The sequence below is a fragment of the Shouchella rhizosphaerae genome (assembly GCF_900142675.1).
GTDB lineage: Bacteria > Bacillota > Bacilli > Bacillales > Bacillaceae_D > Shouchella > Shouchella rhizosphaerae.
This window is the reverse complement of the sequence record NZ_FRBS01000009.1, coordinates 1-57,671: the sequence shown is the minus strand read 5'-3', so window position 1 is coordinate 57,671 and position 57,671 is coordinate 1. Positions and strand designations below refer to the sequence as shown.

Sequence of the window (57,671 nt, the reverse complement as noted above, 5' to 3'; positions counted from 1 at the left end):
GAACGAATCGAACCTGAGCTCAATCATGTTGAACCTGGAGAGATCCAAGATACGAGTACACCAGAGGCGTTGGCCAAAAGCTTGCAAGAATTTGCTTTAGGAGAGGCGCTGCCAGCTGACAAACAGGAACTGTTAATCGATTGGCTAATAGGAAACACGACTGGAGATGCTTTAATACGTGCTGGGGTGCCGGAAGGTTGGGAAGTTGGCGACAAAACAGGCGCAGGTTCCTATGGGACTCGAAATGATATTGCCATTCTTTGGCCACCTGAAAAAGAGCCCATTATTTTAGCCGTCCTATCGAGCAAAGACGAAAAGGATGCCGAATATGATGATGAACTGATCGCGAAAGCGACAGAGGAAGTGATCAATCTCCTCGCCCAAACAGAATAGGAGCGTCCCATTTGGGGGAGCTCTCTCCCCTAATGGAATACCATTTTGACCAGCAAGAAAGGCTGGGACCCGTTTCATCTCTCCCCATTCTTAGCCGAGGCTATGATGCAGCAACCATGGGAAAACTATATGGGATTGCAGGGGTGCGGCGTTCTACACAAACGCCTCCTCCCACTCTTCACCCATTGAGCAGCAAAAAAATTGCCCAGACAGGCAGTCCATGATATGATTTTTCTGTACGAACATGCCTGTCACACAGGCAACGGCAAGTTTTTGTTGCTAAAACCGATAAAACGAGCAAGGATAACGATCCTTCGCTCGTTTTTTGTACAAGGTGATTACAATGAATCAACTGAGAGGCCGGTTCGCGCCCACCCCGTCAGGCGAGCTCCATCTCGGCAACCTTTACGTTGCCTTGCTCTCTTGGCTGCAAGTGCGGCAAGGAGGCGGACAGTTCATTTTACGTATGGAAGACATCGATCGTCCACGGTCAAGGAACGAGCTCGTTGGGCCGATGATGGACGATTTGCACTGGCTCGGCTTGGATTGGGATGAAGGCCCAGATCAAGGCGGAGAAAACGGCCCCTATTACCAATCGAAGCGGCTGCACCTTTATGAAGAAGCCCTACACAACTTGCAACAGCAACAGTTGCTATACCATTGTTATTGCAGCCGAGCGGAGCTGCAAGCAGTCGCTAGCGCTCCCCATGGCGTTGCTTCAGAAGGCCAAGCCTATCCTGGAACATGCAAAAAGCTGACCGCGGCGGAGCGAGCGGCCAAAGCGGCCAAAAAGACGCCGTCATTGCGCTTTGCCGTGGACAAAGGGCCCACTGCTGAAAAAATGGACGTAGAAATGGAGAAGCTGCTACGTCGCGGCGGCGATTTTGTCGTTCAGCGTGCAGACGGCATCATAAGCTATCAACTTGCTGTTGTCGTCGACGATGCGTTAATGGGCATTACGGATGTCCTCCGTGGCCAAGATTTATACGACTCCACACCAAGACAGCTATTGCTATATGCCGCGCTCGGATATACCGCTCCCCGATTTGTACATGTGCCCTTGCTTTACGGGCCGGATGGGCGGCGGCTGGCCAAACGGCATCGTGATTTATCATTGGCAGCGATCCGCGCAAATGGGTGCCGGCCAGAGAACATCGTTGGTCTACTGGCAGCGTTGAGTGGTTTAATTGAGCGCCCAGAACCGCTGACGGCAGCGGAATTAATTCCAGAGTTCCGGCTAGAAAAGCTGACGACAGAGCCGATTTTATTGGACACGCATTTGCTGCAACTGCTCAACTAGCCGATTGATTTGGCTGGACGCAGCCATCGCACGATTGCATCATGTGGGCCAGGGCTTAGAACACTTTTCGTTGGTAAACCACATGGGTAATTGTCCAAGAAAGAACATAGACTGGCAAAATAATGAGTGCCGCTCCTGAATATAAAGCCGGGACTGATAAATGGCCAATAAAGTCGGTAATGGCTGAAAATTTTTCAGCTAAAGACAGTACAATAGATGGGCCCATTCCTACGAAAAGGAAGAAACTAATCAGCACAACGATGGAAATAAAGCCCGGTTTAAATATATAAAATAAAGGAAAAGTAAACGAGACAAACAATAAGAACAAGCCACTGCCCATGGCCATATCCGCCATCGTAAAAGGTTTATTAAAAACAAACAACGCCAAACTAGTAATTACAATTGCTAAACCCATATAAACAATCGCACCAATGTAACGGGAGGCGATAATTTCTGTCCGTGTATAAGGCAAGGAATTTAATAAGATGTTGGTTTCAGCTTTTTCATCGTAAGCATGCGTGTTAAATGGAATAAAGAGACTGGCGACAAGAAAAATCAAAACTGGATGAGCATCCATAAAAATAAAAAATAAAATAAAGGGAAGATACACGATTAGTTGCCTTTTCTGTAAGATAAGATCACGTTTAATTAAATTAAACATCGTGTGTACCCTCTTTCAAATAATACATAATATCCTCCAAAGAGGCTTGTTCAATCACAACCATGTCACCGAAAATATCGTTCACTACTTCAATGTTATCCGTTAATGCTTCAAATCCAGTAGATGCACGATGAGTATGAACAAAGGCCCTTTCTGTGTCCCTATCCAAAAGTTCGTTTCTTCCTTTAACAAGGGCATAACTTTCAGCGATATCGTGGACCGACTTATTAAATACCAGTTTCCCTCTCCGTATAAAAGCGATATAATCAGCAATTCGATCCAAATCAGTCGTTATATGGGTAGAAAAGAAAATCGTTCGATTGCCGTCAATCATCAATTCTTGTAAGAGATCCAACAGTTCCCGCCTAAAAATAGGGTCTAAGCCTGCTGTTGGCTCATCCATAACGATCAGTTCTGCATGATGGGATAGCGCAATCGCCAATGAAGCCTTCATTTGCATCCCTTTCGAAAATGTCTTTATCGCTTTATTAAGGGGTAACTCAAATTGGTCCACATATTGATAAAACGATGTGTCATCCCATCGTTTGTAAGCTGGCGCCACAATGCGCTTAATGTCTTTTAAGTTCAGCCCTTCAAAAAAAACATTCGCATCATAAACGAATCCAATCCGGTCCTTGATCGCCTTTTCATGCGTTTTATAGTCGTGCCCAAACACCTTAACTTCCCCGGCATCAGGCTTTAATAAATTCATCATTATTTTTAACACTGTCGATTTACCAGCTCCATTGGCACCAATGAATCCCGTTACAAAGCCTTGTTTTACTTGTAAATCAATATCTTTAATGGAGAAATCTTTAAATGTCTTCGTTACATTTTTTAACTCAATTACATGTTCCATTCCTTTACTCCTCATATAAAATCTTCAATAATTCCTGCAGATCTTCAAGAGACAACCCAATTTCTCTGCTATTTGCAATAACCGTACTCAGCTGCTCCTCAATCACTTTTAACTTCTTCTCCCTCATAACCTCCAAATTTTGCTCGGCAACAAAAGAGCCTTTTCCGACAATGGAATAAATAAAACCGGCCTTTTCTAATTCCTCGTAGGCACGCTTTGTTGTTATTACACTAATTTGTAAGTCCTTTGCAAGCTTACGCATAGAGGGGATTGCCGTTCCCTCTGGCAGCTCACCTGATAAAATAGCCGATTTAATCTGATTCGTAATTTGTTCATAAATTGGCTCCTTTGAACGGTTGGAAATAATGATTTGCATGCCAATCCCTCTTCTTTATTTTGTGAACTACCCACACTTATCACTCTTGTAGGTCATTATGTGGGGGCTTCTTGTGTAATCGCCCCTTTTGGTAGCGGACGAAATGGACCAAGCGAACCCTCTTGTTCCAAGAGTTTATCGATTCATTAGGCAGTGGCTAATAAACGAATTCCTTCTTTTTTGATATTGATTGCTGAATTGTAATTTTGCTAATCAACCCAGCATTTGACGATAGAAAGGATAATGTTTTACCGATATTCCCCATATCTTCATATAATGTATATATACTATATGCCCATCATATACAGCCATGATCCGCCATGCAACCTTTATTGCCTAATAACCGACGTTGTATACAGAGATAATAACCCCTTTTCAATCGATTTTATCGAGAGAAAAGGGGTTCCTTATTTTCTACTAACCATTGTGGACAATCCCGATGGCTTACTTTGCTTTCATTCCAACGTTATAGACAGCGTGGGCAAGGATGGGGGTATGATCGAACCTGTAACATAAAACAACAAAGCAAAGAGGAGCCCGTTTATAAATACGCCTACTAATGCTAAAGAAACGCCTTTATATTGGGGCACATGAATCACCCAAATTAAAAACGTGCTAATCAAAATAACAGCCCAATCTGCCAATTGAGCATAACCAATAAATAACCTGATCGCCAACTCATGCTTCAGCGGAAAACGGTGATGGGGTTCAGTTCATCAAAACCCATTTTCGACTAACCACTTCATTATGCTTTCTTTCCTTGTCTTTATATCATCATGCTGCGGCTCGTACTTACCCAATTGCTTTTCGGCCACAACATGGCCATCAATCATAAACAATACTCTTTCAGTTTTTGCAGCCACCTTTGCGTCATGTGTTACAAGAACGATCGTTGTCCCTTGTTGATTTATGTCTGCCAGAATGGACATCACTTCTGCTGACGATTTGGAATCCAATGCGCCAGTCGGCTCGTCTCCAAAAATGATGTCTGGATCATTGATCAATGCTCTACAAATGGCGGCTCTTTGCAATTGGCCGCCTGAGCCTTGATTGATGGGGCGATTGGCAAGCATGTCTATTCCCGTCATTTCCAACAGTTTTTTGCTTTTTGGTGCACCGCCTGTTTATTAGCACCTTTTGATACAAGAGCAGGAAACATCACATTATCAATCAGAGACAGATTCTTCAGTAAGTTCATGTGCTGAAAAATAAATCCTATGTGATTCAAGCGGATTTGTGCCAGTTCCTCTTCAGCCAGACCTCCGATTTCAATGCCTTTAAATGTCACATTTCCAGAAGAAATGCGGTCCATACCGCTTAGATGATAAATCAGCGTCGACTTCCCGCTTCCTGACGGCCCCATTATCGATACGAATTCCCCTGCTTCAATTTCTAAGCTTACATTCTTTAAGATGTAGAGCGACTGACTGTTTCCAAGTTCTACTGATTTGTTTATATTTCTTGCCTCTAATAAATTCCCCATTTATATTCCGCCTTTGCCAATAGTCATTTTCTCTGGACGCTCCGCCATTAGACCTTTAAACTTTCAGCCTGGCAGATAAATCTCCTTTTACAGCTGGCTTACACGACACGGATAGCGTTATTGCAACGGCGACCATCAGCAATAATGGCCATAGCAACCAAGTCTGCCAAACCACTTGAACCAGTTCAATTTTTGCAGCCCCCATAAAGGACATCGCCAAGCTTACTAGGAACTCCCCTATATAATTGGACGCTAAAGCCCCAAATAGGGTTCCTAAAACCAATACCATCAACGTGGCCGCCATATATTGATGACGAATTTGTTTCGAAGTAAGTCCTATACTTCGCATAATGGCCATTTGCGACATATCCTTGGATACTAACATCCGTAAGAACAAGGCAGTAATCAATACAATCATAAGAACAGTTATAATCATTCCACCAATGACAATAACCCCCATTTGATCGATGATGTTCCCGAGCGTTTGTTGTGTATAGTCCCTGACATCAGTGACTTTTGCAAATCCATACGTAGTCTGGTAGTTGTTCATTTTTTCCTGGATGTTTACACCGGCAGCTACATTCATGCTCACATGCATCCAAAGAACAGCGTCGTTATTTATGCCAAGATCCGTATGTGCTTTTGCGGTTTTCCCGCCATTGGTAATATCCTGATAAATGCCCGTTACTGTTAACGTCTTTTCCTTCCCGCCAGCCTTTATGACGACTTCATCGCCCACTTTCTTATTTAATCCGCTAGCGGAAGCATTGGCATAAGACAGCGTGATTTCTCCCTCTCCTTGCGGGGCCCTCCCTTCTAAATAGTTTAATGGAAATAGGGAAAAATCGCCGATCTCGATATAAATATAGTCCCATGAACCCTCTGTATTTTTGACCTGGTATGCACTGGTGATGTAAGCTGCATGCTTTTCGATATCCGAATCGTTCACTAGCTCTTCGTGCAATCTTGTAAAATCCGCTGTGATCGTGTCTGTCATTCGAAGGTCTATTCTCATATCCGACTTTCCTATTCCCATATACGTAGAAAACTCCGGTGAAATCATGGTGTTATATACATGTAAAGGAAGAATCGCCATAAACGTGGATACGATATAAATTAACAGCAGTAACCTGTATATTTTAAATCGTCTCCACACATCTCGAAATCCCATGTAATAATTGAGGCTAAAAAAACGGTTGTGAAGCAAGGGAAAACGGTATTTCTGTTTTTTACCAGGTGCCGTCATATTGGAGCGCAAAGCTTCCACTGCAGAGACTTTATCAATTCGTTTCAATACGCTCTTGCAGTACATCACAATGAGAAAATAGATCACGACTGGAGCAGCAAAAGATAGTACATATGGTAAAATTCCTGCCGAGTCCGAAGAGAGGTATAGCCTCATATTTCTGTTAAACAGATGGACTACGAAGAAGGAGAGGAGATAACCTGTCAGGCCAGCAATGACTGACATGATTCTGTATTTAGTCAGATACACCTTCCTGATCTCCCTTTTGGATATGCCTATTGCTTTCATGATACCGATTTCTCTTACGTCCTCATCCATCGTGGCCAGAAACGTAAGCCTGATACATAGAAAAGCAATCACAATCATCAGCATACTGATAAGGATGATCACCAACGCTACAGCTGCATCTGAGAGCGCATTAAATAGCAAAAAGACTTCCCCTTCGACAGTCGGCCCGTTTGCTGGAAGCCCAGCTTCGATATAGGCAGTCTGTACGGCTTGGGAATCACCGTTCTCTGTCAGCTTGAATTCAATCAAGTATTCCCGTTCCCCAGCCTGCATCGTGTACATTTCATCATAGTCTGCCTGATTGAGAACAAAACGTTTCGATGAAGTAAGGGAAGCGTTCATCTCATAATCTCTTGCATAGTCAGAAATGACAAAGTCTTTCGCGTATTCTCCGCTTTTCACGGTAATCGTGTCGCCGATTTTCAAGTGATAGTGCTCCATGAAGTAGATGGGAACAGCGACTTCCCCTTCCATGACATCGAGCTTTTCATTATTCAAATCCAATATAAAATCGAATTTTTCATTCTGTACAACAAATGAAATATCCTGCACCGTTCCAGCCATCGTTTGATTGTCGCCAAAATGGATATGGCTGCCATCCAACGTTAGCAGCACCATTGTCTCCTGCATCGCGATATGCTCACGCTGTGCTTCAGTAAATCGATCAATGTCTTCCTGATCAAACTCGCCAGAATGCATCTGCGTAATATCTGCTGGGACTGCACGCTTTTGCAGATCCGCCATCGAGGGAATCAAATGGGCGATGTTATGGACAGCACTCGCCGCTAACATAACGGCGAACATAATAAATAGAAAAACGGCGGCTGTGATGATTTTATTCCTTCGAAAATCGTCCCTTACCATTTTTAAGAACACAAAATTCCCCCTGACTATGGCATTCGTTTTCTTGCTATTCACGTTTTTGAAATGCCCGTTCTATCTGTCCCGACTCTATTTGGGGTATCCATGTCTCTAATGCCCCTTGACCTAGAGACAAACAGTGCCGTAATGATAAGCCCTAGTCCAGCAAGAATAATTAAAAATCCGATCCCTCTCGCTTCACCTGTCCCAATTATTTTGCCAACCGTACTTGCAAGCACACCACCTTCTGCAAAGGCAGGGTTAAATACATGGTCTGCAAGAAAGCCGCCAATGACAAAAGCAACAACAAATCCTACTTGTGATATTAATGAAATAAGCCCCCATGCTCTCCCTTGTTTATGATTATCAATTGATTTTCTAATGAGCACATCGATACTTGCATTCGCAAATGGCAGCGAGGCAAAGAATAAAAAACCTGAGAGAAGGATGACCGGAATGCTTGTTGTAGCACCAAAACCCGCCATTGTAACCCCAGCGACGATAAAGCTTCCTACCATGACATTGACATAGTTTTTCTTAAGGATGCCGTTGCCTATGACAATGCTGGACACCAACATTCCGCAGGCAATGATCGTAAGTAGAATGCCTGTTGTTTTTTCATCTGTAATTGCGAGGAGCAGCGGTTTGGACAGTACTTGGATCATTCCCATATAAAACATTAAGAAAGATACAAGGACAATTAATCGCAATACTCCTTTCGATTCAAGAATAATCAACCATCCTTCCTTTAAATCGTTGAAAAAATTCAATTTTTCCTTGACCCGCGGCTTGATCGCAAGTGATTTCCTTATCAAAAAAATAGCAATAATCGCTATTACGAAAGTCAGAATATCAATGATAAGCACCACTTCAATCGTAGAAAAGGCTAGAATGAACCCCGCTAAAATAGGGGAAATCAAAAACTTTGAAGACGATGCAATGCCCACCATCCCACTTGCTTTGGCATACTCTTCCTCTGTTAGAAGGTCGGTAATCGTAGCTTTATAGGCTGGATTTAACAATGCCGAAAACAAAGAACTAACCCCAATACAAACACAGATTTGCCACACTTGAATATGTCCATTGATAATAAGTACGAGCAACACAACTAGTGCAAATCCAGACACAATATCCCCTAACATCATAAGCAGCCTTCGATCAAAGCGGTCTGCAAGAACCCCCGCAGCTGGAGCTAGTAAAATCATCGGCAACAGTGCCGCCATTTCCACCATTGCCACATCTACTGCTGATTGTGTCATTAGCCACACATATACGCCAAGAGCAAATGCGGTCAATCCAGTACCAATATTAGAAATCAATTCACCCATCCAGAGGACTAAAAATTTGTTCAATCCATTTTCTATTTTTGGATTATTCATGGTTGCCTCCATCCTTGTTGGCAAACAACTGCAATACATACATGAGACTTCCGCGCTCAGCACCGAGCAACCGTTCTAGGTTGAATACAAACGCGTGTACGCGTGTTACACGCTCCTCGTCCGTCATCTCTACCATATCGTCATCGAAAACGGTATTAAGATAGATTACAACCATTTCCATGCATTCATATGGGAACGGCGTGTTAAACAAGCCTAATTCGATGCCCTCGCGGATGATATCCGCCAATATTTGCGGCACGTTGGAAATAATGACTTTTTCAATTTTCTGGTGCATGAGCGCGTTTTGTGGTTTATGAATATGGTCCTTCATTTCTTGGCCGCTTTCACCACTTACGTTTAAAGCCATGACGACGCCAATAATACGCTCACTAACAGGTATGCTTTTGTCGGCAGCGATTACCCGCGCCTCGCTTAAAATACGAGTACTATAGCGGTCAATCAGCGCGTCCATAATCGCCTCTTTTGACTTGAAATGATAATAGAGCGTCCCTCGTGCGATTCCGACTTTTTCAAGAATGTCTTTTGTACTTGTACCTTCAAAGCCCTTCTCTCCAAAAAGCTCATCCGCGGCGTCAAGAATTTCATTTTTGCGTTCTTCTGCTTCTTTTACAACTCTCATGGCTACATCTCCTCTTTATAGACCGACTGCCTGTCGGTAATAGAATAACATACAATTTCGAGTTGTCAAGATGTCGTACTGCATCCCTCCATGCCTTTCACATGGAAGCAAGGACGTGTCAGTACGACATCCTATGTTTTCACATTCGGAAATTTTAACGACAACGTCAAACCCGAGCCAGGCTCTGACGTGGCCTCCAACTGAATCGCTAAATCATCAGCCATTTTGCTCACTAAAAAAAGCCCCATCCCTGTTGCTTGCCTTGTGTAAGCCCCTCGCCCTCCAGTAAAACCTTTATCAAAAATAAACGGTAAATCTTCTCCCGAAACACCAGGTCCATTATCACGAATATGCAAAATCGTTTGGTCTCTGTTTTCGTCATACATGGTTTCAAATGTGATCAATGGATCATCCTGATTTAGTGTAACGTGTTTTGTACTATTGGCAATAACCTGTTCTATAATAAACGCTAGACCTTTGCGGTCGGAGAGAATTTCCATCTCTTCGCCTTTGAACTGGATTTGAAAACCAGATTCATCAAGTAGTGTTTGGTAATCTACAATTGTCCGTTTACAAAACGCTAGGATAGGAATCGACTCAAACAGATAATCTTTATGGGCAGCTCCAAGTCTGGCATAATATAAAATTCGCTCGACATCTCCACGAATTTGATCTCTGACATGAAGCATACGCTGTCGAACGAGGGGAGACATTTCATCACTGCGGTTATCTAAAACCAATGTCATCAATGACAGCGGTTTTTTCATTTCATGAACCCAACCTTCAATGTAGTTTTCATAATCGGCGAGCTCAAGCACTTGTTGATTTCGTTCCTCTTGGTGGGACCTTAGAACGTTTCCAATTCTGCGGATAAATGACCAATGTGTTTTCGGAGATACACGGCATAACATTTCTTCGTTTGCCTCATTCGGTTCTAACAAAAAATCTTCAAAGGCAGCTTCAATTCTTCTTTCCTTTCTTATAATCAGAAATACAGATACCGATATCATCGCTAACGTAAAAACAACCATTAAGCTTACTAAAACGTTAAACGTTTCAGGGTAAGCTAACCAAGCGAAAAAAATAAATAAAAGATTGGTTAACATTAACATAAAAAACCATTGCTTATGCGCATGAAAACACGCATAAATGTGTTTGATCCGATTCATCGTCTATACTCCTTCAGTCGATACCCTTGGCCCCTTACCGTTTCAATTTGGTCTTCTAAGTTTAATGGCCGCAGCGTCTTTCGCAAACGCGTGAGATTAACTTGGATGGCATTTTCGTCTATAAATTGGTCGGTTCCCCATAAAAGCTCACTCAACGCTTTTTTTGACACAATTTCAGGGCGACTCTGTACTAACGCCAATAAAATTTTTCCTTCATTCGTTGATAAAACGAGCGACTCGGATCCCTTATACAACGTATAGGTATTGGGATCAAGCGAAAAATCGCCGCCATCGACCAAGCCTGGCTGTCTCGCAAACCTTCTTAACAAGTTTTGAATGCGGGCCAATAAGCGATCGCGATTGCATGGTTTCGTCAAATAATCATCGGCACCTAAATGAAAGCCATGTAACTCATCTTGTAACTTGTCTCTCGACGTCAAAATCAATATTGGGCCAATCCCTTTCGATTTTAGGCTTTTGCATAGATCAAATCCAGATTGCCCTGGTAAATTGATGTCTAACAAGACTAAGTCAGGTGCCAAAGTGGCAATTTGATGGGCAATGTCGTGGAAAACTGTAACGGCTACGACATCAAATCCTTCTTTTTTCAAAATATCCATTAACTCTTCTCTCATCCATACATCGTCTTCAACGATTGCAATCCTCGCCACTTTAGCACCTCCTCTGTACAGATACTTGTTAATCGATGTTTGGCTTCCATCGTAATTTATCGATCTCATGGTCAGCCGAACGGGCAACAGCGACTCCATAAATCGCCACAGTGGCGATCACAATACAGGCAAAGGCAAACGCGATAGGATACAGGAGGGGATCGTCCTCAAAGCGAATGACCACAAATGAAATCATTGCCCTTATCCCAACAGCTGCACTTACGCATGCGAGGGACATCGGCAACATAAAGGCACACAACACCTGTGTATGCATCGATTTTTTCATTTGATCACGTTTGGCGCCTAACATCGACAGGGTGACATAGCGCCCTCCAGTCTGCTTCATTTGCGTCAAAAATTGTAAAGCCAATACCGTGCAAGCAATGATTAAGAACAAGAATCCCATATACAAGACAGTATAACTCCCAGCAACCACATAGAAGAGCCTGCGCCCGAAGTTTTGCAAATAACTTTCAAACGGGAAGCCTGAAGTTGTTAATACGTCTCTAGCCTCCATTAGTGGTTTCATTAAACCTTGCTGCTCCTGCAACTTTTGCGGGATTCGGAAATTCCAATAGGACACATACGTTTCTTTATTGACTAATTGTTCAAACATCCGGTCAGTCACAATAAAGGCTGAAAAGATTTCCACGGAACGGTCCGCTACCAATCCTCTCATAGGAATCGACGGGCGTATAAACAAGTCTTGATTATCAATACTCAGCAAACGTTGCCCCTCTTTTGCCGCCTTATCAAGAATCGACTCAAGTACAGGCATGCGATCAAGATTTTCCATAGGGACAAAATCCGGGTTAAAGTACAAGGCGATTTCATCTGAATCAAGGTTCAGGGGTTGTTCTCCTATTGCTGTTAAAAGTCCATTATATGACGATTCAGGAATTAGATAAGGTGTCGTTGTATCCATTTCTAACACCCCTAGCAAATTAAGGGCTTCGGGGTTCTCCGAACTAATATCGTAACTTTGCATTTCTCCAGACAAAAGTTGCTCCTTATAGTGGCTAGGCAAAGCCAAGATGAGTTGCTCTTTTAATTTAGACCAATCAACCAATGACAGTGGCATCCCATCTTCCGCGCGCTCTCCCTGATCGTTCATCTTTCCCATTTCCAACAGGTTTGAGTCTTCGACATAAGGGCGCATTTTTTCCGAAGCCAAAAATGGCTCCACTTTTTGACTCTCTCCGTTAACCGTAAAATCATATACTGAGGAATCTCGATTATACAAACTGTCTAAACTTAAAATCGTTGAAGCACCATTGGCAATCAAAATAATCGACAACGTGAGCAGAATCGATGTGACCGCAACCGCAGTTGACCGGTTAGCAACATTCTCTTGAAACTGCCTTAATGTAAAGGTGTGCAGCCCTTTCATCGATTTACGCTTGGACAAACTTGCCCAAATGCCTAGTAGTTTTCCAAATCCCCTTATAAAAAGGATCGTTCCTAAGCTTCCAAAAAGGAGTGCCGCAAACAGAAGCAGTCCGCCAAAATCCGCAAACCGATATAAGACGATCCAATAGGCAACACCTAGTAAGACAGAACCTAGTCCTACATGGAGTGCGTTGCCTTTCACATGACCCATATCCGTTTTCTTATCCATTTGCTCATACAGTAATTGATGGACTTCCTGTTGAAACAATCTTCCACCAAGCATGACCAATGCAATAAACTGGATCAATAAAAAACCAAGAATCGTAAAAACAATCGCCTCTACGGACAAACTAAATTGATGGCCGATGATCCCCTGTCCAACTAACTTAGAAACGGTCAAACTAATGATTTCTGCTAAGAAGCCCCCTACTAAAAGGCCTCCAGCAAGTGCCAAAATCGAAGTCATCAGCCCCTCAGCCAAAAGCTGGACAATTAGACGCTCCTTGCGCATTCCTAACATAAGGTAAAGCCCAAACTCTTTACTTCTTCGATTCAATTGGTACCGATTGGCAAATAAAACTAAGAAAAACAATAAAAATAACGCAAACAGATAGACAATCCGCATTTCAGCTAGCAGCTTATCAATCGCATCACTCTCAAACTCCCTTAAAAATATGATAACATCTTGTTTCCCGAGCGAAAGAATGATATAAAACGAAGCGACTGCCGTTACAAGAGTAGCAAAATAAATCGCATTTTCCTTGCGGCTTCGTTTGGCATTACGAAAAACCAGCCTAGAGAACATTGGCGCTTCCTCCCCCAAGCTGAGCTAATACCTGTAAAATTCGTTCATAAAATCGTTCTTGTGACTCATCCTGTTTTCGACGCAGTTCATGAAAAATGACACCGTCTTGAATAAATAGAATTCTTGAGCAGAAACTTGCTGCATTCGGGTCATGGCTAACCATTAAAATCGTTCTTCCACTACTCTGGTTAATCCCTTCCAACTTGTTCATTAACGTTTTTGCCGAGCGTGTGTCCAAAGCCCCTGTCGGTTCATCAGCAAGCACAATATCAGGGTCAGAAATCAAGCAACGGGCAGCGGCGACTCTTTGCTTTTGCCCTCCAGACATCTGAGCGGGAAATTTGTTAAGAATGTCGGTTATTTCTAAAAAACCTGCTAGCTCATTTATTTTCGCTTGTGCTTTGGCAAAATCAATTCCATGGATGGACAATGGCAATAATATGTTCTCTTGCCCCGTTAAATTATCCAGCAGTTCAAAGTCCTGAAACAAATAGCCAATACGACTGCCGCGATACGCTGCCAAATCCTTGCTGTCAAACGCGCTAATGTTTTGCCCATTTAAAAGGACGCGCCCCGATGTCGGTTTGATAATGGTCGCAATGCAGTTTAACAACGTCGTCTTGCCAGAGCCACTCGGCCCCATGATTCCTAAAAATTCTCCAGGAAGAATATCAAACCGAACACCGTTTAAAGCTTTCGTTCTATTGTTTTTCTTTCCGTAGTGTTTTTGTAAGTCTTGCACCTCTAATAATTTCCCTTGGCTGCTCATGTATAACTCTCCCTCTTTGATTCTCATTTTCCGGAATGATCATCGATCGATGAAGCTATACACATTATAACCAGCCTAAAATCAGAAAAATACTTACAGATGGTGTAAGGGACCTAGCTTTCATTGCGGTGCCCTGACTTACAACGTATGGGGGCAGGATCGATACACAGAAAATCTAGTCTTGTAATTTCAGTGGAAAAACATTAACGCCTTGTCCTTCATAAAAATAAATAAAGCGTTCGGCATTTTGACCAAACACTTTACGAATGTGGACAGCGATATTGATTTCACTTAATATAAACCCAGTACTTTGATTTTCCATTAGATTTCTAGCTAATTTTACTCAGAATCACACTGGCTGCTTTGGCAGCACCGCCTGCCTCCCGAAAGCTTTTTGCCAATTTCTGTGCTTCTTTTTTATAGGTAGGATTCACAAGCACTTCAGCTACTGCTGCCGCTAAATGCTTTGGCTTATTAGAGTTAAGTTTAAATCCTGCGCCTAGCTCTGCAACCCGATCAGCGACCATTCTTTGTTCGCCATGCTGTGGAAATAAAATCAATGGAACGCCAAAATAGAGGCCCTCACTTGTGCTATTCATTCCACAATGGGTAATAAATACATCTGCTTCCTGTAATACAGAGATCTGCTCCACCACGTTTTTTACTGTGAAGTTTTCAGGTATACGACCAAGAGACGAAATATCCGTTTTATCACCAACAGACATCACCACATCATAATCCGCGTTTGCAAATGCAACAAGGCAGTTTTCGTAAAAATCTTGATTTTGATTGAGTACCGTTCCAAGGGAGATATAGATTGTTTTTCTCCCTCTTATACCATCCTGTAGTGGCTCCGTTTGCCTTATGGATGGTCCGACAAACGTATAGCGTTCTGAAAAAGTATCCGCCAGAGGCTGAAAATCCTTCGACGTGTACACAATGGTGTCCGTTTCATTATCATTTTGAATTAAGGACACTACATTCTTTACTCGATAACCGTGATCGTTTAATTGCTTAATCTTTTTGTTTACCCTTCGCATGCCTACAATCATTCTCCAGATTTCTATGAAGCTCCTCTTCATCAATTTTGCTGTATGTTGATTAAAAGCAAACGAAGTAGTCGAACAAATAGAGGGTATTCCTAGTTTTTCAGCAAATAATTTCCCCCACATGCACATCGAGTCGTACACAATACAGTCTGGTTGAATTTCTTTTAATTCTTTACAAACCTTTTGATCCAAGGCCATTGTTGTCTCGGCTGTCATTTCAATCAATGCTGCAAAGTCTTTACCTACTTTACTATCCAGCTCTTTTTGTGAAACTTGAGGTAAAAAATTATCACAAGCAATAAATATAGCGCCAGCTTCTTTTATTTTATGTTGAAACTCTAAAAAAGAATAATACCAAACTTGGTGCCCTTTATTTACTAATTCGCTTACCACCGGAATAGTGGGGTTCGTGTGGCCATGTGCTGGTATCGAGAAAAAAACGATTTTACTCATTCCGTTTCACCCTTCAGTTCAGCCTTTCGAATCATGTCGGCAAATTCCAGAAAGCCTTCACTTTTCAAAATAGCGATTCCCTTTGTCGCATCTTCTCCCAAGACAACCAGTTTGTCTCCTGCATGAATTTGATACATTTCTCGTGCCTGTTTCGGAATCACCATTTGTCCCCGTTCTCCCACCTTCACAACACCAAAAAACTGCTTTCCCTTAGGACGAAGCTGGTTTGCTTCTTCTTCACTCATATCTCGGGATAATTGATCAATCGTTACTTGAAATATATCACTAAGCATCTTGCATTTAAAAATATCTGGAAAAGCTTCTTCGCTTTCCCACTTTGCTACAGTCTGTCGTGAGACATTTACCTTTTCAGCCAATTGTTCCTGACTCAGTTTATGCTTTTTACGTAAAACACGTATATTGATACCAATCATTTCTTCCGTCCCCTTCTATCTCCAATCTACAGACGATTTAACGTAAAGTCTATCAACTTTATATAACAGTTGTTGTTAAAAATTGTGGCATATACGTAGCCATGTTCATACTCAAGCTATAATGGAACTAGGCGACAAGAAGCAATGAACAAAGACTGCAAGGTAGACACTAGTCTCTACAGCTTGAAAAAGAGAGTTTATAGCATTGGCATAGTCAACCACTCCGTGATGTAACCCTCTATTATTTGTTGTTTATCCCAATTGTCATTAAAAGCAGGAAAGATAAACGTTTGATAAATCGTTAGATAATAAACAGGAGCAATGACCTTCAGCCAATTATATTCCTCAATGAGATGGGGCTTAGAATCAAAGCCACTCCATTTTTCCAAATAATCATTTAACAATGACTGAGCAACTTCTTCTGAAAAAAACTGTTCCACTTCTTTTAGGATGACCATTATACTCAGAAACGGGTGTGATAACGTACAATCAGACCAGTCATAAATAACCGGTTGACCGTTTTGCACCATTATATTTCCACCAAAAAAGTCACCATGCTCTAAGGCGAGTGGAATATTCGATTTTTCTATCTTGTCGCATATATTTATGATGGTTGGGATACTCGTGTTCAACTTTTGATAGGTCTCACTCGAAATATGATGGCTCTCATATAAATCATCGAATGAACACTTTACATACGATTTAATTACCTTTGCTACAGGCCTAACTGGACAATTTCGTTTTTTCAATTCGTCAATATGTCGAGTAGATTGCTTTTGCATAACTGCTAACTGTTCAATCGCTTGTCTCCAGTAAGCGATTTTTCCGGTCTGGCCAAGTAAAGAACCTTGTATTTCTCGCATGATATACCAGTTTTTGTTCGGTTCGACTTGTACAATTTCAGGTACGTACAAAGGATAATGTTGAAATAAGTAATCGCTCAATAAAGGTTCATGATTAAATACATCCGGTACTGCTTTAAAATAGTAGTTCTGTGTATCTGAAATGATTCGAAACAAAGCCGACCTTTCCCAGCTTCTAATTTGTGCAAATGTTAAAGAACTGTTTGACAAAACATTGGCTGCCCATCTCTCCATTTGGTTTCTCCATCCTACATGAAACCATGGAATGCCAGCTGACCTTTGAGTGTCTATCCAACTTTTCAGTATCGTTTGGTCATCACTATTCAATTTTTTAAAATCACTAGGTTGTGATAAAGTTAGCCATACGTGATTAGCAAATTGGACGCTTTCTTCTTCCAGAATCTCTACTTCATATATTCGTATATTCTCGAGTTGACGACAGCACCTTAGTACAGTCGTTTTCAGCTGAAAATGCTCTTTTACAAATTCATTTATATGTCCTACTATTGCCACATGAGCCAATTCAGGTTGGTAAGAAGGTAGGGAGAATTCATTTTTGTCATAAGTAAGCATTAATTTATTCTTAAGTTTCGAATATACAATAAGCTTATATACCCAATGGCTACCCATAACTCTCACCTTTTCACATGAGTCATCGCTCTAAATTATGCCATTCTATGCTTTATGCCTAGTTAGCGAAAACGCGTCCCGATTAAAAGGAAGGGGGGCTGGGCTGTAGAAACTGAAACATAGAGATGGGGAACCTCTCCTCAATTGGATGTTATGCGAATCAAACTTCATAAGTTCTCCATAGAGGATTCCTGTATAATCACATTAACACATTCAGCAAGCCTATTGTATTACAGGAATTCCATGATATCCTAAAAAGGAATGCTTAACTACTAACGTTATCTTCTTTTTCTAGACAGAGATACAATTCTATCTTAGCAACAATGTGGACGAGAGCTTCTGTCCTTACAAAGTCAGGTGGTGCTTACGATGTTACAACGAACACTTGGACTTAATTGCATTAATACGAATGGGAAAGGAGCTAACTAAATGCCTTGGAATACAATGATGTTGTTTGGTACGTTCATAGCGGTTCCTTTAATTATGGTCATCATTGTTTTAACTATTTATAAAGGAGCTAAGAAAAAGGAATCGAATTAACGAAGTAACGAATAGAAGCGGCTATATGCTGCTTCTATTTTTTCGGCAATGTGTTGTTCATAGTACATAGCATTTGTAGAGAAGTAGTATTCCTATTTCGTATTTATATGGTTGGGATACTCACGTTCAACTTTTAGATAGGTCTCCCTTGCTGTTGCCCGAGGATTTTTTACCCATAATCATCAAGTTATTGGAAATATATCCCTATTCCCCGGCAGTATGTTGTCCAATCACATCTGAAAGGAACGTATAAATATTTGGAGGGTATTCAGCAATACGATGAACGACATACAAATACCACTCGCTACCATATGTTACATACACTTTAGCCTGAATGCCATCCTCTTTTAAAGATCTTAATAAGTCAGGTCGTACACCATCCAACATCTCTACTTCAACATTTGGCCTGTAAAGAAGCCCTTTCGCTTTTAATTCCGTCAATAGATTTTCATCATGTGTTGCAATAGATAATGGTTGATTCCGCTCTACACACATAGATACAAATTCTATATACCGTTTATTTAATTCTTCCGATCTTGGAATATAGATGCCTTCAGGCTCTTGATAAGCGCCCTTTACTAAACGGATTCTACCTGGAGTCTTCAATAGATCGTTTAGGTCCATCGATGAACGTTCCAAATGAACTTGTAAGGTTATTCCAACACTTGAGAATGACTTTGCTATCCGTTTGTATAGTGATAAAATGGTATCTGTTTTTTGCGATTCTTCCATACTTATCATTAGTTGAATATTATGTTGATGTGCTACTTTTGCTAATTCTTCTAAATTCGTAAATGCCACTGAGTCAGAAATCATCATTCCAATATGGGAAAGATCAAATGACACGGTAGCTTTCATTTGCTTATGCCCGAGGTCTTTGATTAGTTCTATGAATTCATTTTTGGCATCCATGCATTCTTCTTCAGAAGTTGTATTTTCGCCAATAAATTCTAGTGAAACCTGGTATCCTTTGTTATATAGCTTTATAACACGTTCTATCCCTTCCCTGCGTGTCTCCCCAGCCACAAATCGGTTCGCACCTTTCATTAAAATCGGGAAAAGCTCTTTGGAATTTTGAATATATGCTTTGAGTTCATGATTTCTAGCAATCGATTTTAAAGCTTTAGAAAAGCGAGCTTCTTCATTAATCATAAGATCATCACATCCACATTTGATTTAGAATGAAAACGTCCATACGGAAGCTATTTACGATTCTGGATAAAAATATCCCTGTATTGCCCAGGTGTTAATCCAATAAAATCCATAAAAAACTTACTAAAGTGACTTTGGTCTACAAAACCTGTCTCGATTGCTGCATCAAGTGGTTTTAAACCCTTTTCCAACCGTTTCTTTGCTTCACTAATACGTACGGTTTGTAAGTAACGATACGGGGTAATCCCTCGAATTCGCGTAAATGAGCGTAACAAAGAATATTTGTTCATGTTCGCTATTTTTGCTAAATGGTCTAACGTAATTTGTTCTGCATAATGGACTTCTAGGTAACGACAGACCTGTTCAATTTCTTGCTTAATCGCTATCGATTCAGTATCTGTGTTCGCTTCGGTATATTCTTCAATAAGTTGCTGAATCAAGAAATAAAACGTTTCTTCTTTCTCCAAATCTATAACTTCATCCATAATCATCTGGTGAAGATGATGCAATAATTGAGCTTGTCCACTCCGATAAGCAACCGGAGAAGAAAAGGAAGGAAGATAATCTTGCCCTGTAATCTCTTTTGTGACTTTTCGCATGATTTCAGGCTTAATATTCAAACAGCGATAATCAAGTGTTTGGTTGTCAACGGATTCACAGGCATGATTGTCCAGAGGGTTAAAAAAGATAACATCACCTGTACCTATTAGATAGTCGCTGTTCTTACAAGATAACCGTCTTTGTCCACTCTCTATATAGCCAATTACATAATATTCATGGAAGTGGTTCGGAAACTTTTGCATGATTCCTTCAAACCGATAGGCTTCTATTTGTAAATCATGATCAAAACGTACCGTTCTTTCTTCTCGTCCCACCGAACAACCTCCTTTTCATTTCTAATACTGAGTGTAGCACATTTGGGTAAAGCGCTCTTGTAAGATATTGACTTAAAAACATCTCCTTTGTACATGTCTAGGGATCGGAAAAATTCGATTACAATTAGAAAACAACGGTTCTTTGTTCGCCTACAAAAAACACCCCTTTGGCTAAGACAACCAAAGGGGTGAACCTTCATGACTTTTTTAAAAGCCGGATTTCTCATTCAGGATAACTACAACCTTACTCCACCGTCACGCTCTTCGCTAAGTTCCGCGGTTTGTCAACGTCACAGCCTCTGTGCAGCGCGGCATAGTAGGCAATCAGCTGTGTCGGAATGACCGAAACAAGTGGCGTCAGCAATTCGTGTACGCGCGGCAAGACGACCGCATCGCCTTCTTGGTCCAAACCTTCCATCGAAATGATCGCAGTGGCTGCGCCTCGGCTTGCGACTTCTTGCACATTGCCGCGAATGCTTAAGTTGACATGCTCTTGCGTAGCGAGGGCAATGACAGGCGTTCCGTCTTCAATAAGCGCGATGGTGCCATGCTTCAGTTCGCCGCCGGCAAATCCTTCTGCTTGAATATACGAAATCTCTTTTAGCTTCAATGCGCCTTCAAGGGCCACGAAGTAATCAGCTGTGCGGCCTATAAAAAATGCATTGCGTGTTACGGATAAGTAATCGCGGGCAATTTGTTCCATTTCGTCTTTTTGGTTGCAGAGCGACTCCATTGCATTGGCAGCAATGGCTAGCTCTTGCAGCAAGTCAAAATCAAGCGTTTTTCCTGCTGCGTTGGCTACATCAACGGCAAGCAAGGCGAGAACAGCAATTTGTGCTGTGTATGCTTTCGTAGAAGCAACAGCTATTTCTGGCCCTGCAAACGTGTGCAGCGTATAATCGGCTTCACGGGAAAGCGTCGATCCTGGCACATTTGTAATCGTAAGCGTGCGGTGGCCTTGTTTTTTGACATTCACAAGCACGCCGCGGGAATCAGCCGTTTCGCCGCTTTGTGAAATAAAGACAAAGAGTGGTTTTTCAGATAAGAGCGGCATATTGTACAAAAATTCACTCGCAATATGCACTTCTGTCGGTTTGCCGGAAACACGTTCGAGCAGCTGTTTTCCAACTAGGCCAGCATGGTAGCTTGTTCCTGCTGCAACAATGTAAATCCGGTCGCTATCTTTCATTGCTGCGCGGATGTCTTCATCGAGGCGCGTGCTGCCATCTTCGTGTTGGTACTTTTGGATGATGTTGCGAATGACGAATGGTTGTTCATCAATCTCTTTTAGCATAAAGTGGGCGTATGTGCCTTTTTCAATGTCGCTTACATCAAGCTCGGCTGTGTAAGGCTTGCGCTCTTGCACATCACCGGCCAATGTTTTGATTTCAATGCGATCGCGTCTGACTATCACGAGCTCTTCATCCATGATTTCAATAAACTGATCAGTGACGGTAAGCATCGCCATTGCGTCTGAGGCAACCACATTCGCATTTTCGCCAACACCAACTAAAAGCGGGCTCTTGTTTTTTCCGACAAAAATCGTGTCTGGGTCGTCCTTATCAAGAAGAGCAATCGCATAAGAGCCCTTCATAAGCGAGAGCGCTTTGCTGACAGCTTCTTCCGTTGTAAGTCCTTCCCCAGCCAATTGTTCAATAAACTGAACAATTACCTCCGTGTCCGTATCGCTTTTTAGCTGTACATCGGCTAAATAATCGCGCTTAATTTGCTCGTAGTTTTCAATGACACCATTGTGTACGAGCGTATACCGTTCTGTGGCGCTTTGATGAGGGTGTGCGTTTAATTGGCTTGGGACGCCATGAGTCGCCCAGCGCGTATGCCCGATTCCGACTGTTGAGTGGACATTTTCATCAACAGCCTTGCGCAATGTGGCGATTCGGCCCTTTTCCTTAAACACCTCGGTATCGCTTTCTGTCCGGACTGCAATGCCAGCGGAGTCATAGCCGCGGTATTCCAGTTTTTCCAGACCACTTAGCAAGATTTCCTTTGCATCCTCATTTCCGATGTACCCAACAATTCCACACATATTTTTCGTATCCTCCCGTAGTGGGAGCATCGACCTGCAGGGGCAGACGTGCCCCCACTCTTTGAATTTGTTGCGTGCTGCTTTTGTTTTTGTGCAACAGGTCACCCCATTGTTTTGACAAAAGCTTGCGGCTGTCACACGCAGCCGGAGGGAACCCGCCGAAAGTTCGATTAGCCCTCTCCTCGTCAACTGGCGTCATGCCAGTCCTGGCGCTTTGGTGTATGAAATTCATACAAGACTCATAATAAAGGAATGGAGAATTGCCGTCAATCGATTTCATAGGTTCTCCACAATTTTAAAATATGCACCTGTTTCATTCGGGGGAACGGTTTGTTATCGAAAAGGGCAAAACAGCGCTTGTTCTAGCGGGAATTTGGCTACATAAAAAAGGCATTGCCTCATGCGGCAATGCCTTTTTTATCAAGCTCCAAGCTGTTCTTTTACGACATCAACAATTTGGTTTGCGTACTGTTGGCACAACTCGTCGGTTTTGGCTTCGACCATCACACGCACAAGTGGTTCGGTGCCAGACGGGCGTACAAGGATCCGTCCCTCTCCAGCCATTGCCTCTTCCACACGTTTGATTTCTTGTTGGACGAGGGCATTGTTTTTAACTGCATCTTTATCCGTAACGCGGACGTTGATTAAGCATTGCGGAAATGTTTTCATGCCTGCCGCCAGTTCGGACAAAGGCTTCCCTGTTTGTTTCATAATGTTTAATAGCTGCACGCCTGTAAGCAAGCCATCGCCTGTCGTGTTGTAGTCAAGGAAAATAATGTGGCCAGACTGTTCGCCGCCAAGGTTGTAATTTCCTTTACGCATTTCCTCCATCACATAACGGTCGCCTACAGCCGTTTGCTTCGTCTCGATCTGTTTCTCCTCGAGTGCTTTGTAAAAACCGAGATTGCTCATTACAGTAGTGACAATCGTATTGTTGTTCAGGCGCCCTTGTTCTTTCAAGTAGGAAGCGATAATATACATAATCTTGTCGCCGTCCACAATTTCGCCCTTTTCATCGACTGCGATCAAACGATCGGCATCGCCGTCAAACGCCAGGCCGACATCTGCCTGTTTTTCCACAACTAGCTTTGCCAGCTCTTCAGGATGGGTCGAGCCGCAGCATGCATTAATATTGGTTCCGTTTGGCGAAGAGCCCATCGACGATATATCAGCATCAAGATCAGCCAGTACGTGCGTAGCTAACGATGAGGCAGCACCGTTGGCACAGTCAATGGCGACGTGGATTCCTTCAAAACCGCCTTCAACCGTTTGTTTTAAAAACTGCATGTATTTCTGAGAGCCCTCAAAATAGTCATTTAACTGGCCGACATCGCCACCAATCGGACGAGGCATCGTATCTTCGCCATCAATGAGTGCTTCTATTTCCTCTTCTTGTGAATCAAGCAGCTTAAATCCGTCAGAACCGAAAAATTTAATGCCATTGTCTTCAACCGGATTATGAGAAGCAGAAATCATAATTCCCGCAGTTGCGCTTAGTTGTTTGGTCAGGAACGCAACGCCAGGGGTGGAAATGACCCCAAGGCGCATAACTTCGGCGCCAATGGAAAGCAAACCTGCCACTAAGGAAGCCTCAAGCATCTCTCCAGAAATACGCGTATCCCGGCCAATCAACACCTTAGGTTGCGCTGCCTCTTTTGTTAGCACATAACCGCCAGCGCGCCCTAACTTAAACGCGAGTTCAGGCGTAAGCTCTGAATTGGCTACCCCCCTGACGCCATCTGTCCCAAAATATTTACCCATGATTGATCGCTCCTTCTTTATGCGTTCTCATTGCTTTCACTCTTCGAATTGCAACATCGCCTCGTCGTCTAGTTCGAAGCGGATATGCGGCGGTCCACTTACCGATATAGGAAGCGACTGTTCTCCTTTATAGGAACCACTCGCATCCACCTGCAATTGTATATCGTTCATGCTCAAACGATCTAGCCTGGCTTTAGTCCCAAATGCTGTTACTGGGACTGTCGATGGCTGGTCTGCTGCGAAACGGACAGTGCCCTCTGCACCGACAATTTCAATCGGCACGTCGGAAAACGCTTGCCTTTCTTCCTTTCCGACACTAAAGTGGACACGGACTTCTTTCGGTTCAATTCGTTCGGCATCCGTTGGTGTTTTCAGTTTTGCCGTTACCTCGCCGTTTTCTTCAACTTTGCTTAAGTCAACTGGCTCGCTCTCTACGAACTCAATATCTTCCAGGACATCCGTCGGCCCATAAACGGTTACTTCATTTGGTTCAATCGTCACTTCATCAATGCTAATTCCGTCTGGCAACTCATTCTCCTTTACCATTTTCACTGGCACAAGTTTATTCGGGCTCGTGATTGGCACTGTCACCGAAACGAAATTAGGGTTTGATTCAATCTCCAGTTCTTGCCCTGACTCATCGTAAAAATGGACAGGGTAGTCATCTTCAACCGTTTCTTTGACCCCTTCAAGATCTACAAACACTTTGGCCTCTTCAATTTGGTCAATCGTGTCTCCATCTGCGGTCACTTCCACATTCACCGGGTTGGCGATTGGTGAACCGGCAGCAAACTCGTCTCCTAGTTCACTTTCATTCTCAAGCTCCACGCGTACCGGGATCGAGACCGTTTGTTTTTCTTTTAAAGTGATGCGCACTACTTGAGGCTGCGTCGTTACTGACAAATCGCTCGGAAAATTGCGTGTGTTGACAGCTAGCACATGTTCCCCTTCAGTCGTCACATCAGTCGCGTCCACAAACACTTCTGTCGACCGGTTGCTTGTCAACTGGAATAGCGAAATCGACACTTGCGAACCTTGGAGTTGCACACTCACTGTTTCCGGTTGGTCAACTAGTTCAAAACGAGTTTCATCATAAAACACTTCAAGCGGTTGGTCTTCGATTGTATAAGGAGCGTTGGTGACTTCAGGCAAAAGAGAAGGTGTGCCAACATTATCTTGGTTGACCATAATAAATAACATCAATGCAATGAAGAAAGCTAGAATCCGCACAAACCAAATGCTATTAAACAGTTTATCCATTTTTTCTACCACCCCACTGCCAGCGGTTTTCAGAAGAAGTCGCGCGAAGCAAATTCTGCTCAAGCATCTCCCTCAACTGTTCTGCGCTTAAGTTACGGTAGAGCGTGCCGCTTTTTGATATTGATATGCCTCCCGTTTCCTCGGAGACAATCAATGTCAAACAATCGGTTACTTCACTGATCCCGAGAGCGGCCCGGTGGCGCGTCCCTAGCTCTTTTGATATGGTATTGTCTTCAGACAGAGGCAAATAACAGCCTGCGGCCAAAATTTTATCGTTCTTGATGACAACGGCGCCATCGTGCAACGGTGTATTGGGGATAAAAATATTAATCAACAACTCTGAAGTAAGGACAGCCTGCATTGGAATGCCTGTCTCAGCGTAATCGTTTAAGCCAGTCTCCTTTTCAATCGACACGAGCGCACCAATGCGTCGCTTCCCCATATAAGAAGTCGCTTTAACGAGGGCATCAATGGTCGTTTGCATCGAATCATTTTTAGGAGCTGAACGGCTTGTGAACAGGCGGCTTCTTCCGAGTTGTTCCAACCCCCTGCGCAATTCAGGCTGAAAGATAATAATGATCGCCAGCAATCCAAACGTAGCGGTTTGCTTGGTAATGAACTCCAATGTGCTTAACCCTAGAAAGTTGCTGACAAACCATATCATAAAAATGACAGCGATCCCTTTGACCAACTGTACTGCCCGAGTGCCGCGAATAATCATAATGAGTTTATACACAACATATGTAACAAGCAAAATGTCGACAATTTGGCCAATGTAAGCAAGCCATGGCAAATTTTCGAAGTCTATCGTAAACATGTATGCCCCTCCATGTTTAATCGTCTAGTCTTACCTTTGACAAGTCCAGCGCATCTTAAACGAAACGCAGTGCCAAACGTAACAAGTATACACCGATCCAAGCGAAATAGAAAGGGAGTTCCCGCTTTACGACAGGAACTCCATTATTTTTCATGCTTCTTCTAATTGTCGGTGGAATGTGGATCGTCTTCCCCGGCATCGAAAACAGCGACAACTTCACTAAAAAACTCTTTCATATTGTACCACGCCCAAGACAGGGCTTTGTCGACTTCTTCAATTTCCCCAGTTACTTGATTGGGCGAAGCGTAAAGCGTGTCTTTGTTGAAGCGGCTATTAATGAGAAGGACATTGCCGCGCACTTCCCCTTCGAGCACGAGCGTGCCATTTCGGACAACCAAATCACCATCAATCACTTCGCCTTCAGGCACAACGACCACGCCTGCTTCTTTATCAATCACAAACGGTCCATTCCCTGATACGGCAATTCCGTCGGTGGTATGGCTCCATGCGGAAAAAAAGGCAGCTGACATCATAATGAGGAATATCGCTGCTGCAACCAAGATGGGATGGCGTTTTGCTTTTAGCTTCCATTTTGCTGTTTTTTTCGTCTTAGGCAATTTGGCCATAACGCCGGCAGTAAACCCTTCAGGTGCCTCTATATGAGAAGAACTTTGGATAAACGCAATGGATTTCTTCAGTTCTTGCAAATGCTCTCTGCATGACGGGCACGATTGCAAATGAGCATAAAGTTCCTCTTTCTGCTCTTTCGTCGCATCTCCGTCTAAATAAATGTGTATCAATTCATCGTGAGAATGACAGGTTTTCATCTTGTCACCCCTTTACATTTATAAGTGCCGCATACGTTTACGCAGCGCTTCACGCCCCCGATGAATCCGCGTTTTAACGGTGGCAACAGGCATATCCATAATCTCGCTAATTTCTTTTAACGATAGATCCTCTAAATACTTAAGCACAATGGCCGTGCGATATTTAATGGGAAGCTGGTTAATCTCTGATTGTATCCACTCTTGAAGCTCCATTTTCACAACCTGGTCTTCAGGCAGTTCATCTGTTGCGGCAAGTTGGGATTCATAGGTCACTTCCTCCATCCCTTTTACCGCATCTTGCAAATGCATATCAGGCTTCCGCTTCCGCAAACGGTCAATTGACACATTTGTGGTAATACGGAACAACCAAGTCGAGAACTTTCGAGTGGTATCAAATTTATCTAAATTGGTATAAGCACGCAAAAACGCCTCTTGGGCGATATCTTGGGCTTCATGGACGTGGCCGACCATTCTATAGGCAACTTGGTACACTTTGTCTTTGTAGAGGTCTACCAATTCGGCGAAAGCCTGCTCATCCCCTTGTTTGATATCTGCAATTAATCGATTCGTTAACGAGTCCATTTCATCCCCTACCTAAATTAAACATACGGAACTCACTGACAGATGGTTTCGTGTAATCTAATCATAACACGAAAAAATATCTTTTTTTTAAAAAAGAAGGAATTTTGTCCTAAACCGAGTAATGTAATTTAGAAAGGGAGGGAAGGATATGGCAAATGCGCATGACATTCACCCACTGTCGCGTTCGATTGAAGACACACGGACGCAACTTAATGATTCGGCTGCTGCTTATCCGCTCAGCTCACCGCACATTGTAACAATCAGCCAGAAACTCGACGCTCTGCTAAATGAATACTCCAATCTTTCTGCAAAAAAACCGCCCAAACGCGTATAAATCGATTTTCAACATAAAAAGAGCAGCCTGTACAGGCCGCTCTTTTCTATTAGTGGAGCCTAGCGGGATCGAACCGCTGACCTCCTGCGTGCAAAGCAGGCGCTCTCCCAGCTGAGCTAAGGCCCCGATAAAAAACGGCTTTTGCCGTCACAGCTTTCGCCGTCTTAAAAGAAGTGAGCCATGAAGGACTCGAACCTTCGACCCTCTGATTAAAAGTCAGATGCTCTACCAACTGAGCTAATGGCTCTAATGGCTGGGCTAGCTGGATTCGAACCAGCGCGTCACGGAATCAAAATCCGTTGCCTTACCGCTTGGCTATAGCCCAACAAAAGAAAAATGGTGGAGGGGGACGGATTCGAACCGCCGAACCCGGAGGGAGCGGATTTACAGTCCGCCGCGTTTAGCCACTTCGCTACCCCTCCACAATAGAAAGACAATATGAACATGGTGGAGGATGACGGGATCGAACCGCCGACCCTCTGCTTGTAAGGCAGATGCTCTCCCAGCTGAGCTAATCCTCCATTTTAGCTGCAGATAAGCTGCAAATCTCTTCGTCTAATTCGTGATTCTCTGTCAGTCACGTACGTTTGTACGATCCTTCCTTCGAACACTTCTTATCCTCGACCTTTTTGCTTCTCTTTGCTAAACGTCTGCAGATAAGCGGCGAATTTCTTCGTCCAATTCGTGTCTCTCAGTCAGTCACGTACGCTTGTACGCTCCTTCCTTCGAACACTTCTTGTCCTCGAACTTCTTGCTTCTCTTTGTCAAACAATGATGTTGAGGAGCCTCGTTTTATAATAGAGGCATATCTATGAAAAATGGTCCGGCAGCGTTCTACTCTCGCAAGGGAAAGCCCCTAACTACCATCGACGCTAAAGAGCTTAACGACCGTGTTCGGCATGGGAACGGGTGTGACCTCTTTGCCATTGCCACCGAACTTAAAAAGGCAAGTGAAAAGCAAGGAGTTGAGAAGCCAACTTCTTGCTTTGCCTTCTACTCATAAAATGACCCGTACGGGATTCGAACCCGTGTTACCGCCGTGAAAGGGCGGTGTCTTAACCGCTTGACCAACGGGCCTCCTGACTGACAAATAATATGATAACAAACGTTTTTTTAGATTGCAACTGTTTTTTTCAATTTATTATTGCTCTATTAGAATAGCCGAGAAGGGCTCGTTTTATTCGCTGAGGTTTTACCGTGAAAGCCCAGTTTTGTCGCCAAAATTGGATTGACGCATAAGGTATATTATTCCTAATTGTAAAGGTGGTGTACACGCATGGGTTACTATGGCGGAGGCTACGACGGCGGCTATGGCTACGGTCCAGCTGGCGGCGGTTACGGTGGCGGCTGCGGCGGCTATGGCTACGGTGGCGGTTTTGCGCTAATTGTTGTGCTTTTCATCCTTCTTATCATCATTGGCGCAGCTTACGTTAAATAATTGTGCAACCACAACGTTTAAAGAGCAGGCTAAAGGATGCCTGTTCTTTTTCCTTCGTTGGTTCCTAATATTTCGCTGCACCAACACAAAACGATCGAATTGCAAAAGACACACTGCCCTTCCTGAAAAACATAGGCTTGCGACCGTTTTTTACTAGTGAACGCCTGGGCAAAGCGTATGATTTGTTTGCCTAAATACCTATACATATAAATAGGCAGTCGACAAAACCAATGCGTTGACAGATAATTTAAACACATGTATATTAAACATAGTTTTTTCATCGGTTTACAGCATTTTTACAAAAGGAGACAACTTATGCCACACATCACGAAGTTAGCCATAGCTACGTCTATTGCCACTGTATTGGCTTTAGGCGCATGCACCAATGATGCAAGCCAGAGTCCCAGTGAAGAAAATCGCTTTATTGAATACGGCATAGCAACCGACATTCGTCCACTTGACCCCCATACACAGAACATTGTCATCAATTGGCGTGTCGGTGCCAATATATACGACCGCTTAATTGAACAAGATGAAAACTTGGAATTGCAACCGAGTTTGGCCACAGACTGGAAAATGCTCGATGAGTTAACGTGGGAATTGTCTTTAAGAGAAGACGTCGTTTTTCATGATGGAAATGTGTTTGATGCAGAGGCTGTAAAAGCAAATTTCGAACGCAATCTAGCGGAGGAAACAGCGTCTCCGACTGCATACTTGTTTCAAGCTGTCGAAGAAGTAGAAGTCATTGATCCAGCTACCGTCCGCTTTCATTTAAACGCTCCGTTTGCTTCATTGCCAGCGCATTTATCACACCACGGAGCTTCTATCATTAGTCCTGAAGTGATAGCCGAGGACAACGAAGCAGTTGCCAACGGAGAAGCACCAGGGTCTGTCGTAAGTGAAAAGCCAATTGGCACAGGCCCTTTCCAATTTGAATCTTGGACACCTGACGAAGAGCTTGTCCTCATAGCAAATGATGATTATTGGGGTGGTGCCCCGCAAGTAGCTGGCGTTCGTTTCACCGTCATTCCAGACGCTGCTACACGTTTAGCCAATCTACAATCAGGCAATTCCGACGTTATTGATGCCGTTTCGCCAAGTAGCATGGCCGAAATCGAAGAAAACTCAGACATAAATGTAATCGAAGTGGAGTCAACCTACGTTAACTTCCTTGCCTTTAACACCAATGAAGCCCCGTTTGATGACGTACGGGTACGCCAAGCTTTTGCCAAGGCGATTGATAAAAATGAAATTTTTGAGGGCATCGTAAACGGCTACGGCTCTATCGCAAACAGCCCGCTTTCGCCGTTTGATTTTGGTTTTACGGAAATAGACGGCCTTTCCTTTGACCCGGATGAAGCGAAAGCTTTGCTCGCAGAAGCAGGGTATGGAGAAGGCGATCTCGATGTTACATTAACTGTCAGCACAGAAGGAGATCAAGTTAACATCGCTACGTACATCCAGCATGCGTTAGCGGAAATTGGCGTCAATGTGGAAATTGAGCAAATCGAATTTGCTACATTTGTCGAGTATACAGGCGAAGGCAAAGCGCAAATGTTCCTTTTAGGACGTTCTAGCCCAACAGGCGATGGTTACAACGGTTTCTTTACGATTTTGCATTCCAATAAACAAACGAGCAACCAACTTCGCTATCCTTATGCAAACCAAGATCTCGACCAACTCATCGATGCAACGTTGGCGGCTGAAGATGAAGCAGAAAGAAGTGCTTATTTCAAAGAAGCCCAACAATTAGTTGCAGAGGAAGTACCATTTCATTTCCTTTACTACCCTTCAACTTTGACTGGGGTAAGCAATGAACTAGAAGGCGTAAACGTAATTCCAACAGGAGTCGTTTTCCTAAAGGATGCTGCTTTTACAAACGATTAAAATCACTCGGATAGCTGAGCATCTCTTTGTTTAGCTATCCTTTATTATTCGAGTGTTTGATATTTCACGCTTCGTTATTTTCATATTTTTCTGTTATACTAACATCGTCATGATGATAGCCTTTACCTAGCTCATTACCTTTGAACAAAGAAAGGATCTGTGCTTATGAAACTAGTATGCTTTGGCGATAGCATTACTGCTGGCCATGAAGGGTTAAACGAACCAATGTTATCCGCATTTCTTAAAAAGAAATTGCCACCAACGGTTGAAATCATAAACGCTGGCGTTTCTGGAGACACAACCGTTCAAGCTTTAGCACGAATTGAAACCGATGTCATTAGCCATCAACCTGATCTTGTAACCGTGTTGTTTGGAGCTAATGACGTAGCCACCCATAAGCGAGTGAAACAAGACGAATTTGCTCATAATATCGACAAAATCGCTAGCCTCATTTCGCCAAAGAAGACCATTTTGATTACCCCCGCTCCTGTCGATGAATCACTTGAACAAAACAGAACAAACGAAGCACTCAAGGCATACAGCGATTGCATCAAGGAAGTAGCACAAAGGCGCAACTGTCATTTCATTGACTTTTTTACTACCTTCTTTTCAAAGCCAGATTATCAATGGCGCTTAAAAGGCACGAGGGATGACGGCTTGCATTTTGGTGAAAAAGGCTACGACTTGCTTTCTGATTTAATTGCAGAAAAAATCGCTTCCCTTACGAAAGCAGGAAGCGTTTTTAAACAATCGGGCAACTGATCAATATCCAAAAACAAAAAGTGCCCCCCTTACTTGTTTGAATAAGGGGGGCATTTTATCTTATTCTGTTCTATCACGAGAAGCCATTCAAGCCTCGACTTGCTCCATTTCAGGGAATGGCCTTCCCCAATAAACTCTCTTATTTCTCGCCGCTAAGTTTCACGAGAATTTTAGCCTGGCGTTTATCGTTTGTTAACACTTCAAACCCAGACTCTACAATATTCTCTAGCTCAATCCGGTCGGTTATGACGCCTTTCGGATTTAAGGCTCCCTCTGCCATTAAATCAATGGTCGTTTGGAATACTTCCGGTTCATAAGCCAAAGTGGACGTAATCTTAACGCCACTGCCCGTAATATCCATCGGATTGAACTCAATCGGTTTGGCAAAAATGGAAACAACGACGACGATTCCCCGTGATCTGGCTACTTGGATAGACTGGTTAAATGTTACATTTACGCCAGCCACTTCAAAGCTTACATCGACCCCATCTGGGACAAGGCTTTTCACTTTTTCAACGGGATCGACTTCGCCAGAATTAAATGTATGGGTGGCGCCGACTAGCCGTGCTTTTTCCAGCCTTTCTTCCGATAAATCAAAAACAATGATTTTGCTGGCGCCTGCCGCCTTAGCAGCAATAATGGTAAACAAACCAATTGGTCCCGCCCCAAAGACGGCGACTGATTGTCCAAATTTAAAATCGGCTTCTTTTACCGCTTGCACCGCCACCGCCATCGGTTCAACGAGTGCTCCTTCTTCCAATGTTAAGTTATCAGGCAATTTATATACATTTTTCTCTGGGATCACTGCAAAATCAGCAAACCCTCCATCTGTAGCAAGACCAGCAAACGAGAAACCATCATAGAGATCAACTGAAGCGGGCTTGTTTCCGTAGGTAAAGAGTGGATTGATGACGACACGGTCCCCCTTCTGAAAGGATTTGACCTCCGTTCCTACTTCCTCAATCACACCGGCAAATTCATGCCCTAATGTAAGGGGAGGTTCGCCGCCAGTAATAGGATCAGGCTCTCCTTTTGGGATAATCACCGGACCGTGCAAGTATTCGTGAAGATCACTTCCGCAAATACCAGCCCACGCTACACGCACTTTTACGTCACGGGCGCCTAGTTTCGCAGGTTCTCTTTCCTCTACACGGATATCTTTCTCTTTGTACCATACGGCTGCTCTCATCAAGAACATCTCCTTATTATGCTATGGTGTTTTGTTTACACCTTTATAATAGCACTGTAAAAGGAAAAATGGTTATTATAACGGAAATGTCCACTAAATCTCCTTATGTATTTAAAAACCTTTCATTGATTTTTTCTATATATTTCGCTTACAAAATGATTGGTTTTAGTTCTAAACTTCAGCATTTGCTCGCTTCGATTAAAGGAAATCTTATTTAAAAGGATTGATCATCCCATAACAAACAATGTCCTCAAAAGCATCGATTTTATAAATATGTTCTTTTAACGTTCCTTCATATTCCATTCCACACTTTTCCATGACTTTCCCAGACGCAGGATTTGTTTTGAAATAGCGTCCATAAACACGGTGATAATGCTTTTCTTTAAAAGCAAATTCAATAACCGCCTTGGCCGCCTCCGTTCCGTACCCCTTTCCCCAATAAGGTTCTCCTATCCAGTAACCGATTTCGCCGTTTTTATGTTGCTTATCGTTTGTAATGGCAATGGCACCATACAGCTGCCCGCTCTCTTTATCCGTTATAGCAAATTCATATAACTGGTCTAATTCAAAGTTTTGCTCATGATTCGCTATCCATGAAAGGGCGCATTCGATTGAATATGGATAGGGCAAATGTAAAGTGCTCTTATAAAGGTTATAATTATTGCACAGCTCAACGACATTCTGGGCATCTGCCTCTGTAAACAAACGCAAACGCAGTCTCTCTGTCGTGATTGTTCTATCCCCACGATTATAGGCCATGTAGTCCATCCCCCTATGATTGTCCTTCATCTTGAGTCTTCTTGGTACTGAAATGAAAGAGTCATGCTCGTTGACACTCCATCCTTGCCAAGGAGGCTCTGATTGTTTCACCCCTCTTATAATATTAATCATCGAGTAAGTCTTTGTTTTTTTTATAAGATCGATGTAAAGAAAACATATTTAATAAGAACATCAAGATAAACGCTATTACGCCTAGGCCTGCCATAGTTAAGAAATCTCCAATTGTTTTTGGAAGACCAGTTACCAAAATGGAAAGTAGAGAAAATATAAAACCGAAAGTGATTGAACTGCCTACTATCTTTCTTCTTTCACTTTGGAAATCAGCGCTAGTAGCTACATTAGCAAATTCTGTACCACTACCGACATAACCTATTAGAACATATGTGATCGATACAACAACAGGAATAAATAATCCTATTGAAGCATCCATATTCAAAGAGAAGAAAGTTTCTGCCAATATGAACACAACACTTATAAAAATACTTATTACAAAACCCTCTGCTAAAAAATTTAAAAGCTTTCGCTGTTTATATTCATCGTTCGGAAATAAATCTTTTATCCAAGACCTCATGGCTTCAAGCCTCCCAAAATAATTGGTCTAATGTTTTGTTTAGTGCCTTAGCGAGTGCTATACATAGTTTAAGAGACGGATTATAGTGATTTTTTTCGATCAACCCAATCGTTTGTCTCGAAACATTTACTTTATCTGCAAGTTCCCCTTGAGTTAGTCCTAAATCCCTTCTTGCCTGCTTCACTCTGTTCTCCAAAAAAACACCAACCTTCTTATTACAGGTTTACTGTAACATAGACAATGCCCAATGTAAAATATATATTGCATTTTATAGATTAATTGTTTTTTCCGCCTTCCTACATTTCAAACGAATAATCACGCTCTACTTTGCATACACGTACTGTGAATCGACTATACTACTCTTTTTTGCCACGTTCTTGAGCGACTTGGTGAGCTGCATGTGCTTTCCAAGCGGCAATATCCTCGAGTGTTTTCCAGTAAGAAACGGTAATGCCCAAATTTGAATCTCTTGCACTTTCGATCCCTAAATAGCCTTCTTGTTTACTTGCTAATTCGACCATTTTTGCTGCCATAACACCATACCCATTGTCCCCTTCCGTTCGCTCTGAAGCAAAGACAACCGCATAATAAGGCAATTTATATGTATTTGCTAAGTGACTCATCTCCAACCACACTCCTAACTTATCAATACTCGGACGAAAATTCTTACAATTATTATACATTAACCGGAAAAAGCCGCAAAACCTAACCTCTTCTTTTCATTTGCTCTTTTTGCGAAAATGATTAGGTCTTTCTGCGTCTCACTACTGCTTACGCTATTCGAGAAGTCTTTATGGTGCGGCTTTCCACTTCTGCGAAGGATCAATTGTACGGATCTTTTTTAAACGTATCACAAATTGATGTATCAAATTATGATATAACTATTGCCATCTATATCAGATAATGATATATTGTTATTGGATATATCGCGGCTTGATACAATTTCATTAGAGAGAAGAGGTGATCGTTTGAAAACGACTGAACCGCTAACAGATTCAATGTTTTATATTATGGCTGCTTTAACGAAGCCGCGGCATGGTTACGCTATTATGAATTTAATTGAAGAAACAACAACTGGCGCGATCACGATAGGCCCGGCTTCGATGTATACGATTATAAAGAAGTTATTAAAACAAGAGTGGATTTACTTATATGACGGATCGGATTCAAGACGTAAAACATATTTACTTACCAAAAGAGGCATAGAAGTGCTAGAGGAAGCTGTGAAAATTCGAAAAACGGTCATTCAATTGGCAGAAAAAGGATTACAGGAGGCTGGAGAATGAGACAAACAAAGTATATGATGTCAGGTGGGTTAGCCTTTTCTGAGGACAAAGACATGGAGAAGTTACGGCAATTTTCTTTAAAGGGCTGGCATGTCAGCGGCTTTAAGTTTATGGGATATACACTTAAAAAAGGACAAAGCGCAGATTATATCTATAGTATTGATTACCGTTCATTAAATGAGGAGGAAACGGAAGAATATTTCGACTTTTTCTCTTCTGCTGGGTGGACCCATATTGCCTCAGAAGAAGAATGTCACTTGTTTCGAGCATCACCTGGTACAAAGCCTATTTATAGTGATCAGGAAACAGTGGTTGAAAAACATAACAACGCTGGAAACTCGATAAAATGGACCGTACTCCCAACACTTTTATTAACAGTGCTCTTATGGTTTGGAACATTCATAAGCTCAGGTTTTTTACATACCACGCTGGTTGTAATAGCTACCATTCTCACTATAATTGCCATTCCAACTGCTTGGACTGTGCTTGCAATTTACAATAACAAATGGAAGGCAGAAGGAAGAAAAGGTTTAGTGAAGCTAACGAAGATGATCCCACCTCTTCTTTTCCTAGTTGCGATGACTACATTAATAATTGCCGTCGGCACTGACAGCTCCGTTCGCCTTTTAGCCTATATAGTAATTGGGGCAATTTCATTTCCGACTGCTATTTGGATGATTATGTCCCTTAAAACTAGATTGGGAGGAAGGAGAGCATAGGGAAATTCCGTAACATATGTAGGGAAGTCTTGGGGAAAACACAGGCATCCCTACTAAATGAGCTTATGCTTATCTAAAATAGAAAAAAGCCTGTCTCAAAAGGTCGCTTTACTATGGCCTTTTAAGACAGTTTCTCTATAGCCCAGTCTCCACTAGGATGATTCTTGGTGAATAAATACGCTTACGTGCTTACCATCCTTGATTCGCTCCTTCTCTAATTAGTTCAAAGTGACTGCCCGCTTGATTTTCTAAGCCGCCAAGTGCAGCGTCTTGCGGTGCCTAGTAGATTATACAGACTATAAGTACTGTACTGCCCTCGAAATAAGAACAATGGGTTCAAGAAAGTACCTATTTTTCCATTTTAGCTACATATCCCAAAGAGATCTTTTCACGCCGTGTATTAATAGTTAGAAGTATAGCTTTTGTACGTTTTCCCTTTCCATAAAGTGATAAGAGCAATCATTAAACCAACAATCGAAAAGGACAAAATTACGTGTTGAACGTCAATACCCTTAGACACGAGGAATGTTACGCTTGCATAGGCAAGGGGATCGAAGCCGTTCATGGCTAAGAAGACAATGCTCATGACTTTCCCCATAATACGGGGATCCGTATCTTCTTGTGCTGAAGTAAAGAATGGGATTGAAACAAATGTCATGGTAAATCCAATTAGGAACGCTAATGCCGTCAAAATATACAAATTAGGAATTTGGCTAAATGCGATAGCTACGAATAATGTTGCAATCAATCCAGCAATTGAGGTTAATCCCCTGCGGCGTATTTTAACGATGCCAATTATTGCTGTGCTTACTAGCATTCCAACCCCTAAAGCAGCCTCAATGTAACTAAGATTAATGGGCGATCCTCCATACGTTTCCACTAAAATAGGAATGGCAATCGATATTGCTCCGAAGGCAAAAAAGTTTAACGTAATTAAGATCAGAATTCCTGTGAGTAAAAATTTACTTGCTTTGACGTAGGAAAAACCTTCTATTAAATCTTTAAGGGGTGTTTGTTTGACTGTATTGTCTACAGGACCTTCTTTTAAGAAAGGTGGAAACATAAAAAAGGCAGACAATAAGACGATAATAGCTGAAACGAAATAACCAGTTGTGACGCCAGCGTATTCCATGACACTTCCAGAGATCATAGGGCCGACAATAAAACCAATCTGGCCCAATCCCTGAATAACGGCATTTGCTTGTTTTATTTGGTTTTTCTGTACCATTTTAGGGATTAATGATGTGCCTGCTGGTCCAGAAAACGCATCTAATGTTCCAAAGAAGAATCCCAAAATGATGAGATATTCAAATGTTAATTGATTGGCATTGTTCAATAAAAATATGATAACTAGTAGGACTCCTTGGATGAAACTTGTACTGAACATGATTGTCGTCTTCTTGAATTTATCCGCAAGGACGCCACCAAATGCCATCATGAGAATACGTGGCACAGTAATGGCAATGAGTATAATCCCTAATGAACTGGCAGAACCTAAGTCAGAAATGACAAACCAAGTTGTTGTCATAAAAAACATGCTAAAGCCGATAATCGCTAAAAAACTTCCGAGAAACAGAAGTATAAACCGGCTGTTTTTAAATAATGATGGTTGTTGTGCCATAGCATAACCTTCCTCCTCGTTTTAATCTATAAGCAATCATAGATTGTGACGTAATGTCGTACGCAATCTTTTTTTAAAAAAAATCCTGTGTTTTCGTTACTATGAGCAAGTGTATTGATTGTGACCTTACGTAACAAATTTTGCAAAAGTAGTGGGGCAACGGTGAGATCATTATGCTTACACTGAAGGATTACATTCCATATAAATAAAAAAGCTCCAAGAGCACTCAAATGTGAAGAGTTTACTTGGAGCCTTTGAACAACTGCCCAAATAGAATTAACATTGTTATAATATACATACATTTCTTATGGCCAGTTACTAAAATGCAACATAGTAAGTCTACATATTTGAATCGTAATCAGTAAGATATAGTTGGAGGGTTATTATGAAAGAAATTTTAGTAATAGCACCGTTTGATTTAACAGATGCTCAAATCGTTAAAATGGAAAACTCTCTAAAAGAACTCCCTTATCAATTCCGTTTCATGGAAACGTTACTTCCTTATGAGAAAAACCTCGACGCCATATCTCCATCGACCAGCGCGATTGTTTCAAGAGGCGGGTTAGGTGAATTTCTCCGAAGCCATACCTCTATACCATTCATTAAAATTCCCGTTACCCCCTATGATCTGCTCCGTTCCATTACCTCTGTATACAATAAAGGCTATCAACGGATTCAGGTCATGTTTTTTGCAGGGATATTTAATGATATGGATTTTATTGAATGTGACTTCGGTGCATTACAAATTAAAATAGAAAGTTATCGAGACCAAGCTTATGCAAAAGAACACATTAAACAGTTAACTAAAAGGAAAACAGTAGATGCCATTATCGGGGACAGGTTTGCTACTGATGCAGGTAATGAAGCAACTATTCCTTCTTTTTTAGTGAAATCAGGTGAAGAAGCACTTGTTTTCGCTGTTGAACAAGCGATTGAAACATTAAACATTCAATTAGAAGAAGAAGCTAAAACAAAAGAACTTGATTCCATTCTTCAAGTTGTCCCTCAAGCGGTTATAAACGTAGATGCAAATGACAACATTAAAATGTTTAATGAACAAGCTAAGCATATTTTTCCAGAATTGAAGGAAGCGTTGCCTGAATTTAATTACACCGATATCTTTAAGAGTAAGGAATTGCAAGATCAACTTAAAGCCCGAACGATTCAACGAAACATCCTGACACCTATTAACAATCAACAAATGCTCGTAACGACCACCCCTATTTTTTCTAACGATATGTACGTTGGTGCGATTCAAGTATTCGAAAGACTAGCGGACTTTCAGAAGCTTGAGATGAAAATTCGAAAAGAAGTATACAAAAAAGGACTTACAGCAAAGCATACTTTTGCAGATATCGTTTGTGAGAATAAGGAAATGAAGAGATTGGTTAGTGAAGCTGCTGCCTTTTCACGCTCAGAAGGTTCTGTCTTAATCTATGGAGAGACAGGGACAGGCAAAGAATTATTTGCTCAAAGCATTCACAATGCAAGCGATCGACATGCCCAACCTTTTGTGTCATTAAACTGTGGGGCTTTAAATGAAAACTTACTTGAAAGTGAATTATTTGGTTATGAAGATGGTGCTTTTACCGGCGCACTAAAAGGAGGGCGTGCAGGGCTATTTGAAATGGCCCATGAAGGGACACTATTCCTTGATGAAATCAATGAGATGCCCCGTAGTTTTCAGATAAAGCTTCTAAGAGTATTGCAAGAAAATGAAGTCCGTAGAGTCGGAGGGACGAAAAACATCCCTATCAACGTACGTATTATCTGTGCAACCAATCAACCAATGGAAGAGCTAATACGTCATGGGAAATTTAAAGAGGATCTTTACTACCGCATTTCTACTTTAACATTGGACTTATTGCCTTTACGAGACAGAAAAGAAGACATTATCCCTCTCGCTACTGTTTTTTTAAATAAAGAAATGGAAAGAGAAAACCGTTTTTTAAAAATCAATGATGCCAAAAGCGCACTTCGGCCATTACTCTCGATGAGATGGGATGGGAATGCACGTGAACTACAAAACTTCATGAAAAGATTGGTCATTACTTATCAAGGAAGTGTGATTACAGCAGACGGAGTTCATTTGCTATTAAACAAGGCGAAAAAAAAGAGCGGAGAAGTAACCATTCCGATTTCAACCTCTTTCAAAGAAATGGAAAGTCACCTTTGGGCACAACTATACAGCCAATTTAATGGAACAAAAGAGGAATTCTGCAACCACTACAAAATTAGCCAAACCACTTTATGGCGAAAACTATCCGTTCAAAAATGAAATCATAATTTCATTTTTGAAATGAATATCTGAAATAAAACCGCAGAAAGATTCTTTCTATAAAAAATGAAGTTGAGTTGTCTTTTGATGACTCAACTTTTTTATTGGCACATAAATTGCATATAAGCAAAGAAAAGAGGTTTGCAATCCCTCTGATAGTATCCACGTAATTTATTGCAAACTCGTTTACTCAAACCAAAATAGAGTTTTTGGCACAGTTATTGCATGAACATAAGTGAGCATTCCCCCACGAATCATATTTTTCTAAGGAGAGGATTTGAAAATGAAAATTGTCGATGTTGTAGAGAGAGCAGTGCCAATTAGCAGTAATATCGCAAATGCTTTTATTGACTTTAGTAAAATGAATGCCTCAATTGTAGCGGTAAAGACAGATGTTATTCGAAACGGTAAACCAGTAGTAGGCTACGGTTTCAATTCCAATGGTCGTTATGCGCCGAGCGGCATTTTAAGAGAGCGATTTATTCCTCGTTTATTAGAAGCAAAATCAGAAGATATCTTAAATGAATCAGGGACCAACTTCTCGCCCGAAAAGATTTTTGACATTCTAATGGCAAACGAAAAACCAGGAGGGCATGGCGAAAGAACAGTTGCGGTTGGAACACTAGATATGGCTATTTGGGATGCAGTAGCCAAAATTGAGGAAGTGCCCCTTTATAAACTATTGGCTGATCAATATGGAGACGGCACGATTGACGAGAAAGTCTTTGTCTACGCCGCTGGCGGTTATTACTTCCCAGGTAAAGGGTTGCCGGAACTTCAAGATGAAATGAAATCCTATTTAGATATGGGTTACTCAAAAGTCAAAATGAAAGTTGGCGGTGTCCCTTTAAAGGAAGACCTAAAACGGATTGAGGCAGTTATTAATGTCGTTGGTACGGGACAAAACCTAATGGTTGACGTGAACGGCCGGTTCAATCTAGAAGAAGCGATTGAATTTGGAAATGCGATAAAGGACTATCATTTATTTTGGTATGAAGAAGCGGGAGATCCGTTAGATTACCAATTGCAGGAGGAATTATCGAAAGTTTACCCACACGCAATGGCGACTGGTGAAAATTTGTTCTCCCTTCAAGACGCGACTAACTTAATCCGTTACGCAGGGATGAATCCAAAGACGGATTTCCTGCAATTTGATTGCGCACTTAGCTACGGACTAGTGGAATACATGAAGATATTAAACATGTTAGAAGAAAACGGATGGTCTTCTCGCAATTGCATTCCACACGGTGGCCACCAAATGTCATTGAACATTGCCGCAGGATTAAAATTGTATGGCAACGAATCATACCCTGGTATTTTCCAACCATTTGGCGGATTTGCTGATGGGCATGCAGTGGAAGACGGCTTCGTTACATTGCCAGATGCGCCTGGTATTGGGGTTGAAGCGAAAGAGCAATTATATGACCTATTAAAAACACTATAACCAGTATGTAGATCAAAGAGATATATGGCTTATATATCTCTTTGATCTATTTTTTAAACAGGCAAAGAGAGTGTTTAGTTGAAAACGGTTAAATAAATCACCAAGTTCGGGGTTAATTTCTTTTACATTAGTGCCTCCTTATTCAGGCGACAAGGTCGTTAAAAATGCTTAAAAACGAATGGTTTTTTAATGGCCACGGTCTTGAACTGTCTTCTTTAATGCCGCACAATGTCATAACTAATTAATTTGTACTTCTCCAAGAACCCAACCGATTTGTATAAATGAATGGCGGCTAGATTGTCTCCTCCAACACATATAGTAATTTCCATAATTTCAGAATAAGAAAAGAGATGGTCGGTTGCCACTCTTATTAGAGTTTTACCTATCCCTTGTTTTCTTAGTTTCGTTGATACAGCAATATATTCAATATTGGCTTCCATATGTTTAGGGTTTGCTTCAATATATACATACCCCTTTATATCATGTTCATTTTCCGTAACGAAGAATAAATGGTTAAAGTCATTTAATCGACTAATAATGGTATGTGCATCAAAATAGGTTGTGGGAAAGACTTCATTATGTAGATTGATAAAAGATTGACGGTAGGCATCAGAGTACGTTTCAACATCGCTAGGCGTGTGATTAATAAATCGATCTCTAGTTATGCTCAAAACCAAATCCGACCCTTGATCTATGCCTTTATTTTGTAACACAAACTCTTTTCCAAAGTGGTTATCCTCATTCAAAAAGAAAGAAAATGTCTTTATCATAGGAGGTGTTTTCGAAGCAATCGTTTCCCACAATTCTTGAGCCATGTCGATATCTTCCCCCTCAACAAACGGCCCCCATACGTCCGCACATCCTCTTTTTAAGTCCATATCCAAACCGATTGCACCCACGATACGAGAGTGATTATAAGCAACTAAAAATGAATCTTTCACTTCCAAATCAGAAAAATCATTCATTAAATGATCGTATATTTCTTCCCTATCTTCCCCACAAAAGCCAATATGAGAACTGCTTTTATTGTTCATTTTTTCTAGGAAGATAGCAAGGTCTCTTATATGGTCTGGGGGTGTTATAAGAGTTTTCATTGGGATCAACCCTTTCTAAACAAATGATGTTTAGCTATTCGTTCGATTAAACCTAATACAAATAGTAAAGAATGTCAATAGACTGCTTTTTATTTTTTCTGAATTTATCATAAAGAAACTGCCCCTGTGCGAGTGCGTCCCATTAATCATTTTTTCACCTAAGCTTCCAAGCGGACTTGAACCGCTGGCCCCCACCTTACTCTCTTGCTCTCGAAAGAATAAGTTAGCCATTATCGTTAAGACTACTATTGACTATTCCCTTAACGTCATTGTTTATAATCATTATATGGAGGGTGGCAATATGATAAAAATTGGACAGTTAGCTAAGAAAATTGGTATCAGTAAAAAAACACTTTACCATTACGAAAATGTAGGCATTTTAAAGCCTTCTTTAATAAAAGATAATGGTTACAGGTATTATGATGAACAAGCCATTTCACAATTACAAAGAATTTTGTTATTAAAATCAATCGGATATACGTTAGAACAAATAAAGATCCTTTTTGACTCTGAAAGTGAGACAGGGGAAAATCAAACATGGATTCATTCACTATCAGAGCAAGTTAAATTAATTGAAGCCGAAAAAGAGAGATTAAGCCGATTACAATACTATTTAAATGCGACTATACACGTTATTAAATTAAAAGGGCATTTGGAACCACAGGAAATGCTTGACGTTATAGAAGATTTAAATAGAAGAACTTTGGTTAATGGTATTATCCCTGCTCGTTTTGATGAAGCATTAGAAATTACAAAAGAACAAAAGGAGATACTTGAAAGGCTACCTGTTATCGGTAGTGACGATCCGAGACTGGAAGAAATATTGTCTATTTTCAACGAAGTTCGTGACATTTTGCACATGGATCCGAAATCGAATACTGTCCAACAAATAGCTCATACTCTTTATATAAAAACACTTGAATTGTTTGAAGGCGATGAAGAATTAATGAATTTTTATTGGGAACTAATAAACCCTTCCAGCGATAATGAACTAGTACTTGGCATGAATACTGAAGTAACAGCTTATATTGATAAAATGTTCTACCACTATGAAAACAACAAGGCCAAAAAAGAAGAACGAAAGGAGAAAAACGAATGAAGAAGCCTAAGCGCCTTTATTTTTTACTAATCTGTGTAAGTACTTCTCTTGCTTCATGTGGAGTAGTTGAGAATAAAGACAACAGTAGCCCAAATAATGAAAATGAGGAATTAATCATACAAGTTATTATCGAAAGTAACGCTTCGTACGCCTCTGACTTGGAGGTGGAAATTAATAGTAGAAATAGCCCTCAAACAGTTAACGAACTATCAATTGAGGTCCCTTATTCAAAAACATTTGTAATACCCACCGATGCAGCATTTCCAATAAGTTCAACCAAAGTTAAAGCTACAGCAGGAGAAGATGGCGATAGGATATCCTGTAAAATTTTATATGATGAAATAGAAGTAGCTACTCACGACAGCGAAGGAGAATTAGCAACAGCTGTTTGTGAGAATAAGTTTATAGATAACATATTGTCCTATCAGTAAAACACTAGAAAATGGAACGGTGGTGGAATAAATTAACGACCTATCTTATTTAATATTTTTAGCTTTAATCGATTCCCTGAGTTTCGGGACTTTGTTAATCCCGTTGTGGCTATTAATAAGTTCAAAAGAAATAAAAATTAAAAGATTTTCTATCTATATAGTCACTGTAGTGCTTTTTTATTTTATCACTGGATTAGTACTTGTAATTAGTGCTGAAGCTTTGCTAAATCTAGGTGAAACATTCTTCCAATCGACTACGTTTCAGTATTTCCAACTTATTTTAGGTGTGGGTTTAATCATTATAAGCTATAGAATGGACTCAAAAACAATAGATAGACGAACAGAGAAACAAGAGAAAACAAACCCATCTGTTTGGAGAGATCAGCTTTTAAGTGACTCCAATACTGCTAAACAATCTTCAATTATGCTCATAAGTCTTGCATTTACCGCATGTCTATTAGAGGTGGCTACCATGCTACCATATCTATTAGCAATAGGAATAATTTCTTCTAATGATTATTCACTTCAACAATCTGGATTTATACTGTTTGGTTACTGCATAATCATGATTCTGCCCGCACTAATTTTATTAATGGGAAGAGTGTTTGCCCATAACTTGCTAAAAAAACCCCTTATTCATTTAGAAATATGGTTATCAAAGAATGCCAGAAACACAACAGCATGGATAATTGGCATTGTTGGATTTATCCTAGCAGCTAATGCCATTTATGAGTTAGAACTTTATCATCTCATGGCTTGCATTCTAAACGTCTCTTTTGTAACCTAGCCTCAATTTACATTGAAAATGATCTAAAGCTACGGGGCAAGAAACTTGGGAATAAAAAAGGAGATAGTATTCAATGATAAACAACTATATGAAAAACGTTAAATCGATTTATCCTAGTATATCCATTGAAAACTTTTATCTTAATGAAATGGGACAAAATAATGATGTATTAATTGTAAACCATTCTCTAGTTTTTAGATTTCCCAAATATAAAAATGGAATTATTCAATTAAAAAGAGAGACAGAAATTCTACAATACATTAAAGATATCATTTCCACTCCTATTCCAAATCCAATATATCAGTATTTTGAAGAATTAGAGCCCGGTAAGGTCTTCACTGGCTATCATCTAATCGATGGTGTGCCTTTGTGGGGGGAAAGTTTAAGCGGTATAAAGAATCATGAATTGGTGAAAAGCTTAGCTACACAACTTGTTTCTTTTCTTGTAGAGCTGCATTCCATTTCGGAAGAGAAACTAAGTCGAGAGTTGAAACTAAAGGTTAATAACCCTCGTGAAGAAATAAACAAACTATATAGTAAGATTCAAAAAAATTTATTTGCTTTTATGAGAAAAGAAGCACAAAAAGAAATATCACACTCCTTTGAGAAGTTCCTAAATGGGGAAGCATTATCAAAATTACATTTATCCCTTATACACGGAGATTTCGGGTCATCCAACATTTTGTGGAACCCAGAATCAAGTAGAATTACAGGTATAATAGATTTTGGTGGTTCTTGCTTAGGAGATCCTGCGTATGATTTTGCTGGGATACTTTCCAGTTATGGTAGACATTTTTTTGATATGTGTATTAGTCTATATCCTAATGATAGCGAATTATCAGACCGAGCTAATTTTTATAAAAGTACATTCGCTTTACAAGAAGCATTACACGGGATTGAGAACGATGATAAACAGGCCTTTGAAAGTGGGATTAAAGGATTTAGATAAATTCCTATTTGTCTAACCCCTCTGATTGAAAGGATTTGCTCTCACATACATTTCGAGTTAACCCCGTATAGAGGAAAGACTAAATTTCCTATTCCCTTTCCTAATTAAAATGATGAGACTACTCAAGCTGTTTCGAATGCCAATAGCGTTAGGATATAGGAGTATTGGTACGGCTTGTAGCAAAAAGATTTAGTCAGAAAAGATTCAGTTATAACAACAAAAGTATGGAATACTGATCACGGGTTTGAAAACTAGAGGGAAAACGATTGAAAAAGCATACCCGATTTGAAAAGGTATGCTTCTCAATTTCCATTAAAGTGCTCATTCTTTCTTATCTTCCTGTTGAAGGGATCCTTTACTAAGAATCAGTTCATTAATAACCTTTTCAATAAACAATTCCTCTTCTTTGTTAAAAGCACTAGGGAACAAATAAGGATTAGACTCAAATAAAGAACTTTCACCTTTTTCGAGTTGTTCCAGCGCTACTTCGTCTAAAAGTGGGGCGACTACTGGTTTCAAAATAGAGATCATGGCTTCGGCATGTGCCAGAACTTCAGGGTCATTCGGTGCTTTTCCTGCTTGAATGAATCGTTTCATTACACTAGTCCATACAGTCATTTCTTTATCCAACTCAAGTTCTTGTGTATGTGAGTGTAGTTTATTATACACAGAATCGGACTCATGTTCAGTTATCCAGCGATTTCGTACCTCTGCATTTTTTAAAGCATGAATAAGGACAAGCAATGATTCTTCATCTACAGGATCTGAACCTGAAACAATCCCTTGAACACGAGTAATGATGTGTATCACTGTATCAATCTGTTTTTTCTTTTCTAGCAGCATATTTTTCTGCTCAACCATTGTCTGTGCTAAATCTTGTTCCGGACGCTCTAAGTGTTCTAAAATTTCTCCAAGTGATAAATCCAAAAATTTCAGCACTAATATTTTCTGAAGCTGGGCAATGGATCTGTTGTTATAAACTCGATGCCCATGTTCCGTGTAGTCAAAAGGTTTCAATATCCCTGTTTGATCGTAGTGTCGCAGTGTTCGTTGAGTAATCCCAGTCAGTTTCGCAAATTCCCCAATGGAGTATTTTCTTTCCATCATCAATGTTCTCACTCCCTTTCTGTTTAAACTCTAACACTTGACGTTATGTCATTAGCAAGTATTTTTTTCTTATGGCATTGTGTAGTAATGAGGAAGTAACAATGGACATTTCAATTTATAAATGCACGACAGTTTGTTCATATTCACAGAGGATTCCCGCTCTCGGCTTTCGGGAAGCATAAAGTTGCACAAGCTGTTTCTTAAATTCGACTGTGAACTTTCTTCCTTCCAGTCGCTGCTCCATACTCGCTACCTTTTTCATGTAAATAATTCAACTCATTCTCATTTAACTCAGTAACAAAGGACCCTCTTCTTTTGAAATTGCCATTGTTTCCTCCTTTTTAATAAAAGATTCTTTTTACTGAGAATGTATTGATACCTACTTTTTTTCTAACTAATAGGTATAATACTAAGTTCCAAAAGATCATCGTTGCAACGGTTGAAATTGCAGCCCCTAGGACACCTAAAGAAGGGATCAAAACTATATTTCGTAATAAATTCCGACATTTATACAGCTTGATTTTGGGTGGTACTTACCGGTACTGCTGGAGACTAAAAAAGTACCAAAGCTTCGCAAGCCTTGGTACTACAGGTATAGGTTGACTAGAAGAAGCACATCATACAAAAAATGCTCTCATCGGTTATCATTTAGAAGAACTTTCTTCTAATTAATTGGTCAACAATGGACTTTTTGATGAACATTTTCCTCTCATTTTATGTTATAAGAAGTCCTTTGAGAGCAATTCTTTTATGACCATCCACCGTACATGTGATTAGTGTTATCTCGTTTTTTCCTTCTTCATCTAACAAAATGTCTGTTTGTGTCGGTTCAATTATTTGAGATGAGGTAATTTCATAGGTATACGTTTTGTTATCTGCAATTAATCTCACTGTTGCCCCAATAGCTACGTCTGGGAGATTTCGAAAAAAACGATCTCCTCTGTAGCCTCTATGACCTGCTATTGTGAAATTGCCTTCTCCTGGAATTTGATTAGGTTTAATCTGTGTTAAACCTACATTAAGGTTGTACTCGGTTGTTTCCGGCAAAACCATTTGATTAAGGTCAATATCAGGAATCTCTAACCAGATAACGTCTTTCGCATACTCGAACTCTTCCTTCATCACCTGCGCACTTGCTTCATTTGAAATAAGATTTACAGCCTGCGTTAATCGATCTATTTCTTTTCCAGTCTTCCATTCATGATAAAAAGGAATGGAGACAAGAATGAGTCCAATTAGTATGGACACAATTCCTGTCATTACTTTCACATTTCTCATTGAACTCATCCCCTTTCAATTAAGAAATAGCCCCTTTTCTTCGATTAAACACTACGAGCAAGCTTCCAACGATAATGAATAATGAACCTACTATTAATAGATATCTAAACCATTCCTCACCAGTTTGAGGTAATGTTTTAGGCAAGTCCTCTGTTTTTTCACTCGTTGGAGGTGTTTCGGATGGTTCTGGTGTTTCAGATATCGGTGGAGGAGTCAGCTCTTCCGATGGCTGTTTCGTGTTTTGCACGAATAGCTCTAGAACTTCTTCTGCTCCAACCTTCACCGTAAATTCAATCGCATGATCTAACTGCTGGTAACCTTCAGGCGCTTTAGTTTCAATTAATTGATAATCGCCCGGGGTTAAATCTTTAACATCTGCTAAACCAAGATCATTTGTAATAATCGTCTCTACTACTTGATCCTTATCATCTCGAATTTCAAATTCTGCCCCCTGCAACGTTGCATCCGTTTCTGAATCAACTTTAATAATGGTTACACTACCTAAAATCAAGTGATTGATTGCCTCTAGCATTACAACTTCCTGCTGATTGAACTCAATTTCGAATGTTAATGGCTTCTCATCTAACTTGTAGCCAAACGGCGCTTCGGTTTCCACAAAATAGTAGCTGCCTGGCACTAAGTCACTTACCACCAGTTTACCTTCCTCGTCCGTTGTGAGACCCGTTTGAAGATCTTCACCTTCAGAATCGTATAAAGTGAAGACTGCTCCTTCAAGTGTCTCTCCGTCTTCATCAACTTTTGTCAGTTCAACTGCGCCTGGTAGTATGGTGTTTTCTTTTATAACTTCCACCTGTGCTTCTTGATTAAATACGATCTTAAATTCAAGTGGTGTTGCATCCAGTTCATACCCTATTGGTGCTTCGGTTTCTACAAAGTAATAGCTGCCTGGTGGTAACTCTTCTACTATTAGTCGACCCTCTTCATCCGTTGTCAGATCGGTTTTAAGTACATTGCCTTCTGCATCATATAATGTGAAGACCGCTCCTTCAAGAACGTTCCCATCTGCATTGACCTTTGTCAGCCCAACTGATCCTGGCGTAAACTCGTTTACAAAACTCAATTCAATGGTTTCTGTTTGGCCTCGTTCAATCTCAAATGGGATTGGCGTAGGGTCTAGCTCATAACCTGGAATCGTTGCCGTTTCAACCAATTGATAGCTGCCTGGCTCTAAATCATCCAATAACAGCACACCATTCTCTCCTGTGAGCAACCCTTCACGCAGTGTATTTCCTTCACTGTCCTGAAGTTCAAACTCTACACCTTCAAGAAGCGTTCCATTTTCATTTTCTTTTGTTAATTCAACGGCACCTAGAATCAACACATTTTCCTTTGTTAGTTCTAGCTGCGCTTCTTGATTGAATACAATCTCAAACTCTAACGGTGTAGAGTCTGGCTCGTATCCAAACGGTGCTTCGGTTTCTACAAAGTAGTAGCTGCCTGGTGCTAAGCCCTCTACTACTAATCGACCTTCTTCATTTGTTGTTAGTCCTGTTTCCAGTTCATTATCTTCTGCATCGAATAAGCTGAAGACCGCTCCTTCAAGCGTTTCTCCTCCTTCATCGACCTTAGTCAGTCCGACAGAGCCTGGCGTGAATTCATTAACAAAACTAAGTTCTCCTACCGTTGTTTCTCCTAACCCAATTTCAAACACAATCGGTGTTGGATCTAGCTCATAACCAGGAAGCGTCGCTGTTTCAATGAGTTGATAATTTCCTGGTGCTAAATCATCAATCAACAACTTGCCTTCTTCATTTGTAAGCAATCCGTCACGCAGTGTGTTTCCTTCGCTGTCCTGAAGTTCAAATTCAACCCCTTCAAGAAGGGTGCCATCTTCGTCTTCTTTCGTTAACTCAATAGCTCCTGGAATCAAGGTATTTTCTTTCGTTAGTTCCAGTTGCTCCTCTTGATTAAAGACAACTTCAAACTCTAACGGCGTGTCATCCAGCTCATAACCGAACGGCGCTTCCGTCTCTACGAAGTAGTAATTGCCTGGTTCAAGATTTTCAACGACGATTCTTCCATCTTCATCCGTTGTTAGTCCAGTTTGAAGTTCATTGTCTTCTGCATCATATAGGCTGAAAACAGCTCCTTCAAGTGTTTCTCCAGTCTCTCCAACCTTTATCAGGCCGACAGACCCTGGGCTGAACTCATTCACAAAGCTTAGTTCTACGGTTTCTGTTTGACCCAGTGTAATTTCAAATGGGATTGGTGTTGGATCCAATACATATCCTGGAATCGTGGCTGTTTCGACTAGCTGATAGTTGCCTGGTACTAGACCATCAATAAACAGCGTACCTTCTTCATCCGTTAGCAGTCCCTCTTGTAATACATTTCCTTCACTATCCTGGAGGGCAAACTCTACACCTTCTAGGACGGTTCCATCTTCATCTTCTTTCGTCAATTCAACAGCACCTGGAATCACCGTGTTTTCTTTCGTTAATTCTAGCTGCGACTCTTGATTAAAGATGATCTCAAACTCTAAAGGAGTATCGTCCAACTCATAGCCGAATGGCGCCTCTGTTTCTACAAAATAGTAGGTGCCTGGTGCTAAATCTTCTACTACTAATTGACCTTCTTCGTTTGTTGTTAAACCTGTTTGTAATTCATTGTCTTCTGCATCAAATAAGCTGAAGACGGCTCCATCAAGCACTACCCCGCCTTGCCCAACTTTTGTTAAGCTAACAGAGCCTGGCGTAAACTCATTAATGAAACTAAGTTCTCCTACAGTCGTCTCCCCTAAACCAATTTCAAAAGGGATCGGTGTTGGATTCAGTTCATATCCTGGGAGCGTTGCTGTTTCCACCAATTGATAGCTTCCTGGTGTTAAATCGTCAATAAAGAGTGTTCCTTCTTCATCAGTGAGTAATCCTTCACGTAGTACATTTCCATCACTATCCTGAAGCTCAAACTCTACACCTTCAAGAAGGGCCCCTTCTTCATCGACTTTCGTTAATTCAACAGCGCCCGGAATTAAGAGATTTTCTCTTGTTAATTCCAGTTGTGCCTCTTGATTAAAGTCGATTTCAAATGCTAATGGCGTATCGTCTAGCACATAACCAAACGGTGCTTCAGTCTCTACAAAGTAGTAGCTGCCTGGTGCCAGATCTTCTACAACCAATCGACCTTCTTCATTTGTGGTTAGATCTGTTTGTAGTTCATTATCTTCTGCATCATATAGGCTGAAAACAGCTCCTTCGAGCGTATCCCCATTTTCTCCGACTTTTGTTAAACCGACAGAGCCTGGCGTAAACTCGTTCACAAAGCTTACTTCAGTTACAGTTGTTTGTCCTAAGCCAATCTCAAATGAAATCGGTGTTGGATCCAGCTCATAGCCTGGGAGTGTTGCTGTTTCAACCAATTGATAGCTTCCTGGTGTTAAATCATCAATGAAAAGTTTACCTTCTACATCTGTAAGCAAGCCTTCACGTAATGTATTGCCATCACTATCTTGAAGCTCGAATTCCACGCCTTCAAGAATCGTTCCATCTTCATCTTCCTTTGTTAGTTCAACCGCACCTGGTATTAACGTGTTCTCTTTCGTTAATTCTACCTGCGATTCTTGGTTAAAGTCGATTTCAAATGGTAACGGTGAATCGTCTAACACATAACCAAAAGGTGCTTCAGTCTCTACAAAATAGTAGCTACCTGGCACTAAATCTTCTACGACGAGTCGACCTTCTTCATTTGTGGTTAGGCCTGTTTGAAGTTCATTGTCTTCGGAATCGAATAGACTGAAAACAGCTCCTTCAAGCGTTTCGCCATCCTCTCCCACTTTACTAAGTCCCACAGAGCCTGGTAACGGGCTATTCTCTTTTGTCAGTTCAATTAGTTCTTGAACCGCCAAATCAATGGTAAAAGGAATAGGTGTAGCATCTAACACATAACCCGTTGGCGCCTGTGTTTCAACTAATTCGTAGTTTCCAGGCAAAAGATCCTCGATGAAAAGAATTCCGTTCTCATCAGTTGTTAAGCCGGTAGCTACCTCATCGCCTGCCTCATTAAATAGTGTAAACACCGCCCCCTCAAGGAGCTCTCCGTCCTCACTCTGCTTTGTTAGTTGAACAGAGTTATCCAGATCCATGTACACGCCAACTCTTGCTGGTTCGACAGGTTGTCCTTGATCAGTCGCGATCGCAAAAGAGTTCCATGCGGCTCTTTGAGTAGGATTTACTGTTTTATCCAATACACTCGGATCCACATCCGCTGCTTCTGGAGCTATCATAGTGAAAGTAATGGCAATATCTTCTCCATCAATCCATTCTACTCCATCTCTAAGCTCAATCTTAAAGGAATGAATGGAAGACCAATCATCTACCTCAGATGCCAAGACCCAATTCGGCACCTGTGCCCCTTCAGGATTAGAGAGTTGCTCTGTTGTGTCAGGGTAATTGGTATGTCTGATTAAGTCATCTCGTTCTGGAGTGAGTGCAGTACTATAATACACATCCACTCGATCTGTCCATTGTGACGGAAGCTGAATCGCTTCTGTCAGCTGCGGTGTGAATTGACTACCACGATCAATATTATCAGTGATACCTAAGTCACCAACAGATGGCAAAACATCCATTAATGTCATCGTAGAAATTGTACTTCCCGTTGTATTCGTTAGGGTTAATTGATAATCAATTGCTCCTCCAGGAACCGTTCTTCCAAACCTAGTAAACTCATCATCTAATTCTCCTCTGACAAGTTTCTCTGTCTGGATATTATACTGACCACTCATATAATATTCGTTACTCGATTTCAAACGAGGTTGATCAACATTGCCATTTCCGTTTAAATCCTCTGAATCCGTTTGTAAAACGGTATCTGTTAGTCCTGGATTATCAACAGACGGTACAGTTAACGCCTCATCACCTGAGAACCCATATACATCAAAGGTGAGTACATTCGCTGCCCCTTCATTGATCTGAATATTAATCTCAGAGGCTACGTTATTACCTGGTCTAAGTAGACGATCCGTCCAATTAAACTTAACAAGCTGTCGACCTGTATCATTGTAATTATCACTTACAATTTCAAATGACCCATCTGAAGCTCTTCCGTCCGCATCGGTAAAATCAGCGTCTGGATTATCGGATATGGTGACACCAGGCGGTAACAACACCATAGCCTCTAATGGCTCATTCATCGCCAACGTAGAACTATTCTCCGTATTTAAGTTTACACGCATACGGTTTTCACCAAAATCTACATAGGCACCTTGATGATTCGTTAATTCTACATCAACCGTAGCAATTGGCGGTTGATCTGTCGGTCGTGGAGCAATTTGTGCAGAACGGGGACCGGCGATGTTATTAAAGAATTCTGCGGACCCATATTTCCTACCGTTTGTGTTATTTCCAAATACTGTGCCATCTCCACCGGTACCATATACGTCAAATTCATTTGTCACACTTCCTACATAGCCTGGTTCTACTTCAAAATAGTATGTCGGATGAGCTCCACTCATGCCACTAGGAGCATACGTGAAATTAAGATAAATCGCACTTACTCGTGCGCCTTCTTCAATTCCTAAATCTGCTCTAGTGTAAGTCTGTTGAACACTAGCATTTTCGACTAAAACCAAACGTTCTCCATCCACATCTGCCTCAATATTAAAACGAGGTGGATCTATAAATGGAACACCAGGAGGAAATTGGTTAGTAGGTCTATAAACAAAATTATTACCTGTTTTCATTTCTTTGAACACTAAATGTTCATCAATGTTCATTACGGTTGTATACGCTTGGAAATCCCCTTCGCTACTTTCATGTAAGGGTGAGACATTATGAAAAAAGGCTAATAGCGCATCGTCATATACAAGAGGATTCGGGTCTCTATTTGTATTTGAACCGATATTCCCCTTATCATCTATAGGTCCAATATGCCCAGGAACAAACACATTTCCTCGAATTTCTCCACTCGCAAGATCAGAATTAGCTATCGTTACACTGTGATTTGCGTTAACAGTGGTATCATTATCATTACCAATAAACTGAGCAGTAACATCAACATTATTTGTCAACGTTTGATCAACTGTATTATTACCTACTCTTAATACAACTTCTAGCTCCGTGTTAAACAATGTGTCTTCTGCCGCTTCTTGTTCTTCAATACTTGGCGCCTCAAATGTCCAAGTTAAAGTATTTCCAGTTTGTTCTGGCTCGGGACCAGTGATCGTTGAATGGTATGTTAAACCATTTGGAAGCGTATCAACGACAGTAATTTGAGAGCCGGGCTCTAAATAATTTTGTCCTATATTGTTTTTCGGAATGTCTACTTTCATTTTCCATACCGTTTGTGCATTAGGGATTGGTAAGTTCCTATCATTGCCTCTGGCTTCCGTATATCGTTTAGAAGCAGAAATAGTAGTAGAAGCATCGATTACGACTGTTGCGGTATCTTGCACCTCACCGAATTGATCCGCTTCAAATGAGGCTTGCACGCCAAGCTCTGTACCATTAGCCATCAAACCATTTGTTGTCGCCAATTTGATAATATTTTCATACGTTTGACCTGCTTGTAACCGTTCAAATTGATACACTAACTGGCTTGTTTCCGAATCAAATGTTGGTTCTACACCAGCTATTCTTAATTCTGATAACGATTGATTAAAGGTCACTTCATTTGAAAGTGGCAAATCGATTGTTATTCTTGCATTCGTGTATTCTGTAATAGAACCGGTTGTTTTAAACACTAACTTATAAGCTGCATCGTTCCCAGCCAAGACACTCGCATTCAATGGTGAAATATCAATATCTACATTTAAATCTCCTGCCATTGGTGTAAAGATAGGCTTATCTTGATCTTCATTACTCTCTTCTTCATGTTGATTTGTTTCTTCTTGCTGTTGGGATTCTGTTTCACTGTTTGTGGGTGAGGATTCTTCTTGATTATCACCATTTGTTTCATCAGCGTAATTGTCTTCAGATTTATTTTCTTCTAGTTGTTCATCCTCATTTAAGTTATCTGACTCTGGTTGATCCGAATGGTTTTTTTCAAATTCTTCTACTTCCGCTTCCGTATCAAGTTCTTCTAAATCTTCATTCCCACTGGAACTATCCGATTCCACGGAAACCTTAAACTCTACAATTTCAGTGCCACCGTCTTCAAATTGGCCTCTAACTTGTAGAATATTATCGCCTACATTGAACCCTGTTAAAATGATATTTTCAGAGATTGGAGACCCTTTTTCTTTCGGGATATTTAAACGATTCTCCTCATAATGATACGTAATTTCACTATTAGAATTTAACTCTTTCGTGCTCTCTTCATCATATTCAATTCCTTTTGGAAGAACAAGCTCCAAATTGTTTAAATCCGAGTAGTCTGTTACTACATTAAGAATAACTTGTTCTTGGGTTGGTGTCCCTTCAACAGAGATATCAAGTTCGTTCTCAAACTTTCTTTCCGAAGCTTCCGTTAACCCAACTTGTCCAAACGGCAAGAAAAGAATTAAGAAAATAAGCATTACTATAAAGCCTTTTCTTATGTTACCCTTCTGCTTTCTCATAGAGCCCTCCTTAAATAAAATTAATAACTATATAGAGCCTTACATGCTATTAAGCGTCAATAGATGCGTTATTAGCCCATATATTTACACAAAATCATAACATCGTTAAAAAATCTGTCAAATTATACATAGTAATATCATCTTATCAAGATAAGTTAATTGTAAAAATAAGAATTTTATATAGTTCTAAATAATCATTTTGCATAACTTATTATGATGTTCTCTACAGCATTTACTGAAAAGCTATTTTTAGTGCGTAGCCTGTATTAAAAGTTAAATTACCAACCTAAATTGCTCTTGTTATAACAAGGATTAATTAATTCTATAGTAAGTTAATCTCACTTTAATATATATTGAAATAAAACTCACGAAAATAGATAAAAATGGTAAAAAAGAAGTGCTTTGGACTTGTGTGTTTTATACTTTTTTTATGTGGTATTTTATAAGTGAATTTGAGAATTCGTTTCCTTGTTTTTTTAGTTGATATCCGTCATCCATTTTATGTGGTTTGGCTGAAGGACTCGCAATGTTTCATAGGAAAACTTTTGGTTTAAAAACAAAAAAAGCTTCTCCATCGACGGAGAAACTTTATTATCAGTATAAGAAAGCTTCCAAGCGGACTTGAACCGCTGACCCCCACCTTACCATGGTGGTGCTCTACCGACTGAGCTATGGAAGCACAAAAATGGCTCCACAGGCAGGATTCGAACCTGCGACCGATCGGTTAACAGCCGATAGCTCTACCACTGAGCTACTGTGGAACGAAAAAAATATATAGAAAAAGCCCGGCAACGTCCTACTCTCGCAGGAGGAAGCCTCCAACTACCATCGGCGCAAAAGAGCTTAACGACCGTGTTCGGCATGGGAACGGGTGTGACCTCTTTGCCATTGTCACCGGACTCTACTTGACTTCAGATAAGCGGCGAATCTCTTCGTCTCGTTCGTGAACACTTCCAATCCTCGACCTTCTTGCTTCTCTTTGTCAATCGTTTAAGCTTCGGATTTCTTCGTCCAGTTCGTGTCTCTCAGTCAGTCACGTACGTTTGGGTACGCACCCTTCTTCGAGCACTCCTGTCCTCGAACTCCTCGCTTCTCTGACTTCAGAATAAGCGGCGAATCTCTTCGTCTGCTCTGAAGTGTAAGTATGGAAAGAATCGGTGATTCTTTCAAAACTAAATCCGAAATACTCAAGTGTCAAGAATGTATAGGATAAGTCCTCGACCGATTAGTATCAGTCCGCTCCACGTGTCGCCACGCTTCCACTTCTGACCTATCAACCTCATCATCTCTAAGGGGTCTTACTGGCTTACGCCATGGGAAATCTCATCTTGAGGGGGGCTTCATGCTTAGATGCTTTCAGCACTTATCCCGTCCATACGTAGCTACCCAGCGATGCTCCTGGCGGAACAACTGGTACACCAGCGGTATGTCCATCCCGGTCCTCTCGTACTAAGGACAGCTCCTCTCAAATTTCCTACGCCCGCGACGGATAGGGACCGAACTGTCTCACGACGTTCTGAAC

The 57,671-nt window shown here is 41.1% G+C and carries 46 protein-coding genes, 8 tRNA genes, 3 rRNA genes and 1 pseudogene (1 of these 58 running past the window's edge); 14 read left to right on the top strand and 44 right to left on the bottom strand.

The window, feature by feature from the left end; translation table 11 throughout:
* Positions 1-393: the final stretch of a BCL family class A beta-lactamase gene (blaBCL, locus tag BUC05_RS20190; protein WP_035202387.1), read on the top strand. The gene continues 531 nt to the left of window position 1, outside the view; 393 of the gene's 924 nt are visible here — the last part of the coding sequence; its start codon lies off the left edge, out of view; it ends in the stop codon at positions 391-393.
* Positions 394-736: 343 nt separating this feature from the next.
* Positions 737-1,693 (top strand): tRNA glutamyl-Q(34) synthetase GluQRS, encoded by a 957-nt coding sequence (gene gluQRS / locus BUC05_RS20185; RefSeq protein WP_011245126.1) that lies wholly within the window; start codon positions 737-739, stop codon positions 1,691-1,693.
* Positions 1,694-1,748: 55 nt separating this feature from the next.
* On the opposite strand, the gene BUC05_RS20180 is transcribed toward gluQRS, so the two are convergent.
* From BUC05_RS20180 to sigW, 23 genes and pseudogenes are all read right to left on the bottom strand, one after another.
* Complete coding sequence (locus BUC05_RS20180) at positions 1,749-2,354, bottom strand: ABC-2 transporter permease (protein WP_073305855.1); 606 nt, start codon at positions 2,352-2,354, stop codon at positions 1,749-1,751.
* Positions 2,347-3,213 carry an ABC transporter ATP-binding protein gene (locus BUC05_RS20175; RefSeq protein ID WP_011245124.1) on the bottom strand — a complete coding sequence of 289 codons (867 nt, stop codon included), beginning with the start codon at positions 3,211-3,213 and terminating at the stop codon, positions 2,347-2,349. The genes BUC05_RS20180 and BUC05_RS20175 overlap by 8 nt, the downstream gene beginning before the upstream one ends.
* Positions 3,214-3,217: 4 nt before the next feature.
* Complete coding sequence (locus BUC05_RS20170) at positions 3,218-3,589, bottom strand: GntR family transcriptional regulator (protein WP_011245123.1); 372 nt, start codon at positions 3,587-3,589, stop codon at positions 3,218-3,220.
* A gap of 455 nt (positions 3,590-4,044) precedes the next feature.
* Positions 4,045-4,266 (bottom strand): CPBP family glutamic-type intramembrane protease, encoded by a 222-nt coding sequence (locus BUC05_RS22120; protein WP_073305854.1) that lies wholly within the window; start codon positions 4,264-4,266, stop codon positions 4,045-4,047.
* Between the two features lie 39 nt (positions 4,267-4,305).
* Positions 4,306-5,072: pseudogene (locus BUC05_RS20160) on the bottom strand (ABC transporter ATP-binding protein).
* 55 nt (positions 5,073-5,127) lie between these two features.
* Complete coding sequence (locus BUC05_RS20155; RefSeq protein ID WP_084140107.1) at positions 5,128-7,482, bottom strand: ABC transporter permease; 2,355 nt, start codon at positions 7,480-7,482, stop codon at positions 5,128-5,130.
* Positions 7,483-7,520: 38 nt separating this feature from the next.
* Complete coding sequence (locus BUC05_RS20150) at positions 7,521-8,846, bottom strand: MFS transporter (RefSeq protein WP_073305853.1); 1,326 nt, start codon at positions 8,844-8,846, stop codon at positions 7,521-7,523.
* Positions 8,839-9,486, bottom strand: coding sequence for a TetR/AcrR family transcriptional regulator (locus BUC05_RS20145; RefSeq protein WP_073305852.1), 648 nt, complete (start codon positions 9,484-9,486; stop codon positions 8,839-8,841). The genes BUC05_RS20150 and BUC05_RS20145 overlap by 8 nt, the downstream gene beginning before the upstream one ends.
* Positions 9,487-9,617: 131 nt before the next feature.
* Positions 9,618-10,655, bottom strand: a complete 1,038-nt coding sequence (locus tag BUC05_RS20140) for a sensor histidine kinase (RefSeq protein ID WP_011245118.1) — start codon at positions 10,653-10,655, stop codon at positions 9,618-9,620.
* Positions 10,652-11,326: a response regulator transcription factor gene (locus tag BUC05_RS20135; RefSeq protein ID WP_084140106.1), complete on the bottom strand. Its 675-nt coding sequence runs from the start codon at positions 11,324-11,326 to the stop codon at positions 10,652-10,654. Before BUC05_RS20135 ends, BUC05_RS20140 begins: the two co-directional genes overlap by 4 nt.
* A gap of 28 nt (positions 11,327-11,354) precedes the next feature.
* Positions 11,355-13,520, bottom strand: a complete 2,166-nt coding sequence (locus BUC05_RS20130) for an ABC transporter permease (protein WP_073305850.1) — start codon at positions 13,518-13,520, stop codon at positions 11,355-11,357.
* Positions 13,510-14,289, bottom strand: a complete 780-nt coding sequence (locus BUC05_RS20125) for an ABC transporter ATP-binding protein (RefSeq protein WP_011245115.1) — start codon at positions 14,287-14,289, stop codon at positions 13,510-13,512. Before BUC05_RS20125 ends, BUC05_RS20130 begins: the two co-directional genes overlap by 11 nt.
* 329 nt (positions 14,290-14,618) lie before the next feature.
* The gene (locus tag BUC05_RS20120; RefSeq protein ID WP_035202380.1) at positions 14,619-15,791 is read right to left on the bottom strand and encodes a macrolide family glycosyltransferase; all 1,173 of its coding nucleotides are present in this window, start codon (positions 15,789-15,791) and stop codon (positions 14,619-14,621) included.
* The gene (locus BUC05_RS20115; RefSeq protein WP_011245113.1) at positions 15,788-16,225 is read right to left on the bottom strand and encodes a helix-turn-helix transcriptional regulator; all 438 of its coding nucleotides are present in this window, start codon (positions 16,223-16,225) and stop codon (positions 15,788-15,790) included. Before BUC05_RS20115 ends, BUC05_RS20120 begins: the two co-directional genes overlap by 4 nt.
* 197 nt (positions 16,226-16,422) lie before the next feature.
* The gene (locus BUC05_RS20110) at positions 16,423-17,718 is read right to left on the bottom strand and encodes a phosphotransferase (protein ID WP_035202376.1); all 1,296 of its coding nucleotides are present in this window, start codon (positions 17,716-17,718) and stop codon (positions 16,423-16,425) included.
* A gap of 744 nt (positions 17,719-18,462) precedes the next feature.
* Positions 18,463-19,410 carry a proline dehydrogenase family protein gene (locus tag BUC05_RS20105; RefSeq protein WP_035202374.1) on the bottom strand — a complete coding sequence of 316 codons (948 nt, stop codon included), beginning with the start codon at positions 19,408-19,410 and terminating at the stop codon, positions 18,463-18,465.
* Between the two features lie 50 nt (positions 19,411-19,460).
* Positions 19,461-20,285, bottom strand: a complete 825-nt coding sequence (locus tag BUC05_RS20100; RefSeq protein ID WP_035202372.1) for an AraC family transcriptional regulator — start codon at positions 20,283-20,285, stop codon at positions 19,461-19,463.
* Positions 20,286-20,529: 244 nt separating this feature from the next.
* On the bottom strand, positions 20,530-22,332 hold the full coding sequence (gene glmS, locus BUC05_RS20095; protein ID WP_011245108.1) for a glutamine--fructose-6-phosphate transaminase (isomerizing): 1,803 nt from the start codon (positions 22,330-22,332) through the stop codon (positions 20,530-20,532).
* Positions 22,333-22,752: 420 nt separating this feature from the next.
* Entirely contained in the window at positions 22,753-24,093 is a 1,341-nt protein-coding gene (gene glmM / locus BUC05_RS20085; RefSeq protein ID WP_011245106.1) for a phosphoglucosamine mutase, read from the bottom strand.
* 36 nt (positions 24,094-24,129) lie between these two features.
* On the bottom strand, positions 24,130-25,353 hold the full coding sequence (locus BUC05_RS20080) for a CdaR family protein (protein ID WP_011245105.1): 1,224 nt from the start codon (positions 25,351-25,353) through the stop codon (positions 24,130-24,132).
* Positions 25,346-26,170 (bottom strand): diadenylate cyclase CdaA, encoded by an 825-nt coding sequence (cdaA, locus tag BUC05_RS20075; protein ID WP_011245104.1) that lies wholly within the window; start codon positions 26,168-26,170, stop codon positions 25,346-25,348. The genes BUC05_RS20080 and cdaA overlap by 8 nt, the downstream gene beginning before the upstream one ends.
* A gap of 161 nt (positions 26,171-26,331) precedes the next feature.
* The gene (locus BUC05_RS20070) at positions 26,332-26,997 is read right to left on the bottom strand and encodes an anti-sigma factor family protein (protein WP_035202370.1); all 666 of its coding nucleotides are present in this window, start codon (positions 26,995-26,997) and stop codon (positions 26,332-26,334) included.
* A gap of 18 nt (positions 26,998-27,015) precedes the next feature.
* Entirely contained in the window at positions 27,016-27,579 is a 564-nt protein-coding gene (sigW, locus tag BUC05_RS20065; RefSeq protein WP_011245102.1) for an RNA polymerase sigma factor SigW, read from the bottom strand.
* 148 nt (positions 27,580-27,727) lie between these two features.
* Here sigW and BUC05_RS20060 point away from each other — a divergent pair, with 148 nt between their 5' ends.
* Positions 27,728-27,913: an aspartyl-phosphate phosphatase Spo0E family protein gene (locus BUC05_RS20060; RefSeq protein ID WP_035202369.1), complete on the top strand. Its 186-nt coding sequence runs from the start codon at positions 27,728-27,730 to the stop codon at positions 27,911-27,913.
* Between the two features lie 53 nt (positions 27,914-27,966).
* Here BUC05_RS20060 and BUC05_RS20055 read toward each other — a convergent pair.
* The 7 genes from BUC05_RS20055 to BUC05_RS20025 all read right to left on the bottom strand — a co-directional run bounded on the left by BUC05_RS20055 (position 27,967) and on the right by BUC05_RS20025 (position 28,990).
* Positions 27,967-28,039: transfer RNA gene (locus BUC05_RS20055), tRNA-Ala, on the bottom strand.
* A gap of 48 nt (positions 28,040-28,087) precedes the next feature.
* A tRNA-Lys gene (locus tag BUC05_RS20050) sits at positions 28,088-28,160 on the bottom strand.
* Positions 28,161-28,163: 3 nt separating this feature from the next.
* A tRNA-Gln gene (locus BUC05_RS20045) sits at positions 28,164-28,238 on the bottom strand.
* A gap of 12 nt (positions 28,239-28,250) precedes the next feature.
* Positions 28,251-28,335 (bottom strand) — tRNA-Tyr (locus BUC05_RS20040).
* A gap of 23 nt (positions 28,336-28,358) precedes the next feature.
* A tRNA-Val gene (locus BUC05_RS20035) sits at positions 28,359-28,434 on the bottom strand.
* Between the two features lie 300 nt (positions 28,435-28,734).
* A 5S ribosomal RNA gene (gene rrf / locus BUC05_RS20030) occupies positions 28,735-28,850 on the bottom strand.
* Between the two features lie 68 nt (positions 28,851-28,918).
* Positions 28,919-28,990: transfer RNA gene (locus BUC05_RS20025), tRNA-Glu, on the bottom strand.
* A gap of 199 nt (positions 28,991-29,189) precedes the next feature.
* Between BUC05_RS20025 and BUC05_RS20020 the strand changes: the two genes are divergently transcribed.
* The 3 genes from BUC05_RS20020 (at position 29,190) to BUC05_RS20010 (ending at position 32,000) form a co-directional block, all read left to right on the top strand.
* The gene (locus tag BUC05_RS20020; RefSeq protein WP_035202366.1) at positions 29,190-29,351 is read left to right on the top strand and encodes a YjcZ family sporulation protein; all 162 of its coding nucleotides are present in this window, start codon (positions 29,190-29,192) and stop codon (positions 29,349-29,351) included.
* A 315-nt stretch (positions 29,352-29,666) separates the two neighbouring features.
* Positions 29,667-31,238: a glutathione ABC transporter substrate-binding protein gene (locus BUC05_RS20015; protein ID WP_051881128.1), complete on the top strand. Its 1,572-nt coding sequence runs from the start codon at positions 29,667-29,669 to the stop codon at positions 31,236-31,238.
* A gap of 165 nt (positions 31,239-31,403) precedes the next feature.
* On the top strand, positions 31,404-32,000 hold the full coding sequence (locus BUC05_RS20010) for an SGNH/GDSL hydrolase family protein (protein WP_035202363.1): 597 nt from the start codon (positions 31,404-31,406) through the stop codon (positions 31,998-32,000).
* A 139-nt stretch (positions 32,001-32,139) separates the two neighbouring features.
* Here BUC05_RS20010 and BUC05_RS20005 read toward each other — a convergent pair whose 3' ends face one another.
* The 5 genes from BUC05_RS20005 to BUC05_RS19985 form a co-directional block, all read right to left on the bottom strand.
* On the bottom strand, positions 32,140-33,189 hold the full coding sequence (locus BUC05_RS20005; protein ID WP_073305849.1) for a 2,3-butanediol dehydrogenase: 1,050 nt from the start codon (positions 33,187-33,189) through the stop codon (positions 32,140-32,142).
* A gap of 210 nt (positions 33,190-33,399) precedes the next feature.
* Positions 33,400-33,948 (bottom strand): GNAT family N-acetyltransferase, encoded by a 549-nt coding sequence (locus BUC05_RS20000; protein ID WP_073305848.1) that lies wholly within the window; start codon positions 33,946-33,948, stop codon positions 33,400-33,402.
* A 124-nt stretch (positions 33,949-34,072) separates the two neighbouring features.
* The gene (locus BUC05_RS19995) at positions 34,073-34,540 is read right to left on the bottom strand and encodes a hypothetical protein (protein WP_073305846.1); all 468 of its coding nucleotides are present in this window, start codon (positions 34,538-34,540) and stop codon (positions 34,073-34,075) included.
* Between the two features lie 4 nt (positions 34,541-34,544).
* Positions 34,545-34,736 carry a helix-turn-helix transcriptional regulator gene (locus BUC05_RS19990; protein ID WP_011245078.1) on the bottom strand — a complete coding sequence of 64 codons (192 nt, stop codon included), beginning with the start codon at positions 34,734-34,736 and terminating at the stop codon, positions 34,545-34,547.
* A 160-nt stretch (positions 34,737-34,896) separates the two neighbouring features.
* The gene (locus tag BUC05_RS19985) at positions 34,897-35,163 is read right to left on the bottom strand and encodes an antibiotic biosynthesis monooxygenase family protein (protein ID WP_073305844.1); all 267 of its coding nucleotides are present in this window, start codon (positions 35,161-35,163) and stop codon (positions 34,897-34,899) included.
* A gap of 345 nt (positions 35,164-35,508) precedes the next feature.
* Between BUC05_RS19985 and BUC05_RS19980 the strand changes: the two genes are divergently transcribed.
* Positions 35,509-35,826 (top strand): PadR family transcriptional regulator, encoded by a 318-nt coding sequence (locus BUC05_RS19980; RefSeq protein WP_063609067.1) that lies wholly within the window; start codon positions 35,509-35,511, stop codon positions 35,824-35,826.
* Positions 35,823-36,545, top strand: coding sequence for a DUF2812 domain-containing protein (locus BUC05_RS19975; protein ID WP_073305842.1), 723 nt, complete (start codon positions 35,823-35,825; stop codon positions 36,543-36,545). The genes BUC05_RS19980 and BUC05_RS19975 overlap by 4 nt, the downstream gene beginning before the upstream one ends.
* A 400-nt stretch (positions 36,546-36,945) precedes the next feature.
* Here BUC05_RS19975 and BUC05_RS19970 read toward each other — a convergent pair whose 3' ends face one another.
* A complete protein-coding gene (locus BUC05_RS19970) occupies positions 36,946-38,166 on the bottom strand; it encodes an MFS transporter (protein WP_073305840.1) in 1,221 nt (406 codons plus the stop codon).
* Positions 38,167-38,551: 385 nt separating this feature from the next.
* Between BUC05_RS19970 and BUC05_RS19965 the strand changes: the two genes are divergently transcribed.
* A complete protein-coding gene (locus BUC05_RS19965) occupies positions 38,552-40,444 on the top strand; it encodes a sigma 54-interacting transcriptional regulator (RefSeq protein WP_073305830.1) in 1,893 nt (630 codons plus the stop codon).
* 283 nt (positions 40,445-40,727) lie between these two features.
* Entirely contained in the window at positions 40,728-41,888 is a 1,161-nt protein-coding gene (locus tag BUC05_RS19960) for a mandelate racemase/muconate lactonizing enzyme family protein (RefSeq protein WP_073305829.1), read from the top strand.
* A gap of 215 nt (positions 41,889-42,103) precedes the next feature.
* On the opposite strand, the gene BUC05_RS19955 is transcribed toward BUC05_RS19960, so the two are convergent.
* Entirely contained in the window at positions 42,104-42,982 is an 879-nt protein-coding gene (locus BUC05_RS19955; RefSeq protein ID WP_073305828.1) for a GNAT family N-acetyltransferase, read from the bottom strand.
* 301 nt (positions 42,983-43,283) lie between these two features.
* On the opposite strand from BUC05_RS19955, the gene BUC05_RS19950 reads away from it, so the two are divergent.
* The 4 genes from BUC05_RS19950 to BUC05_RS19935 all read left to right on the top strand — a co-directional run bounded on the left by BUC05_RS19950 (position 43,284) and on the right by BUC05_RS19935 (position 46,248).
* Positions 43,284-44,081: a MerR family transcriptional regulator gene (locus tag BUC05_RS19950; protein ID WP_073305827.1), complete on the top strand. Its 798-nt coding sequence runs from the start codon at positions 43,284-43,286 to the stop codon at positions 44,079-44,081.
* Complete coding sequence (locus BUC05_RS19945) at positions 44,078-44,512, top strand: hypothetical protein (protein ID WP_073305826.1); 435 nt, start codon at positions 44,078-44,080, stop codon at positions 44,510-44,512. The genes BUC05_RS19950 and BUC05_RS19945 overlap by 4 nt, the downstream gene beginning before the upstream one ends.
* Before the next feature lie 31 nt (positions 44,513-44,543).
* Positions 44,544-45,299, top strand: a complete 756-nt coding sequence (locus tag BUC05_RS19940; protein ID WP_073305819.1) for a GAP family protein — start codon at positions 44,544-44,546, stop codon at positions 45,297-45,299.
* A 73-nt stretch (positions 45,300-45,372) separates the two neighbouring features.
* On the top strand, positions 45,373-46,248 hold the full coding sequence (locus tag BUC05_RS19935) for a phosphotransferase family protein (protein WP_035202343.1): 876 nt from the start codon (positions 45,373-45,375) through the stop codon (positions 46,246-46,248).
* 321 nt (positions 46,249-46,569) lie between these two features.
* Here the strand turns inward: BUC05_RS19935 and BUC05_RS19930 are convergent, their stop codons facing one another.
* The 7 genes from BUC05_RS19930 to BUC05_RS19895 all read right to left on the bottom strand — a co-directional run.
* Complete coding sequence (locus BUC05_RS19930) at positions 46,570-47,355, bottom strand: MerR family transcriptional regulator (protein ID WP_063609063.1); 786 nt, start codon at positions 47,353-47,355, stop codon at positions 46,570-46,572.
* A 714-nt stretch (positions 47,356-48,069) separates the two neighbouring features.
* Entirely contained in the window at positions 48,070-48,633 is a 564-nt protein-coding gene (locus BUC05_RS19920) for a class D sortase (RefSeq protein WP_073305818.1), read from the bottom strand.
* A gap of 19 nt (positions 48,634-48,652) precedes the next feature.
* Complete coding sequence (locus BUC05_RS19915) at positions 48,653-56,149, bottom strand: SpaA isopeptide-forming pilin-related protein (RefSeq protein WP_073305816.1); 7,497 nt, start codon at positions 56,147-56,149, stop codon at positions 48,653-48,655.
* Positions 56,150-56,755: 606 nt separating this feature from the next.
* Positions 56,756-56,828 (bottom strand) — tRNA-Thr (locus tag BUC05_RS19910).
* Positions 56,829-56,835: 7 nt separating this feature from the next.
* Positions 56,836-56,910: transfer RNA gene (locus tag BUC05_RS19905), tRNA-Asn, on the bottom strand.
* Between the two features lie 22 nt (positions 56,911-56,932).
* Positions 56,933-57,048 (bottom strand): 5S ribosomal RNA (gene rrf / locus BUC05_RS19900).
* A 306-nt stretch (positions 57,049-57,354) separates the two neighbouring features.
* Positions 57,355-57,671, bottom strand: a 23S ribosomal RNA gene (locus tag BUC05_RS19895); the annotation flags it as partial.

What these genes read in the sequence shown, in the direction of transcription:
- BUC05_RS19965 (WP_073305830.1), top strand. Translation starts at nt 38,552, where the DNA reads ATGAAAGAAATTTTAGTAATAGCACCGTTTGATTTAACAGATGCTCAA.
- BUC05_RS20115 (WP_011245113.1), bottom strand. Translation starts at nt 16,225, where the DNA reads ATGATTGGTATCAATATACGTGTTTTACGTAAAAAGCATAAACTGAGT.
- cdaA (WP_011245104.1), bottom strand. Translation starts at nt 26,170, where the DNA reads ATGTTTACGATAGACTTCGAAAATTTGCCATGGCTTGCTTACATTGGC.
- BUC05_RS20105 (WP_035202374.1), bottom strand. Translation starts at nt 19,410, where the DNA reads ATGATTAATGAAGAAGCTCGCTTTTCTAAAGCTTTAAAATCGATTGCT.
- BUC05_RS20175 (WP_011245124.1), bottom strand. Translation starts at nt 3,213, where the DNA reads ATGGAACATGTAATTGAGTTAAAAAATGTAACGAAGACATTTAAAGAT.
- BUC05_RS19935 (WP_035202343.1), top strand. Translation starts at nt 45,373, where the DNA reads ATGATAAACAACTATATGAAAAACGTTAAATCGATTTATCCTAGTATA.
- BUC05_RS20180 (WP_073305855.1), bottom strand. Translation starts at nt 2,354, where the DNA reads ATGTTTAATTTAATTAAACGTGATCTTATCTTACAGAAAAGGCAACTA.
- glmM (WP_011245106.1), bottom strand. Translation starts at nt 24,093, where the DNA reads ATGGGTAAATATTTTGGGACAGATGGCGTCAGGGGGGTAGCCAATTCA.
- BUC05_RS20170 (WP_011245123.1), bottom strand. Translation starts at nt 3,589, where the DNA reads ATGCAAATCATTATTTCCAACCGTTCAAAGGAGCCAATTTATGAACAA.
- glmS (WP_011245108.1), bottom strand. Translation starts at nt 22,332, where the DNA reads ATGTGTGGAATTGTTGGGTACATCGGAAATGAGGATGCAAAGGAAATC.
- BUC05_RS20140 (WP_011245118.1), bottom strand. Translation starts at nt 10,655, where the DNA reads ATGAATCGGATCAAACACATTTATGCGTGTTTTCATGCGCATAAGCAA.
- BUC05_RS19920 (WP_073305818.1), bottom strand. Translation starts at nt 48,633, where the DNA reads ATGAGAAATGTGAAAGTAATGACAGGAATTGTGTCCATACTAATTGGA.
- BUC05_RS20145 (WP_073305852.1), bottom strand. Translation starts at nt 9,486, where the DNA reads ATGAGAGTTGTAAAAGAAGCAGAAGAACGCAAAAATGAAATTCTTGAC.
- BUC05_RS20015 (WP_051881128.1), top strand. Translation starts at nt 29,667, where the DNA reads ATGCCACACATCACGAAGTTAGCCATAGCTACGTCTATTGCCACTGTA.
- BUC05_RS20005 (WP_073305849.1), bottom strand. Translation starts at nt 33,189, where the DNA reads ATGAGAGCAGCCGTATGGTACAAAGAGAAAGATATCCGTGTAGAGGAA.
- BUC05_RS19995 (WP_073305846.1), bottom strand. Translation starts at nt 34,540, where the DNA reads ATGAGGTCTTGGATAAAAGATTTATTTCCGAACGATGAATATAAACAG.
- BUC05_RS20150 (WP_073305853.1), bottom strand. Translation starts at nt 8,846, where the DNA reads ATGAATAATCCAAAAATAGAAAATGGATTGAACAAATTTTTAGTCCTC.
- BUC05_RS20070 (WP_035202370.1), bottom strand. Translation starts at nt 26,997, where the DNA reads ATGAAAACCTGTCATTCTCACGATGAATTGATACACATTTATTTAGAC.
- BUC05_RS19970 (WP_073305840.1), bottom strand. Translation starts at nt 38,166, where the DNA reads ATGGCACAACAACCATCATTATTTAAAAACAGCCGGTTTATACTTCTG.
- BUC05_RS20120 (WP_035202380.1), bottom strand. Translation starts at nt 15,791, where the DNA reads ATGAGTAAAATCGTTTTTTTCTCGATACCAGCACATGGCCACACGAAC.
- sigW (WP_011245102.1), bottom strand. Translation starts at nt 27,579, where the DNA reads ATGGACTCGTTAACGAATCGATTAATTGCAGATATCAAACAAGGGGAT.
- BUC05_RS20010 (WP_035202363.1), top strand. Translation starts at nt 31,404, where the DNA reads ATGAAACTAGTATGCTTTGGCGATAGCATTACTGCTGGCCATGAAGGG.
- BUC05_RS19975 (WP_073305842.1), top strand. Translation starts at nt 35,823, where the DNA reads ATGAGACAAACAAAGTATATGATGTCAGGTGGGTTAGCCTTTTCTGAG.
- BUC05_RS19985 (WP_073305844.1), bottom strand. Translation starts at nt 35,163, where the DNA reads ATGAGTCACTTAGCAAATACATATAAATTGCCTTATTATGCGGTTGTC.
- BUC05_RS20000 (WP_073305848.1), bottom strand. Translation starts at nt 33,948, where the DNA reads ATGGCCTATAATCGTGGGGATAGAACAATCACGACAGAGAGACTGCGT.
- BUC05_RS20130 (WP_073305850.1), bottom strand. Translation starts at nt 13,520, where the DNA reads ATGTTCTCTAGGCTGGTTTTTCGTAATGCCAAACGAAGCCGCAAGGAA.
- BUC05_RS20080 (WP_011245105.1), bottom strand. Translation starts at nt 25,353, where the DNA reads ATGGATAAACTGTTTAATAGCATTTGGTTTGTGCGGATTCTAGCTTTC.
- BUC05_RS20125 (WP_011245115.1), bottom strand. Translation starts at nt 14,289, where the DNA reads ATGAGCAGCCAAGGGAAATTATTAGAGGTGCAAGACTTACAAAAACAC.
- BUC05_RS19960 (WP_073305829.1), top strand. Translation starts at nt 40,728, where the DNA reads ATGAAAATTGTCGATGTTGTAGAGAGAGCAGTGCCAATTAGCAGTAAT.
- BUC05_RS20110 (WP_035202376.1), bottom strand. Translation starts at nt 17,718, where the DNA reads ATGGGTAGCCATTGGGTATATAAGCTTATTGTATATTCGAAACTTAAG.
- BUC05_RS19950 (WP_073305827.1), top strand. Translation starts at nt 43,284, where the DNA reads ATGATAAAAATTGGACAGTTAGCTAAGAAAATTGGTATCAGTAAAAAA.
- BUC05_RS19945 (WP_073305826.1), top strand. Translation starts at nt 44,078, where the DNA reads ATGAAGAAGCCTAAGCGCCTTTATTTTTTACTAATCTGTGTAAGTACT.
- BUC05_RS20020 (WP_035202366.1), top strand. Translation starts at nt 29,190, where the DNA reads ATGGGTTACTATGGCGGAGGCTACGACGGCGGCTATGGCTACGGTCCA.
- BUC05_RS19915 (WP_073305816.1), bottom strand. Translation starts at nt 56,149, where the DNA reads ATGAGAAAGCAGAAGGGTAACATAAGAAAAGGCTTTATAGTAATGCTT.
- BUC05_RS19955 (WP_073305828.1), bottom strand. Translation starts at nt 42,982, where the DNA reads ATGAAAACTCTTATAACACCCCCAGACCATATAAGAGACCTTGCTATC.
- BUC05_RS19930 (WP_063609063.1), bottom strand. Translation starts at nt 47,355, where the DNA reads ATGATGGAAAGAAAATACTCCATTGGGGAATTTGCGAAACTGACTGGG.
- BUC05_RS20060 (WP_035202369.1), top strand. Translation starts at nt 27,728, where the DNA reads ATGGCAAATGCGCATGACATTCACCCACTGTCGCGTTCGATTGAAGAC.
- gluQRS (WP_011245126.1), top strand. Translation starts at nt 737, where the DNA reads ATGAATCAACTGAGAGGCCGGTTCGCGCCCACCCCGTCAGGCGAGCTC.